General features: G+C 36.2%; 56 protein-coding genes and 1 pseudogene (1 of these 57 only partly in view). 36 read left to right on the forward strand and 21 right to left on the reverse strand.

The genetic code is table 11. The annotated features are described in order from the left end of the window. Positions 1–38: the end of an amino acid ABC transporter ATP-binding protein gene (locus tag BK574_RS01590; RefSeq protein WP_078427202.1), read on the forward strand. 703 nt of this gene lie to the left of the window's left edge; 38 of the gene's 741 nt are visible here — the last part of the coding sequence; the start codon falls outside the window, past its left edge; its stop codon occupies positions 36–38. 147 nt (positions 39–185) lie between these two features. Here the strand turns inward: BK574_RS01590 and BK574_RS01595 are convergent, their stop codons facing one another. Continuing rightward, positions 186–779 (reverse strand): TetR/AcrR family transcriptional regulator, encoded by a 594-nt coding sequence (locus tag BK574_RS01595; RefSeq protein ID WP_158211483.1) that lies wholly within the window; start codon positions 777–779, stop codon positions 186–188. A 211-nt stretch (positions 780–990) separates the two neighbouring features. On the opposite strand from BK574_RS01595, the gene BK574_RS01600 reads away from it, so the two are divergent. From BK574_RS01600 to BK574_RS01615, 4 genes are all read left to right on the forward strand, one after another. After that, a complete protein-coding gene (locus BK574_RS01600; protein WP_078427204.1) occupies positions 991–2,523 on the forward strand; it encodes a class I adenylate-forming enzyme family protein in 1,533 nt (510 codons plus the stop codon). A 65-nt stretch (positions 2,524–2,588) separates the two neighbouring features. Further along, entirely contained in the window at positions 2,589–3,980 is a 1,392-nt protein-coding gene (locus tag BK574_RS01605; RefSeq protein ID WP_238457913.1) for a short-chain fatty acid transporter, read from the forward strand. Positions 3,981–4,387: 407 nt separating this feature from the next. Beyond that, positions 4,388–5,203 carry a hypothetical protein gene (locus BK574_RS01610; protein WP_158211484.1) on the forward strand — a complete coding sequence of 272 codons (816 nt, stop codon included), beginning with the start codon at positions 4,388–4,390 and terminating at the stop codon, positions 5,201–5,203. Next, complete coding sequence (locus BK574_RS01615) at positions 5,200–5,676, forward strand: hypothetical protein (protein WP_078427206.1); 477 nt, start codon at positions 5,200–5,202, stop codon at positions 5,674–5,676. Before BK574_RS01610 ends, BK574_RS01615 begins: the two co-directional genes overlap by 4 nt. Positions 5,677–5,809: 133 nt before the next feature. Here BK574_RS01615 and BK574_RS01620 read toward each other — a convergent pair whose 3' ends face one another. Together BK574_RS01620 and BK574_RS01625 are read right to left on the reverse strand one after the other, a co-directional pair. Further along, a complete protein-coding gene (locus BK574_RS01620) occupies positions 5,810–6,523 on the reverse strand; it encodes a hypothetical protein (RefSeq protein WP_078427207.1) in 714 nt (237 codons plus the stop codon). Positions 6,524–6,824: 301 nt separating this feature from the next. Then, positions 6,825–7,004, reverse strand: coding sequence for a small, acid-soluble spore protein, H family (locus tag BK574_RS01625; protein WP_078427208.1), 180 nt, complete (start codon positions 7,002–7,004; stop codon positions 6,825–6,827). Positions 7,005–7,201: 197 nt separating this feature from the next. Here BK574_RS01625 and BK574_RS01630 point away from each other — a divergent pair, with 197 nt between their 5' ends. Further along, positions 7,202–7,951, forward strand: a complete 750-nt coding sequence (locus BK574_RS01630; RefSeq protein WP_420796925.1) for a glucose 1-dehydrogenase — start codon at positions 7,202–7,204, stop codon at positions 7,949–7,951. Positions 7,952–8,193: 242 nt separating this feature from the next. Next, positions 8,194–9,729: a hypothetical protein gene (locus tag BK574_RS01635; RefSeq protein WP_078427210.1), complete on the forward strand. Its 1,536-nt coding sequence runs from the start codon at positions 8,194–8,196 to the stop codon at positions 9,727–9,729. 285 nt (positions 9,730–10,014) lie between these two features. Here BK574_RS01635 and BK574_RS01640 read toward each other — a convergent pair whose 3' ends face one another. Continuing rightward, on the reverse strand, positions 10,015–10,506 hold the full coding sequence (locus BK574_RS01640; protein ID WP_078427211.1) for an RDD family protein: 492 nt from the start codon (positions 10,504–10,506) through the stop codon (positions 10,015–10,017). A gap of 325 nt (positions 10,507–10,831) precedes the next feature. On the opposite strand from BK574_RS01640, the gene BK574_RS01645 reads away from it, so the two are divergent. Beyond that, positions 10,832–11,689 (forward strand): endonuclease/exonuclease/phosphatase family protein, encoded by an 858-nt coding sequence (locus BK574_RS01645; RefSeq protein WP_078427212.1) that lies wholly within the window; start codon positions 10,832–10,834, stop codon positions 11,687–11,689. Between the two features lie 22 nt (positions 11,690–11,711). Here the strand turns inward: BK574_RS01645 and BK574_RS01650 are convergent, their stop codons facing one another. From BK574_RS01650 to BK574_RS01670, 5 genes are all read right to left on the reverse strand, one after another. Further along, on the reverse strand, positions 11,712–12,233 hold the full coding sequence (locus BK574_RS01650) for a DUF2179 domain-containing protein (RefSeq protein WP_078427213.1): 522 nt from the start codon (positions 12,231–12,233) through the stop codon (positions 11,712–11,714). A gap of 238 nt (positions 12,234–12,471) precedes the next feature. Continuing rightward, positions 12,472–13,578 carry an acyltransferase family protein gene (locus BK574_RS01655; RefSeq protein WP_078427214.1) on the reverse strand — a complete coding sequence of 369 codons (1,107 nt, stop codon included), beginning with the start codon at positions 13,576–13,578 and terminating at the stop codon, positions 12,472–12,474. Continuing rightward, positions 13,575–14,558 carry a phosphatase PAP2 family protein gene (locus BK574_RS01660; protein WP_078427215.1) on the reverse strand — a complete coding sequence of 328 codons (984 nt, stop codon included), beginning with the start codon at positions 14,556–14,558 and terminating at the stop codon, positions 13,575–13,577. The genes BK574_RS01655 and BK574_RS01660 overlap by 4 nt, the downstream gene beginning before the upstream one ends. A 104-nt stretch (positions 14,559–14,662) precedes the next feature. Next, positions 14,663–16,120: a sensor histidine kinase gene (locus tag BK574_RS01665; RefSeq protein WP_078427216.1), complete on the reverse strand. Its 1,458-nt coding sequence runs from the start codon at positions 16,118–16,120 to the stop codon at positions 14,663–14,665. A 23-nt stretch (positions 16,121–16,143) separates the two neighbouring features. Beyond that, the gene (locus BK574_RS01670) at positions 16,144–16,842 is read right to left on the reverse strand and encodes a response regulator transcription factor (protein WP_078427217.1); all 699 of its coding nucleotides are present in this window, start codon (positions 16,840–16,842) and stop codon (positions 16,144–16,146) included. 286 nt (positions 16,843–17,128) lie between these two features. On the opposite strand from BK574_RS01670, the gene BK574_RS01675 reads away from it, so the two are divergent. Further along, positions 17,129–17,770, forward strand: a complete 642-nt coding sequence (locus BK574_RS01675) for a SurA N-terminal domain-containing protein (protein WP_158211487.1) — start codon at positions 17,129–17,131, stop codon at positions 17,768–17,770. 95 nt (positions 17,771–17,865) lie between these two features. Here BK574_RS01675 and BK574_RS01680 read toward each other — a convergent pair whose 3' ends face one another. From BK574_RS01680 to BK574_RS01700, 5 genes are all read right to left on the reverse strand, one after another. After that, positions 17,866–19,395, reverse strand: coding sequence for a spore germination protein (locus BK574_RS01680; RefSeq protein WP_078427219.1), 1,530 nt, complete (start codon positions 19,393–19,395; stop codon positions 17,866–17,868). A gap of 22 nt (positions 19,396–19,417) precedes the next feature. Beyond that, positions 19,418–20,647, reverse strand: coding sequence for a Ger(x)C family spore germination protein (locus BK574_RS01685; RefSeq protein ID WP_078427220.1), 1,230 nt, complete (start codon positions 20,645–20,647; stop codon positions 19,418–19,420). A 1-nt stretch (position 20,648) separates the two neighbouring features. Beyond that, a complete protein-coding gene (locus tag BK574_RS01690; protein ID WP_078427221.1) occupies positions 20,649–21,770 on the reverse strand; it encodes a GerAB/ArcD/ProY family transporter in 1,122 nt (373 codons plus the stop codon). Positions 21,771–22,019: 249 nt separating this feature from the next. After that, positions 22,020–23,153, reverse strand: a complete 1,134-nt coding sequence (locus BK574_RS01695; RefSeq protein ID WP_078427222.1) for a GerAB/ArcD/ProY family transporter — start codon at positions 23,151–23,153, stop codon at positions 22,020–22,022. A 13-nt stretch (positions 23,154–23,166) separates the two neighbouring features. Continuing rightward, positions 23,167–23,379: a hypothetical protein gene (locus BK574_RS01700; RefSeq protein ID WP_078427223.1), complete on the reverse strand. Its 213-nt coding sequence runs from the start codon at positions 23,377–23,379 to the stop codon at positions 23,167–23,169. Between the two features lie 267 nt (positions 23,380–23,646). Between BK574_RS01700 and BK574_RS01705 the strand changes: the two genes are divergently transcribed. The 15 genes from BK574_RS01705 to BK574_RS01770 all read left to right on the forward strand — a co-directional run bounded on the left by BK574_RS01705 (position 23,647) and on the right by BK574_RS01770 (position 42,621). Beyond that, positions 23,647–25,233, forward strand: coding sequence for a spore germination protein (locus BK574_RS01705; protein ID WP_078427224.1), 1,587 nt, complete (start codon positions 23,647–23,649; stop codon positions 25,231–25,233). Between the two features lie 60 nt (positions 25,234–25,293). Further along, complete coding sequence (locus BK574_RS01710) at positions 25,294–26,529, forward strand: Ger(x)C family spore germination protein (RefSeq protein WP_078427225.1); 1,236 nt, start codon at positions 25,294–25,296, stop codon at positions 26,527–26,529. Between the two features lie 2 nt (positions 26,530–26,531). After that, positions 26,532–26,744 (forward strand): hypothetical protein, encoded by a 213-nt coding sequence (locus tag BK574_RS26810; protein ID WP_142247857.1) that lies wholly within the window; start codon positions 26,532–26,534, stop codon positions 26,742–26,744. A 41-nt stretch (positions 26,745–26,785) separates the two neighbouring features. Continuing rightward, positions 26,786–27,892 (forward strand): GerAB/ArcD/ProY family transporter, encoded by a 1,107-nt coding sequence (locus BK574_RS01715; protein ID WP_158211488.1) that lies wholly within the window; start codon positions 26,786–26,788, stop codon positions 27,890–27,892. 329 nt (positions 27,893–28,221) lie between these two features. Next, positions 28,222–29,178 (forward strand): sugar-binding transcriptional regulator, encoded by a 957-nt coding sequence (locus BK574_RS01720; RefSeq protein WP_078427227.1) that lies wholly within the window; start codon positions 28,222–28,224, stop codon positions 29,176–29,178. 16 nt (positions 29,179–29,194) lie between these two features. Then, positions 29,195–30,121, forward strand: a complete 927-nt coding sequence (locus BK574_RS01725) for a sugar ABC transporter substrate-binding protein (protein WP_078427228.1) — start codon at positions 29,195–29,197, stop codon at positions 30,119–30,121. A gap of 20 nt (positions 30,122–30,141) precedes the next feature. Further along, complete coding sequence (locus tag BK574_RS01730; protein WP_078427229.1) at positions 30,142–31,653, forward strand: sugar ABC transporter ATP-binding protein; 1,512 nt, start codon at positions 30,142–30,144, stop codon at positions 31,651–31,653. A gap of 7 nt (positions 31,654–31,660) precedes the next feature. Further along, positions 31,661–32,626: an ABC transporter permease gene (locus BK574_RS01735; protein ID WP_078430749.1), complete on the forward strand. Its 966-nt coding sequence runs from the start codon at positions 31,661–31,663 to the stop codon at positions 32,624–32,626. After that, positions 32,626–33,399, forward strand: coding sequence for a tryptophan synthase subunit alpha (gene trpA, locus BK574_RS01740; protein WP_218970525.1), 774 nt, complete (start codon positions 32,626–32,628; stop codon positions 33,397–33,399). The genes BK574_RS01735 and trpA overlap by 1 nt, the downstream gene beginning before the upstream one ends. A 14-nt stretch (positions 33,400–33,413) precedes the next feature. Beyond that, a complete protein-coding gene (locus BK574_RS01745) occupies positions 33,414–34,889 on the forward strand; it encodes a xylulokinase (protein ID WP_078427231.1) in 1,476 nt (491 codons plus the stop codon). A 210-nt stretch (positions 34,890–35,099) separates the two neighbouring features. Beyond that, complete coding sequence (gene htpG / locus BK574_RS01750; RefSeq protein ID WP_078427232.1) at positions 35,100–36,977, forward strand: molecular chaperone HtpG; 1,878 nt, start codon at positions 35,100–35,102, stop codon at positions 36,975–36,977. Between the two features lie 324 nt (positions 36,978–37,301). Further along, complete coding sequence (gene glpK / locus BK574_RS01755) at positions 37,302–38,795, forward strand: glycerol kinase GlpK (protein ID WP_078427233.1); 1,494 nt, start codon at positions 37,302–37,304, stop codon at positions 38,793–38,795. A gap of 128 nt (positions 38,796–38,923) precedes the next feature. Next, positions 38,924–40,600: a glycerol-3-phosphate dehydrogenase/oxidase gene (locus BK574_RS01760; RefSeq protein ID WP_078427234.1), complete on the forward strand. Its 1,677-nt coding sequence runs from the start codon at positions 38,924–38,926 to the stop codon at positions 40,598–40,600. A gap of 521 nt (positions 40,601–41,121) precedes the next feature. After that, a complete protein-coding gene (locus BK574_RS01765) occupies positions 41,122–42,258 on the forward strand; it encodes an EAL and HDOD domain-containing protein (protein ID WP_078427235.1) in 1,137 nt (378 codons plus the stop codon). A 138-nt stretch (positions 42,259–42,396) separates the two neighbouring features. After that, positions 42,397–42,621: a hypothetical protein gene (locus tag BK574_RS01770; RefSeq protein WP_274379453.1), complete on the forward strand. Its 225-nt coding sequence runs from the start codon at positions 42,397–42,399 to the stop codon at positions 42,619–42,621. A 183-nt stretch (positions 42,622–42,804) separates the two neighbouring features. Here BK574_RS01770 and BK574_RS01775 read toward each other — a convergent pair whose 3' ends face one another. The 3 genes from BK574_RS01775 to modA are packed head-to-tail and all read right to left on the reverse strand — an operon-like array spanning position 42,805 to position 45,347. Beyond that, on the reverse strand, positions 42,805–43,866 hold the full coding sequence (locus tag BK574_RS01775) for a sulfate/molybdate ABC transporter ATP-binding protein (RefSeq protein ID WP_078427237.1): 1,062 nt from the start codon (positions 43,864–43,866) through the stop codon (positions 42,805–42,807). A gap of 7 nt (positions 43,867–43,873) precedes the next feature. Next, entirely contained in the window at positions 43,874–44,545 is a 672-nt protein-coding gene (modB, locus tag BK574_RS01780) for a molybdate ABC transporter permease subunit (RefSeq protein ID WP_078427238.1), read from the reverse strand. Positions 44,546–44,558: 13 nt separating this feature from the next. Further along, entirely contained in the window at positions 44,559–45,347 is a 789-nt protein-coding gene (gene modA, locus BK574_RS01785; protein ID WP_078427239.1) for a molybdate ABC transporter substrate-binding protein, read from the reverse strand. A gap of 642 nt (positions 45,348–45,989) precedes the next feature. Between modA and BK574_RS01790 the strand changes: the two genes are divergently transcribed. From BK574_RS01790 to BK574_RS01805, 5 genes are read left to right on the forward strand one after another with little or no spacing between them, the layout of a single operon-like run. Continuing rightward, on the forward strand, positions 45,990–46,343 hold the full coding sequence (locus tag BK574_RS01790; protein ID WP_078427240.1) for a hypothetical protein: 354 nt from the start codon (positions 45,990–45,992) through the stop codon (positions 46,341–46,343). Continuing rightward, positions 46,340–46,498, forward strand: coding sequence for a hypothetical protein (locus BK574_RS27270; protein ID WP_158211489.1), 159 nt, complete (start codon positions 46,340–46,342; stop codon positions 46,496–46,498). The genes BK574_RS01790 and BK574_RS27270 overlap by 4 nt, the downstream gene beginning before the upstream one ends. Before the next feature lie 5 nt (positions 46,499–46,503). Further along, entirely contained in the window at positions 46,504–47,274 is a 771-nt protein-coding gene (locus tag BK574_RS01795) for a Ger(x)C family spore germination protein (RefSeq protein WP_158211490.1), read from the forward strand. Then, positions 47,264–47,479, forward strand: coding sequence for a hypothetical protein (locus tag BK574_RS01800; RefSeq protein ID WP_078427242.1), 216 nt, complete (start codon positions 47,264–47,266; stop codon positions 47,477–47,479). Before BK574_RS01795 ends, BK574_RS01800 begins: the two co-directional genes overlap by 11 nt. A 24-nt stretch (positions 47,480–47,503) precedes the next feature. Then, positions 47,504–48,580 carry a GerAB/ArcD/ProY family transporter gene (locus BK574_RS01805; protein ID WP_158211491.1) on the forward strand — a complete coding sequence of 359 codons (1,077 nt, stop codon included), beginning with the start codon at positions 47,504–47,506 and terminating at the stop codon, positions 48,578–48,580. A gap of 110 nt (positions 48,581–48,690) precedes the next feature. On the opposite strand, the gene BK574_RS01810 is transcribed toward BK574_RS01805, so the two are convergent. After that, entirely contained in the window at positions 48,691–49,389 is a 699-nt protein-coding gene (locus BK574_RS01810) for a DUF1287 domain-containing protein (protein ID WP_238457914.1), read from the reverse strand. A gap of 418 nt (positions 49,390–49,807) precedes the next feature. On the opposite strand from BK574_RS01810, the gene BK574_RS01815 reads away from it, so the two are divergent. Next, complete coding sequence (locus BK574_RS01815) at positions 49,808–50,239, forward strand: VOC family protein (RefSeq protein ID WP_078427244.1); 432 nt, start codon at positions 49,808–49,810, stop codon at positions 50,237–50,239. A gap of 108 nt (positions 50,240–50,347) precedes the next feature. Here the strand turns inward: BK574_RS01815 and hpaB are convergent, their stop codons facing one another. Next, positions 50,348–51,802, reverse strand: a complete 1,455-nt coding sequence (gene hpaB, locus BK574_RS01820; protein WP_078427245.1) for a 4-hydroxyphenylacetate 3-monooxygenase, oxygenase component — start codon at positions 51,800–51,802, stop codon at positions 50,348–50,350. 198 nt (positions 51,803–52,000) lie between these two features. Here hpaB and BK574_RS01825 point away from each other — a divergent pair, with 198 nt between their 5' ends. From BK574_RS01825 to BK574_RS01840, 4 genes are read left to right on the forward strand one after another with little or no spacing between them, the layout of a single operon-like run. Beyond that, complete coding sequence (locus BK574_RS01825; protein ID WP_078427246.1) at positions 52,001–52,630, forward strand: hypothetical protein; 630 nt, start codon at positions 52,001–52,003, stop codon at positions 52,628–52,630. A gap of 50 nt (positions 52,631–52,680) precedes the next feature. Beyond that, on the forward strand, positions 52,681–53,439 hold the full coding sequence (locus BK574_RS01830) for a carbon-nitrogen hydrolase family protein (RefSeq protein ID WP_078427247.1): 759 nt from the start codon (positions 52,681–52,683) through the stop codon (positions 53,437–53,439). 1 nt (position 53,440) lies between these two features. Further along, complete coding sequence (locus tag BK574_RS01835; protein ID WP_238457915.1) at positions 53,441–53,830, forward strand: carbon-nitrogen hydrolase family protein; 390 nt, start codon at positions 53,441–53,443, stop codon at positions 53,828–53,830. A gap of 25 nt (positions 53,831–53,855) precedes the next feature. Next, on the forward strand, positions 53,856–54,305 hold the full coding sequence (locus tag BK574_RS01840) for an SRPBCC family protein (protein ID WP_078427248.1): 450 nt from the start codon (positions 53,856–53,858) through the stop codon (positions 54,303–54,305). 67 nt (positions 54,306–54,372) lie between these two features. On the opposite strand, the gene BK574_RS01845 is transcribed toward BK574_RS01840, so the two are convergent. Further along, positions 54,373–55,938 carry a catalase gene (locus BK574_RS01845; RefSeq protein WP_078427249.1) on the reverse strand — a complete coding sequence of 522 codons (1,566 nt, stop codon included), beginning with the start codon at positions 55,936–55,938 and terminating at the stop codon, positions 54,373–54,375. A gap of 218 nt (positions 55,939–56,156) precedes the next feature. On the opposite strand from BK574_RS01845, the pseudogene BK574_RS01850 reads away from it, so the two are divergent. Then, a pseudogene (locus BK574_RS01850) lies at positions 56,157–57,099 on the forward strand (BCCT family transporter). On the opposite strand, the gene BK574_RS01855 reads toward BK574_RS01850, so the two are convergent. Continuing rightward, positions 56,986–57,324: a BCCT family transporter gene (locus tag BK574_RS01855; protein WP_078427250.1), complete on the reverse strand. Its 339-nt coding sequence runs from the start codon at positions 57,322–57,324 to the stop codon at positions 56,986–56,988. The pseudogene BK574_RS01850 and the gene BK574_RS01855 overlap by 114 nt on opposite strands. A gap of 54 nt (positions 57,325–57,378) precedes the next feature. Here BK574_RS01855 and BK574_RS01860 point away from each other — a divergent pair, with 54 nt between their 5' ends. Then, entirely contained in the window at positions 57,379–57,621 is a 243-nt protein-coding gene (locus BK574_RS01860; protein ID WP_078427251.1) for a BCCT family transporter, read from the forward strand. The last annotated feature ends 50 nt before the right edge of the window (positions 57,622–57,671 follow it).

A 57,671-nucleotide genomic window follows, 5' to 3' on the forward strand; every position in this document is an offset into this window, starting at 1 on the left:
AACGGACGAAGCAATTTTTACAAAAGTTAGATGAGTAAGCTTATATTCAAAATAATTAAACTGGACATTAAAACTAATATAAGAACCGCGGGCCTTAGGGGAAATCTCTAAGCCTTTTTCTTCTTTGGAGAAAAGTATAGACAATGTATTCTGTTGATGGGGTTCCGTTTAAATATAAATCGTCATTACCTTTTTAGAAAACCGTCTAATACATAACGTAAAAATGTTGATGACTCCTCGACAATGTCAACTTCATCCTTATATAACCCCCAATCGTAAATTAACCCTCTTATGGCACGTGCCATACATTTTGTCATATATTCCGCTGTTAAATCTGTTCTGAATTCTCCTGCATCAATTCCTTTTTGGAAGGAGCTTGTTAAAACCTGATATAAAGTTCGTTTTGGGTTTGTAAAAGTGCTCGTCCTCACGGGATTAAGTTCGTTTATATAGATGACTCTTAGCATATCTAGCCCAATTTCATCACGCATAAAGGTCATTAATGCTTTAAAAAATTCAAGTAATTGATTGTAGGCTGAAAGAGTTTGATCACGTGAAGTGAAGTACTCTTCATAAAAAGCATCCATTTCCTTAAATTTCTCTAAAAAGACTTCATGCTTTGATTTAAAATGTGTGTAAAATGCTCCTTTCGATGAAGAAGCTTTGGCTACGATTTCGTCTACTGAGACGTTGTCAAAGCCTTTTTCTGCAAATAGGAACAAAGCAGTATTTAATAGTTTCTTTTTCGTTTCTTGCCCTTTTTTTTGGCGCAAATTCAAAGTAATCCCTCTTTCTTTGAGAAAAAATATTCTGAAAATATTGACATGGAGACTGCAGTCTGTTTTAATCTTCTTAGAGACTATAGTCTGTTGTTGTTATTTTACTAAAATTGTATATGAAAATATCCCAATTGGAAAGGAGGATATAAAAAACTTTCTAAAGACATGTTGAAATGAAAGCGCTTTAAATATAAGTGGAGGTGTATAAGTTATGGATATTATAGGAAATAAAACAGTGAGTTCTTTACTACAACAGCAAGTTACAAATCTACCAAACAAAACATTTATAAAAGTAGAATCGGATAATCGTAAAGTTGAGCAGGTCACATATAAAGAGTTTGATGAGAAAGTAAAAAGATTTATAACCGTATTAACAGATCGTGGCGTTCAGAAGGGTGACCGAGTGTTATTGCATTTACCAAACTCTATGGATTTTATGGTCGCATGGTTTGCAATATCAGGAATGGGCGCCATTATGGTCCCTACAAACATCTTATCAGCAAAGGCGGAAATGGATTATCTTGTAACACATTCTAATGCAAAAGTAGTTATAACAGAAGAAGAGTATATGGAAAAGTTTTCAAATGTGGATCTATTACTTTCGCGGTATGAAGGGACGAAGCATCAAGATAAAAGTTTAACGTTTTTACATCAACTAGCTGAACCTTATAATGCACAAATAGATATACATAGTGATGATATTGCCGCGATCTTGTATACGTCTGGGACCACATCTAACCCTAAAGGCGTCATGATTACACATGCCAACTATGTATATGCGGGTGAATACATGTCGCTAATGCTTAAAATGACCGAACAGGATTGTGGTTTTGTCGTACTTCCGTTGTTTCATGGTAATGGTCAATATTATATGACAATGCCCTTGTTAACTGTAGGTGGAACGATTGCCATAACTGAAAAGTTCAGTGCGTCTCGCTATTTTGAACAGGCAGCATCACTTGGGGCGACAATAGGATCATTATTTGCTGCTCCAATTAAGATGATCTTACGAAGAGGGGACGGACAGACGTACAACCATCAATTAAAGAAGATTATATTTGCGCAGTCAGTCACTGAAGAACAGTTAAGTCAATTTGAACAGACCTATGATGTAGAATTAGCACAAATCTATGGAATGACAGAAACGATTGGGACTCCTCTTATGAATCCGATTGATGGCCTATGTAAAAATATGAGTATCGGACAGCCAGGACTTGGATATGAAATAAGACTTATAAATGAACAAGGGAAAGATGTGGCAAACGGTGAAGCTGGACAAATTATCGTCAAAGGTCAGCCTGGGCGTACATTAATGCTTGGATATTTTGATGACGAAGAAGCTACGAATAAGACTTTACAAGATGGATGGCTTTATACAGGAGACAATGCAAGGCTTGATGAAGATGGGTATTTCTATTTTGTAGACCGACTGAAAGATATGGTTAAACGTGCAGGTGAAAACATTGCGACAAGTGAAATTGAAACGGTTCTTAATCAGCACCCACTTATAGCCGATAGCGCAGTTGTGGGAATAGATGATGAAATTCGTGATGTGGCACTAAAAGCTTTTGTTATCCTGAAAGACGGCACTTCAATATCTGAACAAGAGGTTATTGAACATTGCCAAGAAAGATTAGCTAAATTTAAAGTTCCTGAGTTTGTTGAATTTATCGATGAATTTCCACGCACATCTGTTGGGAAAATTCAAAAAGCAAAACTTCGTGATTTAAAGAAAAAGGTGTAAGCAATGGAGGGGCGGTATCGCCGTCCCTAATAAACACGTCGAAACTGAAGAAAGTGGGAGAAAATATGAAAACAGAACAAATGCCGCAATCAAATCTACCAGAAAAAGGGCCAGAATACAAGGGTGATAATCTCTTAGCGAAAATCGCCATGTTCTTTGCCAAAATTGCAGAAAAATGGCTTCCTGACGCGTTTGTATTTGCTGTACTTTTGACAGTCATTACGTTTTTAGGCGGGATGTTTATTACGAGTAGTAGCCCTTTTGAAATGATGACGCATTGGGGAGATGGAATGTGGTCGTTGCTAACCTTTACAGCACAAATTATAACGACATTTATTATGAGTTATGCCCTAGCTTTAACGAAACCTGTTGCTAGAGGTCTTGAAAAAGTAGCAAATCTATGTAAAACCCCAAATACAGCTATTATCGTTGTTACTTTTTCTGCACTAGTTGCTTCTCTTATTAGTTGGGCTTTCGGATTAGTCGTAGCAGGTATTATGGCAAAACTCGTAGCTAAAAAAGTTCATGATGTGGATTATCGGGTACTCGTTGCTGCAGGTTACTCAGGATTTGTGATTTGGGAAGGTGGGTTATCCTCTTCACCAGCTCTTTTCGTAGCAACCGAAGGTCATAATTTTCAAGAGATGGTCGGACTTATACCTACTTCAACAACTTTATTTTCAACGATTAATATCATTATCGTTTGCGTTGTATTTTTTACATTACCATTTGTTATGAAATTGATTCATCCGAAAAAGAAAGAGGACCGTTTTATTATTGATCAACAATTACTTCAAGAAGAAGTAGAAGAAGTACAAGAAGAAAAACGTAATACATTAAACGATAAGCTAGATCGCAGCCGCAGTATCGTGATGATTGGTGGTCTATTGGGGTTAGTATATCTTGTTAACCACTTCTATACGAACGGATTTTCTTTAGATTTAAATACTGTCAACTTAATTTTCTTAACATTCGTACTTCTTTTGTATGGAAATGTTAAAGAACTTGGCTCTGGTCTAAAAAAAGCATCAGGAAGTGTTGGGCAATTTGCTCTTCAATACCCGTTTTACGCTGGAATTATGGGAATGATGACCGCTTCAGGACTTGCAATTTGGATTTCAAACGTTTTTGCTGATATCGCTACATCAAAAACATTACCCGTGTTTACATTTTTTGCAGCTGGAATCTTGAACATGTTTGTTCCTTCAGGCGGTGGTCAATGGGCTATTCAAGCCCCTATTTTCTTACCTGCAGCAATGGAGCTAGGAGTAGATCCTGCAAAAATTGTTCTTGCAGTAGCATGGGGAGATGCGTGGACAAATATGATTCAACCGTTCTGGGCATTGCCGCTTCTCGCAATTGCAGGTTTAAAAATACGCGATATTATGGGCTTTACCGTTATTACATTGTTATATACAGGAATCATTATTTCTGCAGTATTTCTATTCCTCGGTTAAATGGTTAGCGTTTTCATAGAGTTAACTAAAAATCTTCATAGGTGTCTGTATAGTTAAAAAGTGAAAAGCTTAGTGTCGTTTTCTCAAGCGAACTGAGCTTTTCACTTTTTGTATTTAAACGTACGGTTTATTCTAAAATCTGTTGTTTTTTCAATAATTTAAGATGGAAAAGGGGATAGTAAATTTATCCCGCAACAACTGGCAGTAATAACCCCACTTCAAGACCTCAGGAATCAAAGAAGGATAAGTGGGGGATAAACTGCCGTAAAGACTAAATGAACACAGACTTAAGGCGCCACTTCCTGTGGCAACGTCTGTGAGACCCACATCGTGTGGGCCTCAACTAACCATCAGTGGGGGAAGAGGAAAATCCCTTACTGATGGAAGTTTCACTTTATGAAATATAAATGAAACAAAGTAGAGGTTTGAAAATGGAAGAAAAGACTCACTATAAAAAGGGAGTAATTACTCCTTACAATATAAATATTGCCCAACTACAAAATCCGAATGTAGTTGCATGGTGGTCTGCGGCTCTGCCTGGTTTTGGCCATATCATGTTATGTAGATATGTAAAAGGGTTTCTTCTTATCGTTTGGGAGTTTGTCGTAAATGTAAACTCAAGATTAAACTCTGCCATGGTATATACGTTTACTGGTCAATTTGAGGAAGCGGTTGAGGTGTTAAATACGAGGTGGGCGTTATTATATGTACCTTTGTATATCTTTTGTATTTGGGATAGTAGGAGAGTAACGATTGACCTTAATAAATATGCTATATTAGCTGATTCATTATCTTCAGCACAGGATATTGAACCTATATCATTTTCAGGTCTGGAAAATAACTATTTGGACGAGCGCAAACCATGGCTTGCTGTTTTTTGGTCGTTCGTTACACCTGGATTAGGTCATATGTATATTGGAAGGGCACCTTCTGGATTTTATATTTTAATTTGGTGGGTAATTGTTTTATATTTTTCACATGGTTTACAATCGATTCTGTACACTTTTTTAGGAGATTTTCATTTAGCTGTTGCCGTTACAGATACACAATGGTTCTTATTTTTACCTTCCATGTTTGGTTTTGCTGCTTATGATGCATATCGTCAATGTGATGCTTACAATAAATTAATGGGTCAACAACAAAGTTTATATTTAATGAAAAATTTTCAAAGTGACTGTTTTAAGACTCGATCAACATTATTTTCGAAAGAGCTGATAAAATGAACGTAGTTGCCTCTTTTGACCATACCGTTTATTTAGAATTAGCGATTAAGGAACTTGAAAAGCATGGAATAGCAAAAGATGACATTTTTGCAATTCCTCTAAATGAAAAAATTCAACCGCGAAAAAATATTGATATTATTCATGGCGGTGGACTTTCGTTATTAGATGGTACGTTTGCTTGGGGTACTGTGTTTGCTGTTATTGGGGTGGTTTATGGATTTGTCCTTACAGGTGGACCAGTGATGTGGGGCTTAATCGGTTTAGCCTTCGGGCTTATCTTTGGCTTTTTATTTGATTTCCTTCTTCATCGAAAAAAGAGACAAGATAGGAAAAAAAGGGGAGAAGGTGGTGAAGTTATGATGGTAATCCACTGTCAGAAGGAACAGGTTTCAAAAGTGAAAGAAATATTATTTGAACACTTTACACTAGGTTTACACGTAATAGATGAAGAAAACAAAAGTTTAGTTCATTAATGGAGGCTGAATTTTTCACTTAAACTCTCTTGTTTTTATTGAACATAGTTGTAGTAATTAAGAATAGTCCAGCCTCATTTGTTCGATTATTTCTGTTTGCGCTCAATTATTAGTGACGCCTACTCGTTTTTCGTTACTTAGTCAATAATCCTTGAAACCAGTTCCATATGGTTGAGAAAAAACCTTTCTTTTCTTCTTCAGTATCAATAACCATTGTTGTCTCTTCAATATCATCAGAAGATGCTTCGGTTAATAACTGAGCTTCAAATCCCTCAACAATGGAAATCATTTCACTGTCAAAATAGTTGAAGACAGTTTGTACGGTTTGTTCGTTATAAGGGGAAATGCCAATTTCGACTTTATTGTTAACGATATCCGTTCCTGTATGAAAAACCGTAATTCCTTCAGTGCTAAAAACATTTTCACCAAAAACTACCGAATCGATCAGCCGTTGTTGTTCGATTAATTGATCTTCCGTGTACGACACGACACGAAATGAAACTTTAGTAGGTTCTTCAACGAAAGAAAGGATTTCTTCTTTTTTATTTGGCGGTAACTCTTCCGTGAAAGATAATACAACCGTACCGAATGGATCTTCTTCTCGATCAATATGCAAGCTGGCAAATTGGTGACGATCGAACTCCCTTTGAATATACTCCTGAATTTTTTCAATCGTAGTCGTATGATTGATATCAATTCCATTCTCTTCAGCTTCTAAAATGACGAGCTCCATATCACTTCTACTCTCATTGGCAGAAATAGGGTTTGTAAACAGTAGAGTTGAACTTATGATTGTACTTGAAAGGATTAAATAACAAATTTTTTTAGAGTTGATGGGGAGTTTCATTCTGATAACACTCCTTAAACATAGGGTTCATCTATTAGACGAATATTAGAATAGAAAGGTTACATTTTAATATTATAATTTTAACAAGAAAGAATGTGCGTGAGGTGGGTGGTATAAACCTTAGGATGAAGTAGTAATGTGATAGAATGGAAATAATTCGAATATTTAGAGAGAGAGTAGGATATCTTAAGTACCAAATAGTAAAGATGTTTTATATAGAAAGAAAAAGGGGTAGAGCCTGCTGACTTAACCCATCAGGCTCTTGTCTCATTATACGTATTGAGTTAAGGTCGTATAAGTATTAACTTTCTTCAAGCTCAGTAATTTCAACTTCTGACCTTTGTTCTAACGGACCTCGCAAATGTACAGTAGCTGTTAACCCATCATCATTTAATTTATCAATCCAGACAGAAGCGCCATTATATTTTACGTCAATGTCAGCCGAAGAAGAAAGAATTTGCTTCACACGTCTTATATCCATTATCCTCACCCCCAATCTTCGTCATTATATTTTGTGGAAGAGGCTGATTTTTATGTACTACACAAATTATGAGTAATTTCAGACGATTACGATTTATACGATGTTTGAAACGGATAATTAAGGATAACGTAAAAAAGAAACTGCAAACATTTCTAATGAAAAAGCGTGTTACTAGTTTGAAAGGAGTGTATTTACCTGTGAGTATAAAAGGTAAAGTAATCATTATAACGGGAGCAGCAAATGGAATTGGTCAAGCGATTGCTCAGTCTTATGCAGAGCAAGGGGCAAGCGTCGTTCTTGCAGATATTGATGAAGTACAAGGTGAAAAAACTGTAGCTACGTTAAAACAACAAGGAAAAGAGGTACGGTTTGTTAGAACGGATGTTAGACAAGAAAAAGGTATCAAAAAATTGGTGGATACGACGATACAGACCTTTGGCACAATTGATATACTCATTAATAATGCGGGAATTAGCAAGTTTGTACCGTTGTTTGAGTGTTCAAGTAAAGATTGGGATGATGTGATTGATACGAATTTGCGAAGTACGTTTTTATGCTCTAGAGAAGTAGCGAAGATAATGTGCGAAAATGGCGTGAGGGGAACAATCGTTAATATTGCCTCGACTCGAGCAATGATGTCTGAACCACATACAGAAGCATACTCAGCTTCGAAAGGTGGGATCTTAGCATTAACACACGCATTAGCAGCCTCTTTGAGTGAATATCGAATTACGGTAAATGCCATTTCACCAGGATGGATCGACACAGGAGACTATAATGCGTTACGAAAGATTGATCATGAACAGCATTTATCTAAACGAGTCGGAAAACCAAGTGACATTGCAAAGGCCTGTTTGTATTTAACAGCACCTGATAATGATTTTGTAACAGGAATAAATTTAGTTGTAGATGGTGGGATGACGAGAAAAATGATCTATGAGGAGTAATTTTTTTCCTTATAGAGTGTACTCGGAAATAATAAAAAGAGAGTCAAGTTAAAACTTGTTTATATTGTTTTTAACTTCAATAAACTCCTTAACTATAACTGTAAAAAATCAACTGAATATGCAAGTTCAATAAATTCACCTGAGACCTTCTCGCCTAAAATATTTCCATCTCTCAATGTATATAAAAGCATTGTTAATACAAAATGATAAATAGATCTATTTTATGACCAAAGGAGAACTAAATGGACATTGCAGAACAGCTAACGAATTTACAGTTACTAAACCAGTTTTGGATTATTTTCCTTTTCCTAGTACCCATCGTACTTATCGCTAGAACGGTTGTAGCTGGGACGAGGTATTCCCCCATTTTAATCATTGTGATTTTTGGGTTAGCAATGGGTTATATTTTGGAGTTTAGTGGGGTGTCTACACCTGGCCTTATTAACTTTCCATTTATTGATTTAATGGCGAAAACAACAATCATTGCGCTTACGGTTTCATTCTTTGTGGGCGGACAGGAGTTACGAAAAATTTTAGGTAAAAAGGCTTTAGATATAGACGATATGGTGGTTCCTTCTGATGAGGAGTTAGTGCTTGGGACAAGTCGCACTCAACTATTTTTCATTGTAAGAGCTTTTTTTCTTTTGCTCGGAATTGAAGGGGCGGGACGTTTTTTACTCGGCACAAGTTCAGACGATATGCTCGCTTCGTATTACCCCGTAGTTGCTTATATAGGTATCGTAGGTGCGGTAATCCTAATTGATAATAAAGCTGAGATTTCGAATAAACACCTCTATTTGCGAAAGGGACTTATAGAGATTATTGGAATCATTGGCATTCTCCTTGGTTCGTATTACGTGGCTCAGTTAGTGTTACCGATCATTGCACTGCCACAAATCTTTTTTGCTATGATGATTTCAGCAGGCCTCGGTGCGATTTTTTATCAATGGACGTTTGGGCCAACTTTACGAGCTCTTTTATTTGCTGGAATACCTATTGTACTTGCGGCAAACTTTCTTATTGGAGGTTCGCGGATTGGTGATGCTTTTGGTATACCTGGTGTGAATGCAGTCTTAGTTTATAGTTTCTTTGGCCAGCTTTTATGGATGTTTGGTGGAATTGCACTGCTTATGTACTTTGCTCGAACCGTACATGTTCGTAATATTGCTCCTGGTATGGCTGGAGCACTTTCACACTCAGGACTTACGGGGGCTTGTACAGCTGGTGATTTTGGAAAAGTAGCCGCCACTCGTGCTCCTATTATGATCAATATTCCTTTTTTCGGTCATATCTTTGTCTTCTCTGTGCTTGCTGTGAGTGCTAACCGTGGAAGCTTATGGGTCATACCGACCTTCCTTCTTGTAGCAATAGGCGTTTTTCTGACTGTTTTATCGTTAAAGAACTTACGAAAAGCAAATGGGGAAGAACGTCATGAAGTAACAGCACTTATGCAGTTTTCATTTGGCTGGCAAATTTGTGCGGTATTTGGAGGTCTTGCTTTTCTTTCGCTAAGTACGCTTGCAATGGATTATGCAGCGATGGCACAAGCTTCTGCGATTTCTCACTTTGGCTTATTTGCAGCGATTCAAGGAGGAATGTTTGGAGATGAAGCCGCGTTGCTTATTCCGTTTATATTTTCAATGCCGTTCCTTGTTCATCCAATGGTGTTTTTAATGTTCGGCAGGGCAATGGAGAATGGCGGAAACATGGCAGTAAAACCAGTATATGCGTTGACAACAATTGGACTTATAGGTATTATTTTGGCCCTTTTTATATAAGCAGGGCTCTATTTTATCCCACATCAATGGGTAGTAATACTCTCACTATAAGATTTCGAGGAAACAAAGACAAAGAAGGAGAAGTGGGGGGAAATTGTAACAAATACGCCACTTCCTGTGGTAGTCTGTTTGACCCAGATCGTGTGGTCCTCAGCTAACCATCAGTGGGGAAAAGGAAAACCCTCACTGATGGAAGTTTAACTTTATGGGAAAAAGTTTTAATTATCAGTCTAAAATTAAAATAGAGTCTGAATGGTAAATTCACACTCCTAAACTACAAATAATTTAGTACTTCATTAAATAGGTTTTGCTCATTTTGTCGTAAAGGGTCCGTCTATTTCTTCCAAAGGATAAAATAAAGGTAGGGAGTAATACCAGTTTCCAACACTCGCGTTTTATATAATGCCACTTCGTAATCTCTTGTCTATTTTCATCTACTAATGTAAGATCCGCAATCATCATTCCAATCGTTCTTCTTTTAAATGCTGGATATATGACTTGGTAAATAAGAAAAACAGCAGCAATAATAGCATAGTTTATAATGAATAAGTGCGGTTCATTTTCCCAAATATCTTGACGTGCTCGTTCAGGGTCCCCAATAAAAAGAGATTCTGTGGTTGTCATCATCCATAAAGTTGTGAGGGCTGATGTCATATAAAGGACCATCGTAAGAATTACAATATCGTAAAATAATGCAATGAATCGGATCCAGCCCCCTGCACGTAAATCTGGATGTAAAAACCTTTCTTGTAATTCAGGATCATCTCTTAGCTCCATTCAATTTCCCCTTTCTACATCTAACCTAAAAATTTGTAAAATTGTATATATTTTCTAAAAAATATTATAGTGCTATTTAATTAATCAGTCAAATTTTAATTTTTTGAAAATAGTGTTTGGAAAGTGAAACTATCTTTTGCGGCACCGAAGTTGAATTCTTAATAAACATATTTTTTCATATATGGCCTGAAAGAATAAGATCGCTACTATTCATAAAGATATTGCTATTCTATTAACAATTTATAGAATAGGAAAATATTACATAAAAAAATTGTCGGAAAATTATGATAATATAAAAACAAAGGGTTCACAAGGAGGGAAAAACATGTCTAAGAAGTTGATTTTATTGTTAATTTCATTCGTTGTTGTAAATACTATTTATTCCTTACATGAACAAAATAAAGCAAAGTATACATGGCAAAGCAAAAGTGAGTATTTTGCAACCAATGATATGATAACGGTTACATCCTATAATATCCGTTATGGAAAAGGTATAGATAATCGTGTGAATTTAGAACGAACAATAGAAACGTTACGTTCTTTAGATGCTGATATTATTAGTTTACAAGAAATAGAGAGGTACAGTATTCGTTCAAAGTTTCAAGATCAAGTTAGATTAATTGCTGAGGCACTTGATATGAATGCCACTTTTTATCCATCCCTATCCTATCCAGGACTTTATTATGGTAATGCCATTTTGTCCCGTTTTCCTATTAAAGATACTGAATTAATTACTTTTAAAAACAGACGTGAAGATAGGTCAGCCATCCTATCTAATATTCAATTATCGAATAAACAATCGATTTATGTTTTAAATACACACTTAGGATTAAATCGAGAAGAACGTTTACAAGCTATTGAGATGATCCATCAAAAACTTAATAAAATAGAGGGTCCAATTCTTTTAAAAGGTGATTTGAATTCCCTACCAAAGAAACAAGAATATGAAATTTGGAATTCATACCTCTCGAAAAGTAACGAAGGAATGCCAATCCAAACCTATTCTAGTCGAGATTGGCAAATTGATTATATTTTTCACAGTAAAGAATTCGTTGTGAATCAGACGAGTGTGTTACAAAGCGAGGCATCCGATCATTATCCTATAAGTGCGGTTTTGTCATTACAAAATATTTTTGAAGCGGATCCAACTATTTCTGTATTTAGCAACGATCCTCACTATTAATACAATTGAATTTTAGCTTGGCCTATTTCAAACTTTTCTTCATTCCTTTAACGAGGTAGCCACCTCTAAATTTACGAGGTTCGTACGAAATGATAAACGCTTTTGGTTCAAATTCTTGTATGATAGTCATCACTTCATCTTCACGGTTCCGTTTTGTGAGGATTTCTAAGTGATATCTAATTCCATCCCGTCCTTTGCCTTCAAAAATAGTTACACCAAAGCCTTCATTCCTTAATGTATTGATCAATTCATCATTATGATGTAGCAAATTAACGGCAAGTGTTGTGTACCCAATGGCTAATTTATTTTCAATTTTTCCACCTAAAAAAATGCCCACGCCGAAACCTAGTGCATAAGTTATCATTTCAGCTAGATTTTGCTCGCCACTAAGGACAATAGACAAACCAAACACATAGACTAAAGCTTCTAAAAAACCAAATGCGGTCGCTGTCCCCGTTTGGTTTTTAACAACAAAAATAATTCTTAAGGTTAAAAGGGGAACTAATATGATCTGAAGTACAAATATTAAGATGATATTTTGCATAATAGGCCTCATTCGTTAAGAAATAGAAGTTCAAATTGACCATTTATCCCGCAACAACTGGCAGTAATACCCCCACTTCAAGACTTCGAGGAATCAAAGAAGGATAAGTGGGGGATAAACTGCGAGTAAGTGCCCGATTGGTTCAACTAACCATCAGTGGGGGAAGAGGAAAACCCCTCACTGATGGAGGTTTCGCTGTATTTGATAGGTTTAATATTTCCTTAAAGAACTTGTTTTATTAGAAATTGTACGTTTTTTCGTTGATTTGTTCCTTATTTTTTGTAGTTAAGGGATTACTTTCAGTTCGCTTATTTACCTTACCGAAAATATATTTACCGTGTTCCCATTTGTTCATATAATAAATCGTTATAATCGAACTAATCGTACTAAATACGAATAAAAACAAAATATAATACCCGATAGGAAAGACAAGGTAGTTTGGATATACGAAATCTACGAGTGAAAGAAAAAACATATGCAACAAATAAATACCGAAGGAATATTCATTGACAGTAAGAAGAAAACCAGGTATTTTGCGCACCTTCTGTGCAATGTAAAACAAAAAGAAACACATGACGGTCGTATGCAGGAGAAGGTCAATTCGTTTAGAGCTGTGAATATTAATAAAATCAGAGTGATAGAACATTAATAATAAAAAGCTACTAATTAAAGGACTAATCAAAACAAGCCATTTAAATTCATGAAGTCGCTTGATAAAGTTCTCGAAGTAATAGCCACAATAATACCCTAAAATAAAATAAAACACCCAACCAAAGAAAGGTACCCAATAAAAGCGATTCCAAATATATTCCCCAGCAGGGATATTTAAAGGTTCGGTAAAGTTAAAAATGGCTAAGTAACTAACATTGATTAAAAGTGCGACTGTTACTACTATTTTAGGATTCCACCTCTTAAGATGCTCATGAAAGAGCATGTGGATTAAGTAAAATTGAAAAATAATTAATACAAAATAGCCATGAAAATCACCGATAATAGTGTTTAATAAAAATTTAGTTACGCCATTTTCGAGTGTATTCGCATGGGGAATTGTATAAAATAGAGCCATGCACAAAAAGGGGAGGAAGATCAATTTAAAGCGTTTCCTGAGAAAGTTTTTTGGTAATGCTTTATTTCGGTACGAGTACGCAATTAATAATTCTGAGATAAAAATAAACATTGGAGTACCATAGTAAAGGAGCACATGGATAGAGTCAAAAAAACCTCTAGTCCAAGCTCCTATATGATTACCTGATAAAGCGAAGCCAATGGAGTGTAAAAATACAATGCTTAAACACGCAATGCTGCGTACTATAATGACTTCATTAATCGTTTGATTTTGTTTCATCTTTTATCCCACCAGAAAAACGACTGGGCCTGATTAATTTGATAATGTCGTAAAGGGTAAACAAAGCTTAAGACCCGATTTTCAAAGTGGACCAAATTAATTTTCCAATTTGAAGCCATAATTTTATCAGCTAACTTAAGGGTCAAATACCCAAATATAATGCCACCGAATATATCAATAACCCAGTGAATGCCTAAATAGACTGTCGAGATGATAATACCTGAATTTAAAATAGTAAAGAAGTACTTAATCGGTCTTGACGATTCTCTCCAAGCTAACAAAATCGTTACCGTTGCAATCGATGTGTGCATACTTGGAAATACGTGGTTTAAGCTAGGGATGACAGGGTCTGTTATTGTACGGTATCCTGCAATTGGATCAGTAAACTGATAGCCGAACCACTGGTTTTGGATCCACCACACTTGATGGCCATCGACCCAGAAATGGAAAGGCAAAATCAAAACGTATTGTAAGAAATGTCCAGCAAACATCGCCAAAAGTATTTTTCGCGGCTGGCCCGTGAGTAAATAATAAAGCGCTAATCCAAACAGACAAAAGACAAACCCGTGAATGTAAATATATACAAAAAAACGGTCCATAATGGGTGTGGCAAACTGTCTTAACCACATTCCATCATTGAATGGTATGGAATTGAGCAGGGGATTAATATACAATTTCCATCCAAACAGCCCATTAGGGTTCGCTAATTCCCAAATGAGCTGCCATACATGAACTAAAAAAGTTGTTAAGTTTGCGATGAGGAAAATACTTAAGAAAATGAACGATTTTTTTAAGAGTTGACGATCAAACTTAAAATATTTATAAGAAAGTAAAATCGGATATAGCAATAATAAAAAGAACTGAAATCTTTCCCATTGACTTGGTAAGATAAAAATCAAAGCAGTTAACGGGATCATTAAATATAAAGATGTCCTTGCCATTTTTACTTGCTGCATACTCTCTAACTGATGACTTATCATAATTCTCACCCATTTTTTTAGTTGGTAATGGGGATTTTACAAGAAAGATGTAATCAATCTTTTATCAAATTATTAAAAATCTATGAAATGAGATTACAATATGTTTACATTGTAGGTTTGTAGTCGTTTTCTAGATGTTCGTTTATTGGAAAAATGACTGTAAATGTTGTCCCTTCTCCAAGTGTACTTTCTACAGTGATCTCACCGTGATGCAATTTAACGAGCTCCTTTACGATGGACAAGCCTAACCCTGTTCCACGTCCTTTTTTATTTCTAGCACGATCGACTTTAAAAAATCGATCCCAAATTCGTTTTAAATCATAAGAAGGAATACCGATTCCTGTGTCCGTTATTTGTACAATAATGTGACCGTCTTTATTAGTGATGGAAGCCGTAATTGTCCCGTTATCTGTAAATTTATTCGCATTGTGTAATAGGTTTTTAAATATTTGTTCGAGCCTAATGGAGTCACCTAAAATGGGTGGTATGTTTTCTTGAACATGAATTGAAATTTGATTTCCGTTTTCAGTTGCTGAAGGTTCAAGATGAAGGCAGACTTTCTTAATCACTTCATCGAGCTGAACATAGTAAAGATCTAAAGTTACCTCGTTTTTTTCAAACTTAATTAATTCCATTAAGTCACTAACTAAATGGTTGAGATATTCCGTTTCACGGTGCATGATTTGATAATATTTTTGTTTAGAGTCTTCATCTTTTATTAAACCGTCCTGTAGAGCTTCTAAAAAGCCTTGAATTCCTGTTAACGGAGTTCGTAATTCATGTGAAATATTGGCGATAAAGTCTTTTCTTCTTTGTTCAAGTGAATCTCGTTCTTTTTCGATTTCATTTAACTTATCAGCCATGCGATTAAACGAAATGACAAGCTGACCGATTTCATCGGGAATATCGTGATTGACACGTTTGTTGTAATTTCCTAAAGCTATTTCGTTAGCCGCTTCTTCAACACGTTTTAACGGTTTCGAGATGGACCAAGATAAGTAGGAGACTAAAAGCCCTACAATTAATAGCACACTAATAATGGCCCAAAGTACTATTTCTCTAATGTTAGTTACTGTTGTTTTCAATCCAGCAATAGGGGAATGGAGAATAATACCTCCATAAATTTGTTCGTTAGTTCCCCAAGGGACAATCACAGAAAGCATCGTTCGTTCTTCTTCCTCAATTTCCATGACCTGAATACTATACCTGCCTTCGAGGATATCTTGCATAATACTAGTGTTAATTAATTCTCCAACAAACAAATCTTGTTGGGAAGAAGTTGCGACAATTTCTCCTTTTTTATCAACTAGCCAAATAGTAGATTGTGAAAATTGACCTAGTTTTTCGATTGTCTCTATAATGTCTCGAGTTATTTTATCGCTATGGAGGATTGCTCCATTTATATTTCTAGCTTGTGTGAGCATTTCTTGTTTCTTCTGATTTGTAATGTATTCCTTTGTGGACATCGAAATGACGATTCCGATAATACAAAATCCCAACAGGAACACCGTCAGAAAGCTTATAAGTAATCGACGAAATAAACTGCGGTTAAGCCACTGCATACAAATTATTACGCCTCCCGTTGTTAGTTTTTATTTTGGAACTGATACCCGACTCCCCAAACGGTATGAATACAATGAATTTCGTGTTTCGCAAATTCTGTACGGATCCGTTTAATATGAACATCAACGGTTCTAATATCACCGCCGAAGTCAATTCCCCAAACACGCTCTAACAATTGATCTCGAGTGAGTACCGTATTGATATTTTGAACAAGATAGAGCAATAAATCAAACTCCTTTGGCCGAAGAAATAGTTTTTCTTCTTTAACTAAGACTTGTCTACTTTTCACATGGATTGAGAAATTGACAAATTGATAAATTTGTTGATCACTTGTCACTTCATTTGAATTTTTATCTGGTAACCTCCTAAAGATGGCTTTAATTCTAGCAATAATTTCTCTTGGACTAAACGGCTTAGTGACATAATCATCTGCACCAATTTCGAGTCCGAGGATACGATCAATTTCTTCACCTTTTGCTGATAACATAATGATAGGGACGTCGGTTTTACTTCGAATCTGCCGACACACTTCATAGCCATCTATATCAGGCATCATAATATCTAATAAAATAACATCAGGGTTAGTGGATTCATATAAAGAAAGGGCTTCACGGCCGCAATTCGCTTCAATTACACGATAGTTATTTTCTGTAAAAAATAATCGAATGATTTCACATACATTTGGATCATCATCAGCAACAAGTACGGTAAGTTGACTCAAAACGTAACCTCCTATTTTAAAATCAAAAAAATTCTTACTTCTAAAATACCATAATTTGTAAATTTGTTCTAACAAAAGAAATCACCTTATTATATACATTCTATGTTTACAATGGATCATAAAGTAACAACAGTACATAATTTTACAAAACAGGCTTGAATAGTTTATTTAACGCTAATTTTTTAGAGTTAATAAGGAACGAGTCAGTAAACCAAGCTTTACATGACGGTCAATACCCTTTAAAATCCTTTTTATTGGAAAAAATGAATCCAGAGGTGATGATAAGGTGTACCGTATTTTTTACATATTAATAATAGGGGTATTTTTGATTGGACTTGCTGGTTGTGCTGATGATAATGAAGACTCTATGGAAAAAGATGAAGTAGAGGTTATTGCCATTATAAATGAAGAGAAAATTTATAACCGTGAGTTGGATCACCTAGTTGAACAAACAAAAAGGATGTATGAAGAACAGGGGTTAGATACGGATGATGTACATCTTCTCCAACAAATTGAGGAGCAAATAGTAGAAGATTTAATAAATCAGGTGCTAATATTACAAGCTGCTGAGCGAGATGGAATGAATGATGAGCATATCGAAGAACAAATCAATGAAATCAAATTACAATACGAAGATGAGGCAGAGTTTCTTCAAGAATTAAAAGCAAACGATATGACGGTGGAAGATCTAAAACAAATGATTAAGATTGATCTTTATATAGAAAGTCATTTGCAAAACATCGAAGTAACAGCAGAAGAAGTAGAGGATTTGGTTATGGAATATAATAATTTCACAGAAGAAGACATCAATGTAGAAGAGGTAAAACCTTTGATTGAAAGCGAATTAACACAGCGAAAACGGGGAGAGGAGTTCAATAAGTTAATAAATCAATTAAAGGAAGAAAGCGATATTCAAATTTTCCTATAAAGAATGAAATGAAAAAGACACTATTGGTTTAGTGTCTTTTTCATTTCGTTAACAAAATGGGGTTTCTTTTTTTGTTGACAGTTTGCCATTTTGTCTTATACCTGTCTCTTTGTATCTAATTTACTTGGTTCTGCTTTTCTAGTTTTTTGTAACGATATTGGTGCCCTTAACACTAAATCTAACCAGTTGGAAAATTCGTATGGTGCAAATGGTGACGTGTAATAGCTACCAAAGCTACGCAGGCCTACAAGGTGAATGTTAATTAAAATGTAAGATATTACAATTCCAAAGAGTCCAAAGAGTGCAGCTGCAATCATTACGCCAAACCGTAACATTCGGAATGTAATACTGATGTTATAGGCTGGTAGCGCGAAAGAAGCGATCGCGGTCAAGGCTACGACAATGACCATGATCGGACTGACAATCCCAGCACGAACGGCGGCATCACCAATGACGAGGCCACCAACGATACCAATCGTTTGGCCGACGGGACGTGGTAACCGAACCCCTGCTTCGCGTAATAATTCAATCGTAAACTCCATTAACAACGCTTCAATAAAAGCGGGGAAGGGTACACCTTCACGCGAACCCGCTATGGACAGCGCTAATGTAGTTGGTATCATACCTTGGTGATACGATACCATCGCTATATAAAGTGCAGGGAGGAACATGGCAATAAATGCTCCAACATAGCGGAGGATTCGAACGAACGTTCCGATTTGCCAGCGGTCATAATTGTCCTCTGGGGATTTAAAATACTCTTCAAATGTAAGAGGAGCAATCATGACAAATGGTGTTCCATCAATAATCACAACCACTTTGCCATTTAACAGCTGAGCACTCGTTTTATCTGGTCGTTCCGTTCGAAGGAGTTGGGGGAAGGGGGATAAAACGTTATCCTCAACAAATTGTTCAAGGTCCCCAGTTTCAGCGACATCATCTATATCTATACAAGCAATTCTATAGCGCATTTCTTCAACAAGCTCTTCATTTGTAACCCCTTTAAGGTATACAAGTGCGAAATCACGTTTAGATCTTCTTCCTAAATGACCAAATTGTACGGTTAAATTCGGGTCCCTAATTCTTCTACGTAGTAACATGACATTCGTATGTAATACTTCATTAAACCCATCTCGGGGTCCGCGAACGACAATTTCACTTTCCGGCTCCTCGATGGATCGTTGATTAAATTGACGGGTTTCAAATAAAATGAACTTCGGAATCCCATCAATAACCAGTAATGTTTCCCCAGACATGAGCGGAAGGATCGCGTCATCATATGTTGTTTCTACTGATAGTTCGATAAAGTTTGTTACTTGTTGTTCCAAAAAGTCAAGGAAGGCATCGCCCTCTAAATTTTCTACACCGTCATTAGAAAAATAAATAAGGGGCTTTATAACCTTGGATTCAATTCCGTTTTCATCGGCTAATCCATCGATGTAAAATAATGATGCTTTAATTTTTCTACCGATGAGAAAATCACGTTGAACGACATCATCACTCTCCCCAACAATATTTTTGATTGAAGTGATCATGTCGTCTAATACAGGCGAGACTTCGAGTTCGACATTATTGCTTTTACGAACTTTATCAGCATTTAATTTCTTTAATAACTTTTTATACATTTACTTCACCTCCTGTACGGTTTTATTCCAATTTTTCGTTTAACATGTAATGACGAATTTTAACGAGCGCATTCACGTTCACTTCGGCGTCTTCGAAAGCGCCACCTTCACCATCCCAGGCATCATCAACCGTTTTCCAATAATCGTATTGTTGTTGCCGTACTAAATTATGAAATCCGAAAACATCAGTGTGAAATTCGTTTTGCATCTTATCTATAATTCTATCCACTTGTCTTTGGATAGCTTTTTCTACATGTCCTTCAAGTTCTCGAAGGGTTTCTTCATCACTTATTTCAACACCATGCAACCAACTTTCCCCGAATGCTCCTTCTGCTCGTATTTCTACATCAAAAATATTTTGATTATTTTCTCGTCGATAATCGATTGTTGTTGCCATCGTTATGACTTCATATATAAAAAACTCAGCTTCGCTTTCTTTATATTCGACTTCAATCACTCCGTTATTAGCTTCCCCTACGACCCAGTTATATCCTTTAACATCTTCTTCACCGAGCCAACCAAGCATGGTGTTTTCTCTCCCAAGAAATACAGCTGCTCCACTAATTTTTAAGTCACCATTTGGTGGAGAAACGATCCGTGGTATTAAAAAACTATGACCACCAGTAATATCCGTCGAAATTTCACCAATGGTCTTTGGTGCAATCATTGGGAGAGCAGCTTCGTGATTTTCCGTAATGTCGACAATAGATGTAGCAATTAACTCTTCTAAAGGTAATTTATTACCTAGTACTTTGTTCGTATCTCCCTCCGTGATATAGAGATAGGATCTTCTACGCATTTCATGGTCACGAATGTAAAAGTCGGCAAGATGTTCGAGCATGGGGTTCCCTCTTACTAATTTTTCATTAATGACAATTGCTTTAAGATGTTCAAAGTTTAAGCGCCGACTTCGTCTAGTTGCAATTTGACGAACCGCCTTAAAGTTAGTAAATCCCGTAGTCGTTATTGTAAAAAAAGAGCGTCCAGATCTGCCTCCTTCTTGGGCTTCGATTTTACTTGGGATAGCGACATTAAACGTGACGTTAAATAATTGATCATGCTCAGGTTTACGACTAATGCGCTCACCCGTTTCTCGTTCATATTGTCTTATTTGTTCTTCTTCATTTTCAACGGGATCAAGGCCAACAGCCATAAGGAAACCTATTTCTTCAATTTCCGTAAGATCCCAGCAACTCACTAGTAATGGAGTACAACATACAATGAAAAGAGTGAGATAAATATTTTTTTTCATCCTACATCCCCCTCGGCATCTGACTGTTTCTTTTCTGCTTTCTAAACCACACGGTAAGATAACCAACCATGATACTTGTACAAAATAAACTTACTCCTAGCCATCCGATCCAATCTGCAAATGTAAACAACTCGGCTATTGAAACTGGAATAAAAGCAATAATAAAAGTAATAAAAGTAATAATGGCTAGAACTAAACCTTTGTTGGTTAATCGAAATGTACTTGTAACGATTTGAAGTGTAATTAATTCTGCAATGGCCATCGTATTAAATATTGTCATAAGCCATATCGTGATCATTAACGACTCTAATCTTTCAAAAAAAGCGCCAGGAACTTCAATTTCTTTTACGGATTCAACGGTTGGAAAAGTAATTGTTTGTGTACCTTCAACACCTAAAAGCGAAACGACAATAATAAATGTGGCTATATATATGAGCGTAATAAATCCAATGGCAATATTTAAAGGAAATGCTCGAAGATCTGGTTTTTTCATATACATCATCCAAAATATTAAAATCTCAATTCCTAAAAAAGATAACGATATTTCAGAAACACCCTGTATAACGGGCATAACTCCATCACCCATAACGGGTAGCATTCGCTCAATTTCTATATTAGGTAGATTTGCAATTAACAGAATAACAACTAAAAATATAGTGATTGGGAGAAACATGAGACTCAGATGGACAACTCCTTGAACCCCTTTAGTTACGGCATAGGTGGTCGTTAAAAGGATGATTGCAGCTAAAACTTCTGATGGTGTTCGATCGAGTAAATACATTTTGACTACGAATGCCAATACACGGGCTTCAAAGGCTAATAGCGAAATGAAATAAACGATAAAAGATATCAACATAAGGTTAGCCATCCATTTCCCTAACTTTCCCTGTTCCAAATAACTAAAAAATGACTGTCCTGGGTATTGTTGTTGTAAGCGAACGTAAAGATATATTAGGATCATAAAAATTATTCCTGATATCGCGATAGAAATCCATCCATCAGGTGAATCTATTGCTGCTGTTAGGCCTCTAGGAATCGTTAAAATTCCGACACCAATGATGACTGACATTAAGACGATTGCCATCTCTAATGGGGCAATTTGATAATTATCTTCGGTACCCATCGTTTGCCCCTCCAATACTAAAACATTTTCCCAGCAACAACTGGCAGTAATACCACCACCTCAAGACTTAGTGGCATCAAAGAAGGATAAGTGGGGGATAAACTGCCAGTAAAAGCTTAATGAACACAGACTAAATGCGCCAGGTCCTGTGGCAACGTGTTGTGACCCACATCGTGTGGGCCTCAACAAACCATCAGTGGGGGAAGATAAAAAACCCTCAACGATGGAAGTTTCATTTTATCCTTACGATTACATTTGACTGCTTTTCTCAACAGAAGAATTATTTCGTTTATTCCGCAACCAAACGGTTAAAAACCCTATTATGAATAAAAAAATTAATAATCCAACACCGAAAATAGCTAAAAAATTGCCTAGTGATTCTAACTCTGTGATTGAATCGGGAATGAAAGCAGCGAGAAAAATAACAAAAAGAATAATAGCAGGAATGCTCGATCTGTGCTTTTGTGTACCAATAAATTGTTCATAAACGACTTTGTGAATGATTAAAAGAATGTTCGCCATGGTTGTAAAAATAGCCATAATATATACCGTTAAAAAGAGTGACTCTAAGCGTTCAATAAAGGCACCGATTAATTCAATTTCTTTTGCTAGTTCTATTGATGGAAATGTAATAACCTTCGTCATCTCTAATCCAAATATGGCGTAAGTCGTTATAGTTAGAAAAGTAAAGGTTAAGATGATGATGAGCATATATAAATTTAGTGAAAGCGGACGATAAGTAGAGACTTCCATATGGGACATAAAAAAAAATAGTAGGATAATTCCGGCAAACGAAAACATCGGTGCTAACACGCCCTCTATTATAGGTCCAATTCCTTCACTCATGACTGGGGAGAGTCGACCAAAGTCTGCTTCACCTAAATTAAAAATAATCACTGAAAATAAAGCGAAAAAAATAAAGGGCGTAAACATTAAATGAATATGGACAATCCCTTGCACACCTTTTGAGGCAGCATAAGTAATGACGAGAAGTATTATGGCAACCACCACTTCAGAAGGAGTTTGGTCAATTAAGTACATCTTTACAGCCATTGCTAAAAGTCTCGATTGCAAACTAACCAATGTAAGAAAGTAAAAAATAAATATGAGGCCGATCAGTTTTGCTCCCCATTTTCCAACTTTACCTTCGGCTATATATTGAAGGTACGTTTTTTGAGGATAGTTTTGTTGTAAGCGAGTATATAAGTAAATGGCGAACATCGTAATAATGCCTGCTATTAAAATGGAAATCCATCCATCTGTCGTACCTACTGCATTTGCTAATCCTCTAGGTACTGTCAAAATTCCAATACCTAAAATTAACGATACTAATGAAATCCCCATTTCTATTGGACTAATTTGATAATTTTTCTTTCTGTCCATTTAAAATACTCCTTCAAGACTTCGATTGTTGGTCTTTGCTTGATTGCCCCAGCATCATTTTTCGTTTCTTTTGGTTCTCTTCCTCCATATATGGTAATTTAACAATTTCTTCAAGTTTTTTTGTAACATATTGAAATAATAAGACAATGAGTGCAGACCCTAAAGCCGTCCAAAATACAGCTCGTTGTGGCAAAAAACCTAAAATGCTATCCAAGAATTCATTCATTACAATCACCTAACTTTAATGGTTTTGTTTACAAATTTTTCTTAGTTTATCTCAAAATTACTTAAATTATGAGCTGGGATTCTGCTTATTAAATTATTTAGTTAAATCCTAAATAATTCAAAAAGGTAAAAAGGTAAAAAAGATTTTCAAATGACGAACAAGGTTCCTAGCACCATTTTTATTATGAATAATGATTGCGGAAGCAAGGAACAGTAAAAGAATGGAAATGAGAGTATAAAGTCTTTCAAGTTATGAGGGATAGTTGAAATGAATTATATTAAATTTAAAGGTAACCTGCTTAGAAAGTACCGTTCAAAACCAATAGAGAATAGTAACACGAACAAAGAAGAACCACTTTCAAGTGACCTAAAAAAAAATATAGAACGAATTTCTACTGAGCTTGGCAATAGCGATGATTTAGTGATACGAAAAATTAATTTAGGTGGTAAGGAAAGGTTTAAAGCTGTCATTTTCTTCATCGATGGTATTGTTGAAGATGCTGCCGTTCATAAAGTAGTCGAGGCGTTATTACACGAAGGTGATAGTTCTTCAATACAACGAGTATTACAGCTTTATCCTGAAATTACTGAGCCGCTTATTCATAATGTATTAGAGATTAGTGAAGCTTCAGAAGTTATTGAAATGGATACGTTATTTCACCAATTGTTAACTGGAAATGCTTTGTTGCTGATGGATGGAATAAATACCGCGATTTCAATAGGAGTTGAAGGCTGGGAAAAGAGGTCGGTTGAAGAACCACAATCTCAAACTGTTGTCAAAGGACCGAGAGATGGATTTACAGAAGATTTCCGTACAAATACATCACTTATTCGTAGAAGGATTAAATCACCTGATTTATGGATTGATAGTGTTGTTGTAGGAAGGGTTACAAAGACAAAAGTGGGAATCGCATATATTAAAGGAATTGTAAATGACAAAATCGTTGACGAAGTTCATGAACGAATTGAACGTATTAATATTGATAGCATTTTAGAATCAGGCAATATTGAAGAATTAATTGAGGACCAAACGTTAACCCCGTTTCCAACAATTAATAATTCTGAGCGACCTGATACGATTTCTGCAGGAATCCTTGAAGGTAGGGTTGCCATCATCGTTGATGGAAGTCCATTTGTATTACTAGTTCCAGCACTCATAACGGATTTCTTCCAGTCAGCAGAAGATTATTACCAACGAGCTGATATCGCAACGCTCATTCGAGTCATTCGATATGTGGCATTTTTTATCGCTTTACTTGGACCGTCTATTTATATTGCGATCCTTACATTTCATCAAGAAATGGTACCAACGCCACTATTGATAAGTATTGCAGCACAACGAGAAGGTGTTCCTTTCCCGGCTTTTATTGAAGCATTGTTGATGGAAGTCACGTTTGAAATACTTCGAGAAGCTGGAATTCGGATGCCAAGAGCCGTAGGACAAGCGATGTCTATTGTTGGGGCCCTCGTATTAGGAACGGCTGCGGTCGAAGCGGGGTTCGTATCTTCAGCGATGGTTATCGTTGTTGCGATAACAGCTATTTCAAATTTTGTCCTCCCAGCGATAAATATGGCGATATCGGTACGAATGATTCGTTTTATTATTATGATAGGAGCAGCGGCTTTTGGATTGTTCGGTATTATCGTATGTATTATTTTATTTGTTCTTCATCTATGTAGTCTCAGATCCTTTGGCGTTCCATACACTGCACCAATGGCCCCTTTTGTTAAAGAAGATCAAAAAGACGCTATTTTCCGACTTCCGAAATGGGCGCTGTTAACAAGACCACGCCTAATAAGTCAGCAAAATAATGTTCGGGAAAAAACTATGTCGAGAATGCAGCCTAAAGCGTAATCTAACGTAAACTAGTTCACCTGTGAAACCTAATATAGGAGTGGTAAGTGGGGGAAGTTGATGAAACGACCTTTTAAAGTAGCTATTTTCATATTAATTGTTCTTTATTCGTCGGGTTGTTGGGATCAAAGAGAACTAAACGATCTCGGAATTGCAACTGCGATCGGTGTGGATCAATCAGCTGATGGATTAATTTTGTCAGTACAAGTCATTAACCCTGGCCAAGTCGCAACAGGTGGTAATGTTGGTATTAGTCCATTTGACTCAACGGTTACGACGTATACCGCTGAAGGAAAAGGTTTTTTTGAAACGTTAAGAAAACTAACGAAAGAAGTTCCTCGGAAAATCTACCTTTCACATCTGCGAATGATTGTATTTGGTGAGGAGTTTGCTCGAGAGGGCCTTTATCCAGCTATCGATTTCTTAGTAAGAGATCATGAAATGCGTATTGACTTTTATCTTGTAGTTGCTAAGGATATGCAAGCTCGAGACATTTTAACAACGTATACTTCTCTTGAAAAAATTCCAGCCAACAAAATGTTTAATGCACTAGAATCATCTGCAGCCAATTGGGCAGCAACCGAAAATGTTTTTCTCAATGACTTAGTAAGTGACATTATGAACCAAGGGAAATCCCCTGTTTTATCTGGAATTTCCGTTGAAGGACGAAACATGGAGCAAAGGCAATTACCGATAAATGCACAACGGATGTCCCAGTTCAATGTACTTCAATATAAAAGCCTTGGTGTGTTTAAAGAAGATCGCTTAATTGGTTGGCTGACTGAAGATGAAAGTAAAGGGTATAACTTTATTAATGGTACAGTACAAAATACAATCGTACGAATATCTGACGTCTGTCAAAAAGAAGCTGAACATTTATCTGTTGAGATCCTTCGAAGTGAATCGGCAATAAAAGCTAGTGTTAACAATGGGAAATCAGCTATTCATGTAGAGGTGAATGGTGAAGCAAATATCGCTGATGTTGAATGCGAAATCGATCTGCAAGATATTGAGCAACTTTACTCAATAGAAGACGAGGTTAACCGTGTAATTGAAAATTATATGAAACAAGCTCTTCAGCGAACTCAAACAGAATTAACCAGCGATATTTTTGGATTCGGTGAAGCTCTAAAACGAAACAACCTTAGCTATTGGGAGACGGTTAAGGATAACTGGGATGAGGAGTTTGCAAAGTTGGAAGTAAACATGCAGGTTGATATTAAGATTAAAGGATTAGGAGTACTTCAAAATCCATTCCCCTATGAGAAGTGGCGAATTGAAGAAGGTGAAGAATAACAATGGCAACTAGTTTTCTCATTTTATTATTTGCATCCATATTGGCATATATAGAAGTTACAAGGCTATTAAAGAGAAAAATGAAGAAAGAAGCATGGTCTTTTTCAATTTTACTACTTTTTTCTGTATCCCTGGCGATTGCCTTCGTTTTAGATGCCGATATTCCGAATCCACTAAAATTACTAACATTGATTTATCAACCATTATTGAGCTAGTAATACATAAGAAAACTATCGCAAAAAGGAGGTTTATCGCTGTGTTAGACAATGGCAAAATGAGTGCAAGACAGTTTGCGGTACTAGTTACATTCTTTTCCATTGGAACCTCTATTTTAGTCATTCCGACTGGACAAGCGCAACAAGCGGGTTCAGATGCATGGATATCCTCACTAATTGGGATTTTGTTTTGTGTTATCATCGTTATTCTATATATATACTTGAGTCGTTTGTTCGGCGAAAGGTCGTTCATTTGCTATTTGGAAAATACTTTAGGCAAATGGATCGGGAAATCAATTGGCTTACTTTTTGTTTTCTTTTGTTTTATAGGTACTACAACGAATTTACCTTACATCGGATACTTTTTAACAACGAACATATTAACAAGTACACCGATGATTGTCATTCATATCATCTTCTTTATTTGTGTCATTTACGCTGTTCAATTAGGAATCGAAGTCATTGCAAGGACGGCTGAAATCTTTTTTCCATGGTTTATGTTGTTATTTACCATTTTTTGTATTTTTTTGATGCCAGATATTAACATCGAAAAAATTCAACCGATACTGCAAACGGATTTGATAAGCCTAATAAAAGCAGGCTTCTATCTTGCGAGCTATTCAGCGATGCCTGCAATTGTCTTTTTTATTTTTTTTCCAAATAAGATGAACACACTCAAAGGCTCACAACTTGCCTTTTTAATAGGAATGATTAGTGGCGGGTTAATTATTACCGTTGTTGTTTTTCTATGTATTTCTGTTTTAGGCCCTAAAGTAACGGCCAATCTATCTTACCCTAGTTACTCATTAGGAAAAATTATTAATGTGGGTGACATTGTTCAACGAATAGAAGTGATAATTGCAGTAATGTGGTTTTTTTCTATATTTTTTAAAATGGCGATTTACTTTTATGGCTGTGTTGTGGGGTTAGCAGAAATATTAGAATTGAAAGAATACCGGACGATTTCATGGCCGCTTGCCATTTTTGTTATTGTTTTTTCTGTGATTGTGTATCCGAATTATATTTTTATGAACGACTGGGATGGTGCGACTTGGCCGCCTTATGTGCTGACAATTGGAATTGTTTTACCAATCCTATTAGTTTTAGTAGACAGGCTGAGGGCAAAAACATCGAAACAATCGGCTTAGGTTCTAGAACGATACATTGATTAATAATAAATTTTTTCAATGCAAAAAGCCTGTATTAATTAGTTAAAACTCATTAAATATTAAAAGTAGCATTCGCAGGGGAATAACTTACGAATGTTTTTTTTATGAGGCATATTTTATAATTATTGTCTCAATTGCTACATGATTAGCTGGTCTGTCCAACAGTAGTCAATTAATTATCTCAATTAGTTAAATTTACAATTTTCAGATATTAAATTGACAAATTGTAAAATGTGGATTATTCTAAAAACGCTCAGTTGAACAAAATTACACCATTGCACAATTGTTACGAGAAAGGAGGATATTGTTTGCTACAAGAACGGTTTCGTTTAATGGCAAAAGTTTGTCAGCTGTACTTTGTAGAAGGCTTAAATCAACAAGCAATTGCGGATCACTATGGAATTTCGAGAACACAAGTTAGCAGGTTAATTAGTGCAGCTAAGACAGAAGGTATCGTTGAAATTAATATACGTCATCCATTTGGACATGTATCCGAAATGGAAAAGGAATTGGTCAAACATTTCCAACTCACTGATGTGGTTTTAGTAGATACGAATGGTGTTGATGAGCTTGTTGCAGAAATTTTACTCGCACAAGCTGGTGCCGCTTATTTAGAAAATATAATAAAAAATGAGTACATAATTGGTGTTATGGCTGGGAAATCGATTGCAAATCTAGCGCAAGAAATGACAGACATATCAAAAAAGAACTTACAATTTGTACCGATGATTGGTGGATGGGGTTCAGAAGGTACGGACTGGCATGCAAATGCGAATACTACAAGGTTTGCAAAAAATGTGAAAGGTAGTCATTGGCTCTTAAATGCTCCAGCAATTGTGAGTTCCAATGACATACGAAACCACCTTATTCAAGAACCTGAAATTTTAAAAATCAAGAAATTATTTCAAAAAATTGATGTTGCACTTATCGGTATTGGAGAAATTTCTGAATGCGCTACTTTTGTTCAGTCGACGAATATGGGGCTTGATCAATTAAGAAGCATTTTGGACAAGGGTGCCGTTGCTAGTATTTGTACTTCTCTAATAAATGCTAATGGGGAAGAGATTGATACGGTTTTTGCTCAACAAATGATTGGGATTTCAAGTGAAGAATTAAAGCATATTCCAAATGTTATTGGTACCGCAAGAGGAGAACATAAAGTGGATGCCATTTTAGCGGCGGTTCGTGGGAAGTGGATCGACGTTTTAGTGACCGATTTAAATACAGCAAAGAAAATGCTAGAACAAGAAAATATAAATATATAATGGGGGATAAAAAAAGATGAAAAAGATTTTAGGGATGCTAATGATCGTTTCAGTCATGATGTTAGTAGTTGCTTGTTCTGAGTCTGGAAGTAGTTCAACAGAGGGGGATGATAAACGAGTCGCTATTCTAACGCCTTATCTATCTTCAGTAACAACCAAACAAATGGTCGATGAACTAGAAAAAAATGCGAAAGAAAAAGGCTGGTCAACGAATGTCGTTGATACAAATGGTGATGTAGGTGCTCTTGCTTCAAGAATGGAAGATGTCATTTCATCGAATGTCGATGCGATTGTTTTAGTGAGTACTGATCCAAATCAAGTTGCAACTCAAATCCAGCAAGCTGCAGAACGTGGTATTCATGTATTTGGTAGTGATTCAAGTTATATAGAAGGCATGACGTTAAATGCGACAAGTGATAATCGAGCAATGTCAAAAATGATTACGGAACATCTTATTGAACAAATGGGCGAAGAAGGTAATTTAATTGTATTTACTCACCGTCCACATCCAGGTGTATTACAAAGAACGATCGAACTCGATGAAATTCTAGCAAACTATCCAAATATTAATGTTATTACAGAACAAGAAATTCAGGTACCAGGACCGATTGAGAACTCTCGTCAACAAATGGAAAATTTATTGTTAGCCAATTCTGAAGAAGGTTCTATTACAGCAGTATGGGCAGCTTGGGATGAGCCAGCAATTGGTGCAGCGCAAGCAATAGAATCTGTAAATCGTGAAGATATTATTGTGACTGGAATTGATGGGAATAGTCAAGCGGTTGAAATGATTGAAAATGGTTCTCCTATTAAAGCAACAGTGAAACAAAACTTTATAGGAATGGCTCAAATCGTTATTGATCAAATGGATCATGTATTTAATGGTGAAGAGGTTGAAGATACAGAAATGTATGCTCCTGCAGAAATGATTAAAGCAGACTAACATCTTGTTAGGAGGAAAACATGAAGTTACTCGAAATTGATCAACTAAACAAGCACTTTGGAGGAAATCATGCGTTAAAAGATATTACACTTAAGATTAAAGCTGGTGAAGTACACTCATTAGTCGGTGAAAATGGGGCTGGAAAGTCGACGCTCATTAAGATTGTAACAGGAGTCTATCAACCTACGAATGGAACGATCAAGTGGGAGAATGAAAAAGTAAAAGTTCAAACCCCAAAAGCTGCACAACAACTTGGAATTAATGTCATTCACCAAGACCGTCAGCTCGTACCTTATTTTACTGGATTAGAAAATTTATTTTTAAACCAAGATTATCCAAAAAAGAAATTCGGGATAGGCATTGATTGGAACGCAATGAAACAGCAAGCAGACGCATTACAAGAAGAGTGGGGAATACAACTCCCCCTCTCGACACTAGTCTCAAACATGTCTCCATCAGAACGGACGCTTCTTGAAATATTACGTGCAATGATGATGGAATCAAAGTTATTAATACTTGATGAACCGACTGCGGCACTTACAGATAAAGAATCTGAATTATTATTTTCATTTATACGTCGATTAAAAGAAAAAGGTGTTGCAATTGTTTATGTGTCGCATCGTTTAGAGGAAGTTATACAATTATCAGATCAAGTGACAGTATTAATCGGTGGAAAAATTGCAACAACCTTAACGAAAAAAGAGCTCTCAAAAGAAACCATTATTGAATATATGACAGGCGGTAAAGCCATTAAGGCTTTAAAAGAACGTAGTGATGAAAAAAGAAGCGAACAAATCCTTCTGTCTGTTAAGGGATTGAAAACAAAAGATCAAGTTGTAAAGAGTGTAGACTTACAACTACATAAAGGTGAAATTCTTGGCATTTATGGATTAGCAGGAGCTGGACGTACCGAACTGCTTGAGGCAATCTATGGATTAAGAAAAATAGAAGCAGGAAGCATTCAATTCGAAAATAATGTAATAGAAAAAATATCACCGAACAAGTCGATTGAAAATGGAGTTGTACTCATTCCTGAAAACCGACACGACGATGCCCTTATTATGGGAAATACCATTCGTGAAAATATGACCCTACCAATATTAAGTGATCTTACGAAACGTGGGGTTATTCAAAGAAAACAGGAATTTCAATTCGTAGAGCAAGAAATGGAGCGTTTCAAAGTCAAGGCAACGGGGAGTGAACAAACCGTTTCTGAACTAAGTGGTGGTAATCAACAAAAAGTAGTATTTGCAAAAGCATTATTATGTCAGCCGACCATTTATTTATGTGATGAACCTACACAAGCGGTAGACGTAATGACGCGAGCAGAAATTCATCGTTTTTTACAAAATCAAGCTGATGAAGGAAAAGGTATAATTTTTGTTTCATCTGACCTTCCAGAAGTATTAGAAATTAGCGATCGAATCGTTGTTATGAACGAAGGAGAGACCGTAGCAGAATTAGTCAATCACCACTTACAACCGAATGAGGTACTTGATATTTGCTATCGCTTTAAAAAGGAGGTCATTTAGCTTGGACATGAATACACCAGTCAACAAAAAATCAAATAATTATAAGAGTTTAATAAGTTCATACGGAACGATCATAGCAGGTTTAGGCATTATTATAATTTTTTCAATATTAAGTCCTTCCTCATTTGCATCCTTTGATAATTTTATTAATATTACACGGCAAATTTCCTTCCTCGTTATTATTGCGTTAGGAGCAACCCTTGTGATGGCTGTAAAAGAATTTGATCTATCCATTGGTGCAATGGCCAGTTTAGGAGGCGTACTTTCCGCGTTGTTAGCGGCTTCAGGGACTCCCATTATTTTTTGCTTACTAGTGCCTATCATCGTTGGGTTTGTTGTTGGATTTTTTAATGGTGCCATTGTTACTAAGTTTAAGGTTCTTTCATTTGTAACGACACTTGCCATGGGAACGGTCATCGGTGGTGTTACGTTTTGGCTAACAGGTGGAGCAACAGTCTTTGAAAATATTCCAGAAGGTTTTAAATTTTTAGGACAATCAAAGCTAGCTTTTTTACCTACATTATCTGTGATTATGTTTGTACTTGTGATTATCTTCTGGTACATTATGTCGCAAACATCTCTTGGTAGAAGATTATACGCGATCGGTGGTAATGAAAAAGCATCTGAAGTATCTGGCATCAATATTGCTAGATATAAAAATATTGCGTTCGCTCTTTGTGGAATGCTTGCGGCTTTTACAGGAGCATTACTTGCTTCTCGACTAGGTTCTGCCCATCCGACGGGTGGAGATGGGTTCTTTTTAAATGCTTATGCTGCGGTATTTTTAGGGATGACAATCGTCAAAAATGGGGTGCCAAATATATTAGGTACTCTTTTCGGAGCTGCTATCATTGGGATCATGGCTAATGGTCTGACCATTTTAGAAGTTCCTTCATTTATTCAGAACATAATTACAGGGGCAATTATAATCATCGCTTTGATATCGCAAAAAATAGGAAGTGATACGAAATGATGGCGAGTCAAAAAAAATTGATTGATAAAGTAAAGAATGATCACGAAGCATTTCTAACAGGCTATTTTGTAGCTGCTGATCCTAGTGTTATAGATTCCATCTATATCATAAAGAAAGCGGTCGCTGCTGGCTTAGATGTTGTTGAGATTGGAATTCCAAGTAAGGTTCCATTTTTAGAGGGAGATGTAATTCGTAGAGCACACAACCGTACGAGAAAGCATTTTAATAAAAGTGCTCAATTTCTCGACTTTTTAACAAAGTTACGCCACGAAATTACTGTTCCAATTTGGATTATGGGTTATAGTGCAGAAGTCGTTGACTCCAACCTTTACATAGAGATTGCACAAAAAAATTTAGCGAGCGCTTTTATTATTCCTGATATTTCAAAAGGGAATTTATCAAAGGTTAGAAAAGAATTGAAACGATGTAACACCGAAATGATACCTGTGATCAACAATCATATGAGTGAAGAAGATATATTATTTGCTAGTCAAGATTGTTCTATTATCTATTGTCAAATGCACGCAGGAAAGACAGGGACCGATTTAAAGAATTTAGATTCTGTACCCTTATTTGAAAAAAAGATAAGAAAATTGTCTAACGCTACACTTATGGCTGGCTTTGGTATTAAAAATGCAAATCTTGTACGGGAAATTATCGCTTGTGGCTTTGATGGTGTTGTTGTTGGTAGTGAGATTGTCAAAACAATGGAAAAAGAACCAATCGAAACCCTTGTTGAATTTATTCATCAATTAAAGCAAGCAACAAAGTGAAAGGAGGTACATGAATGAGTTACATTGCGTCCTTCGATATTGGTACAACGTCTATAAAAGGAATTCTATTAAAGAAAGATGGCTCATTAATTGGACAAGCGAGTTATGATCTTAATACAATCCATGGTTCAAATGGGGAAATTGAACAAAACCCTAAGGATTGGTGGGATGGAGTTGTAACCATTACAAACAAATGGTGGGAAGAAGATGTGATTTCCCCTTCAGACATTGCGATGATAACGTTTAGTGGACAAATGCAAGATATAATACCTATTGCGGCCGACGACCGAATACGAAATGCTATTTTATATTCGGACAGTAGAGCTACCGTTGAAGCGGACTTTATTAATAAACAAATTCCGAACAGTAAAGCAATAATTGCTAATCATATCGATGGAGCTTCTCCTTTCGCTAAACTATTATGGTTAAAAAAGCGTGATGAAGAGACGTATAATAAAAGTTTTTCGTTTTTATTTAGTGCCAAAGATTATATTATCTATCGGTTGACAAATAGAGTTGCCACCGATCCAGTTACTGGTGCTACGACGGGAATGATGAATCTTAAAACAAAAGATTGGCAAAGCGACTGGTTAGTCACTAATGATCTATCAATAGAAAAATTACCACCGATTCTTTTCCCTGACGAACAAGTGGGGGTAGTGACTTCCGAAGCGGCTAAGCAAACAGGGTTTCTAGAGGGTATACCTGTTCTTTGTGGTTGTGGGGATGCGGGAGCCTCAACTATGGGTGCTGGTGCTATTCAAGAAGGGGATAGCTATATTTATTTAGGAACTACAGGATGGATTGCAGTTCCTTCTAATCAGGTTAAAGAACTCGATTATGGTATTTTTAACTTAGCTCATCTTCCTAAAGATCGGTATATTTCAATTGCACCATTATTAAATGTAGGTAATGTACATACTTGGGGTGTTCAAACGCTTACAGAAAAAGAAGAAAACCGATACCAGGCATTTGAAGCACTCGCAAGCTCAGCACCAGTTGGAGCAGCGGGGTTATTGTTTTTACCATATATTCATGGCGAGCGTTTCCCAGTTAATGACTCCAATGCAACGGGCGTTTATTTCGGAATTACGCCATCTACGAATCGTGAACACATGGCACGTGCTCTTATTGAGGGCTTATGCTTTTCATTCCGACAAACATTTGAAATTTTAATACAAAATAAAAGAAAAGCAATTACCCTTATCGGCGGCGGAACGCAAAGTGCCACATGGTGCCAGGTACTTGCTAGTATTCTCGGAACGACAATACGAATTCCTAGAAATAGTGAGTATTTACCTGCAATCGGTGCAGCCGCTTCTGCTTTTGTGAACTTAAAGTGGGTAGAAAGCTATGAGGATTTTGCAGATGAAGTCCTCTTTTCCGAGAAAGACGAAATATATTGTCCTATTCTAGAAGACACTCAAGTATATGACGAGATCTATAATAAATTTTTGAAACTTTATCCTGCAATAAAACAAATCTCTTAATAGTGTAAGTAAAAATGGTACCTTGTACCTTTAGCGAACTAAAGGTACAAGGTACTATTATTGACACATTATAAAATTTATGATATTTAATTATTGGTTGGCACTCTAGTAGGGAGAGTGCCAATGGTGAGATACTGATTATTTGACAGTTATACATTCTTAACCTACACTACTTAAATTAGAAATCTTATATTGAAAGGGGAACTAGTGATGACGAAAAAACAGTTTCAAGCAGAATCGAAAAGATTATTAGAAATGATGATCAACTCCATTTATTCTCAGAAAGAGATTTTCTTAAGAGAATTAATATCTAATTCGAGTGATGCGATTGACAAAATCTATTATAAAGCTTTAACAGATGATAACCTAAATTTTGAAAAAGATGACTATTACATAAAAATTGAGGCGGATAAAGAAACACGCACCTTGAAAATCACAGATACGGGAATTGGAATGACGAAAGAAGAGTTAGAAAACAACTTAGGAACGATTGCTAAAAGTGGATCGCTAGCATTTAAGAATGAAAATGAATCTAAAGATGGTCATGATATTATTGGTCAATTTGGGGTCGGGTTTTATTCTGCCTTTATGGTTGCCGATAATGTCACGGTTACGACAAAAGCGCTAGGAAGCGATGTCGCGTTCAAGTGGGAATCAGAAGGTGCTGATGGTTATACGATTGAAGAAGTGGACAAGGATTCAGTCGGTACAGAAATTATCTTAAAAATTAAAGAAAACACCGAAGATGAAACATATGATGAGTATTTAGAAGAATACCGCCTAAAAGCAATTATTAAAAAGTACTCTGACTTTATTCGTTACCCAATCAAAATGGACGTTACAACCCAAAGACCGAAAGAGGATAGCGAAAATGAGTTTGAAGAGCATCAAGAAGAGCAAACAATCAATAGTATGGTCCCGATTTGGAGAAAAAATAAAAGTGAATTAACAGTTGAAGACTATGAAAACTTTTATCAAGAAAAGCATTATGGATTTGACAAGCCTTTAAAACATATTCACATTAGTGTTGATGGTGCAATTCGATATAATGCGATTCTTTTCATCCCAGAAAACATGCCGTTTGACTTTTACAGTCCAGAATTTGAAAAAGGACTAGAGCTTTATTCAAGCGGAGTATTAATTATGAATAAATGTGCGGACTTATTGCCTGATTACTTTAGCTTTGTGAAAGGGATGGTTGATTCAGAAGATTTATCTCTTAATATCTCAAGGGAAATCCTTCAACATGACCGTCAATTAAAACTCATTGCAAAGAACATTAAGAACAAAATTAAGAGTCAACTTCAAAGCCTACTAAAAGATGAGCGAGAAAAGTACGAGAAATTCTTTGAAACGTTTGGTAGACAATTAAAGTACGGGGTCTATAGTGATTTCGGACAGCATAAAGAAGACTTGCAAGATTTAATTATGTTCTACTCATCAAAAGAGAAAAAACTCGTCACTTTAGCTGAATATGTAGAGCGTATGCCAGAAGATCAAAAATATATTTACTATGCGTCTGGTGATTCGCATGACCGCATTGAAAAACTACCACAAACAGAAATTGTGTTAGATAAAGGCTATGAAATTTTATATTTCACAGATGAAATCGATGAATTCGCTATTAAAATGTTAGTGTCATATAAAGAAAAAGAATTCAAATCCGTTTCTAGTGGTGATTTAGGAATCGAAGAGGAAAATGATAAACAAGCAGATTCAGAAGAAAATGATAGCAAAGAGCTTTTCGAACATATGAAGAGCATTTTATCGGGTAAAGTGAAAAACGTAAAAGCTTCGAAACGATTAAAATCGCATCCAGTATGTATTTCAACAGAAGGTGATGTCTCAGTTGAAATGGAAAAAATTCTTAAAGCGATGCCGAACAACCAAAATATTCAGGCTGACAAAGTACTCGAAATCAACATCAATCATGAAGTATTTAAATCATTAAAGGATGCTTTTGAACAAGATAAAGAAAAATTATCACTTTATACGAACTTGTTATATAATCAAGCACTTCTTATTGAAGGCTTACCAATTCAGGACCCAGTCGAATTTACAAATGATATTTGTAAAGTAATGGTATAATATGTATATATGGTGTGAGACATCTTTAGTCTACTAAAGGTGCCTCACACTTTTTTTATTTATTACACATTAACAGGTAGTAATAGCCCTAGTTAAGACTTCGAGGAATTAAAAGTGGGGATTAAACTAAATGAGTACAGACTAAGCGCGCGATGTCCTTTAGCAATGTGACTTACATTGTTTGGGCCTCAGCTAACCATCAGTGGTGAAAGAGGAAAACCCTCTGATGGAAGTTTCACTCTATATATAAAAATTTGTAGCTTAGTTCATAATGCTAATCATTTATAATAAATATAATAATAAATCGTTGTGGAGGAGAATGGGATGGAAAAGAAATATATTTTATCTTTAGATCAAGGAACGACAAGTACAAGAGCGATTGTATTTAATAAAAAAGGGGAAATAGTCGGGATAGAACAAAAGGAATTTTCACAAATTTTTCCTAAACCAGGTTGGGTAGAGCATAATGCCAATGAAATTTGGGCGTCTGTTTTGGCAGTGATCTCGGGTGTATTATTAAAAACCAATATTCAAGCAAGTGAAATCGCAGGGATTGGGATAACCAATCAACGGGAAACGACAGTTGTTTGGGACAAAAAAACAGGAAATCCTGTGTACAATGCGATTGTATGGCAATCCCGGCAAACGGCTGACATTTGTGAACAACTGAAAAGACAAGGGCATGAAACAATGGTTCGAGAAAAAACTGGCTTGTTAATCGACGCCTATTTCTCTGGAACCAAAGTAAAATGGATTTTAGATTATGTAGAGGGAGCGCGTGAAAAAGCCGATAAAGGTGATCTTTTGTTTGGTACGATTGATACGTGGGTTATCTGGAAGCTTTCTGGTGGAAAAGCGCATGTTACTGATTATTCCAATGCATCGCGGACACTAATGTACAATATTCATGAATTAAAATGGGATGACGCGTTACTTGAAATGCTAACGGTACCAAAATCGATGTTACCAGAAGTTCGTCCATCTTCAGAAGAATATGGTAAGACTGTTGACTATCATTTTTTCGGCGAGAAAGTGCCAATTGCAGGAGCAGCTGGAGACCAACAAGCGGCCTTGTTCGGACAAGCGTGCTTTGAGGAAGGAATGGCCAAAAATACGTACGGAACAGGTTGCTTTATGCTCATGAATACTGGCGAAAAAGCGGTCCATTCCCAACACGGACTACTAACTACCCTTGCTTGGGGAATTGATGGCAAGGTCGAATACGCATTAGAAGGGAGCATATTCGTAGCAGGATCGGCCATCCAATGGCTTCGGGATGGTTTACGAATGTTTAAGGAAGCAAGTGATTCTGAAAACTATGCAATGAAAGTAGAATCAACCGACGGTGTTTATGTGGTTCCTGCATTTGTCGGTTTAGGAACTCCATATTGGGATAGTGATGTGAGAGGAGCCGTATTTGGGATCACTCGCGGTACAGAAAAAGAGCATTTTATTCGAGCAACCCTTGAGTCGCTCGCCTACCAAACGAAAGACGTCTTAACAGCAATGGAAGCAGATTCGGGTATTTCGTTAAAGACATTACGAGTTGACGGTGGAGCGGTAGCCAATAATTTTCTCATGCAATTTCAAAGCGACATGTTAGATGTACCAGTGGAGCGACCAGTTATTCAAGAAACAACGGCTTTAGGTGCAGCTTACTTAGCAGGACTCGCAGTTGGGTTTTGGAACAGCCGTGAGGATATTGCAAAACAATGGAGCATTGAACAGACCTTCACAGTGAAAATGAACAGTGAACAACAAAATCAACTTTATTCTGGTTGGAAAAAAGCGGTTTATGCTACGATGGCTTTTAAATAAATAGAAAAAGGAATAGGAAATAGTCGAGACTACAATACTCAATGGTTATGTGTTTGGGTAAAAATTGAGAGGTTGTGGTCTCTTTTTGTTTCCCTTCATAAGATAGATATATAAAGGGGAGTTTGGTTATGAGAAGTTCATTATCAAGTAAACAGCGTAGCGTTTATTTAGAGGAGATGTCTAATACAACATTAGATGTATTAGTGATTGGTGGTGGAATTACAGGAGCAGGCATTGCCCTAGATGCCCAAGTGCGGGGATTAAATACAGGATTAATTGACATGCAAGATTTTGCTGCAGGAACATCTAGTCGGTCAACGAAACTAGTCCATGGTGGATTACGTTACTTAAAGCAATTGGAAGTGAAGCTTGTAGCAGAAGTTGGAAAAGAGCGAGCGATTGTTTATGAAAATGCCCCACACGTAACCACACCTGAATGGATGTTACTCCCAATCATTGAAGGAGGTACATTTGGTAAAACCACAACATCCATTGGCTTAAAAGTTTATGATTATTTAGCAGGTGTCAAAAAAGCTGAACGCCGAAAAATGTTAAATAAAAATCAAACATTGCAAATAGAACCACTCATCTGTAGTGATCAATTAAGAGGTGGCGGCATTTACGTAGAGTATCGAACAGACGATGCTCGTTTAACGCTTGAAGTAGTAAAAGAAGCGGTTCATCGGGGCGCAAAAGCTGTTAATTATGCTAAGGCTGAAGGATTTATCTATGAAAATGGTAAAATTACTGGGATAAAGGTACGAGATTTTATAACCGAAAAGTTGTATAGAATATTTGCTAAGAAAATAATCAATGCTGCGGGTCCTTGGGTCGATACACTTCGTGATAAAGACCATTCGAAAAAAGGGAAGTACTTGCATTTAACAAAAGGAGTTCACCTCGTCGTTGATGGGAGTCGATTTCCGTTAAAGCAAGCTGTTTATTTTGATACAGAGAAAGATAAACGTATGGTATTTGCTATTCCTCGGAATGGAAAAACATATATTGGAACAACCGATACGTACTATAATGAAGATATTGTTCATCCGCGAATGACAGTAGCTGATCGTGATTATATAATGGCGGCATGTAATTATATGTTCCCATCTGTGAATTTGACAGTAGATGATATTGAGTCTAGTTGGACTGGACTTCGTCCATTAATTCATGAAGAAGGTAAACGCGCCTCTGAAATTTCTCGTAAAGATGAAATCTTTTTCTCGGAAACGGGCCTGATTTCCATTGCTGGTGGTAAGTTAACAGGATATCGAAAAATGGCTGAACGAATTGTCGACATTGTAGCAAAAGAGCTAGGAAATCATCAACATTGTACGACCGCTTCAATTAAACTTTCAGGTGGCGATGTTGGTGGATCTAAACTGTTTGAGCTATTTGTTAAGAAAATGATGAAAGAAGGTAGAGCGATCGGACTAACAGAAATGGAAGCAAGCCGATTAGTGAGGTTATATGGATCCAATGTGAGTCTTATTTTTGATATTATAAAAATGAATAAGGAGGAAGCACTAAAAAATAAATTGCCGATCACGATATTTGCACAAATCAAGTATGGTATTGAAGAAGAAATGATTTCTACTCCGATTGACTTTTTCAATCGCAGAACAGGAGCGCTATATTTTAATATCAACTGGGTCAAACAGTGGAAGAACGAAATCGTATCTTATATGAAAAAAGAATTAAATTGGACCGACGAGCAAGTCGTTAAATATGAAACATATTTAGAGTCAGAAATTTATCATGCGCAATATCCAGTTGATGGTAAGAAGGGAGTAAAGAAAGCAATATAAACCGTAATGTAAATGGCTTTTCGTATGTAATAGAACAAAAGTAACGATCTAAATGTGTCCTACGTTTGATAGAATTAATATAACACCAAATTAATGGTATGGCCCTGATAAAAGGGCTATTTATTTTGGTATGAAAATTATTTAAACATCACAAGTTAGAAATATTAATACTATAAATTCCAAAAATCCATAATAATAGCAAAAAACTTAATGTGAGATACAAATTTTGACAAAATTTGAGTGTCGTTTAGTATATAATTACTATCAAATTAGTGAAAACTATGGATAAGTAATAGTGATATTGTACTAGCTTGCTTGTTCTTCATCTTCGGGTGAAGATATTTACTTGTTTAGATAGGGTGTGCAAATAAGTAAAAAGGGCAAATAATTCAAATGACATAAAACAAGGAGTGGAAGGAATGGAAGTATTCGTCGCACGGCAACCTATATTAAATAAAAATAAAGAAATTTTTGCTTATGAACTGCTTTATCGTAGAAATACTCAAAATAACTTCTAATTAATGGATAATGATCAGGCCACATTGGAGGTAATCAATAGTTTTATACAAATTGGTATGGAGGACTTGTCAGAAGGAAGACCTTGCTTTATTAATTTTACTTATAATCTACTCGAAAATGACATTCCGAGCTACTTCCCGCCAAAAACTTTAGTCATTGAAATATTAGAAACAGTAACTTTTACAGATGACCTTATAGATATATGCAGAAAACTAAAGCTAAAAGGGTATAAATTAGCTTTAGATGATTTTGAAATGGTGGAAAGTAACTCTAATTTTCATACTATTATGAGTTTAGTTAATATTGTCAAAATTGATATTCAGAAAACTACACGTGATCAACAACTATATTTGCTCAATCTACTTAAAAAGTATAACGTAGATTTGTTAGCTGAAAAAGTAGAAACTAGAGAAGAATATGAAAAATGTTTGAAAGACGGCTATAAATATTTTCAAGGATACTACTTTAGTAAACCTATAATTCTTTCGACAAGTGACTTAAAAGTTCAGCACACTAGTTATTATGAGATCATGGGAGAATTATCTCAAGCTAATCCGGACATTGAAAGAATTACTTATTTAATTGAACGAGATGTATCGATTTCTTACAAAGTACTCAAATTAATTAATTCACCATTATATCGTAGATTAAGCGAAATAAAATCCATTAAGCAAGCGATTGTTTTATTAGGGTTAAACGAATTAAGTAAATGGATCTATCTTTTATATATACGAGATACAAAGGAGAAAACTAGTGACATTCCAAATGAAGTGATAAAAATGTGTCTTACCCGAGCAAAAGCAAGTGAATTAATTGCATTACATATAGGTAAAAAAATGGAGAGTTCATCATACTTTTTAACGGGTATATTTTCATTAATTGATACACTATTAAAACAACCGTTAGAAAAGGTAATGGAACAATTACCTCTATACCAAGAAATAAAGGATACAATATTAGGTTCTCAAACTCCATACCGAGAAGTACTTGATTTAGTAATAGCAATTGAAAAAGGTGAGTGGTCTGAAATTAACAAGAGGTCTGAGGGAATTGGTCTAAAGCAAAGTGAGCTGGCTCAAACGTACATAAGTGCTTTAAAATGGACACAAGAAGTATTAAAGAACCCTGCTAAGGTATAGTAAGATGAGAAGATATAAGAGAAATGAGCCATTTCGATATAATTTTGACCAGCCCATATATTGTTGTTATTTTATAAAAAATAATAGAGATCAAATATTTGATGGAGAAATTTTGGACGTTAGCCCAATGGTTTAAAAATAAAAACGCCTAATGATCTCCCTATGTATACAAAATTAGATATATCATTTAATTTAAATTCTACACTATTTGAAGTAACAGGAGCGATTCGCTGGAAAAAGACGTTATCAACTTATACTATCAAAGGAATTCAGTTAGAAAATGATGATTTTACGCAAAAAAGGATAATTAATGAGTTGAAGCTTTATGTCAAGCGTGATGAAAAAACAGGGTATCGACATTAGGTTTTTTTACCTTTATCTTAAAACCCACTTTTATGCTTGAGGTACCTCATTTAAATGCTAAAAAATAGCTGTGTTAAAACACACTGTTGATAATCGGATGATGTTGGGATCATCGTGTGAAACCTCTATATTTCACACGCCTTTCAGTGAAACTGAAAAGAAATGAGACCAAAAATCAACAATTTATTTTGTTAATAAAAATAGTTGATTGGGGGGGAGTATAACTTTTCGGCATGCTAAAGCTTCATTAAGTCTGTTATTAGAAATGATTGCTTGAATGATTAAACTTTTAACTTTTAACGTAATTTGTGTTTGGGTGATACCAGTGATCATTTCTAAAACTTCATAGTCAAAGGTATTAGGAGCAGCTTTATTTAAAGTATGATTACTAACAATTTCTATGTTTTCCGCGTGGATCCCGATATGGGTTGCATCTTCGTTATAAGAAGAATGTTCTATATGCAGTGTTAATCCATGACTTCTACACTCAATTAGTTCGTTTTTATGTTCTGATGAGTCAAGTGAAAATATATTTTTGCATCCAATGATTCGTGCTGCAGCAACAGATTGAGGTCTTTGAAATAATTCCTGCTTTTCGCCAGATTGAATAACCTTTCCTTCTTTTAATAGAAGGATCCTATCAGCCAGACGATAGGCTTCTTCCATATTGTGCGTCACCAATAAAACGACACCCGAAAAATTTTCTTGAATGATCGACAAGAGCTCTTGTTCGAGTAAATGTTTGACGTGATGATCTAAAGCAGAAAACGGCTCGTCAAGAAGCAAAAGATCTGGATTGGTAATTAACGTTCTCCCTATAGCAACCCGCTGTTGTTGACCACCTGAAAGTTGGCTCGGAAAATGGTTTTCAAATCCGCTCAACTGTATTTTTGTAATCATATTTGCGACTTTTTGTTCGACTTCAGCTTTTTCGAATGATCCTTTTAAACCAAATGATATATTTTCTTTAACGGTCAGATGAGGGAACAGGGCGTAGTTTTGAAACACATAGCCAATGTTGCGATTTCTCGTCTTAATCGATTTTTTTTGAGCAGAGTCGAACAGAATTCGATCTTGTAACCGAATTTTTCCGCTATCAGGGGTTTGCAGTCCTGCAAGACATTGCAGCGTTAAGCTCTTTCCGCAGCCCGATGGACCGAGTATGGCAGTCATCCCCTTATCGACCAAAAAGGAGACATCAAGGGTAAAATTATCGAGTTGTTTTTGCAGTGAAACATCTAACATTTCTCTTTCACCCCTTGACTACTCTTTTTTCTAATCGATTAATAACATATAGAACAGTGACTGAAGTAGCTGTCATAATAAATACGAGGATGTTCGCTAAATTACGGTTGCCTGCAAGAAGTGCATCATAAATGGCAATCGGCATCGTCATCGTTTCGTTCGGAATACTTCCTGCCACCATTAAGGTTGCTCCAAAATCTCCAAGTGCGCGGGCAAATGCGAGCGTGAGTCCCGAAACAATACCTCTCCAAGCGAGTGGGAGAATAATGGTAAAGAAAATATTGAAATCCGTACGTCCAAGGACCTTGGCAGCATTAACAATGTTTTGGTCAACCGTTGCAAATGATGCTTTTGCCGATTTAATTAAAAAAGGAATGGAAACGACGAGAGCTGCGATGACAGCACCAGTCGTTGTAAATACGATGGTGATATTAAAATGTTGTTCGACAAACTGACCAATGGGACTTTGTCTCCCTAATAAAACGAGTAAGTAATATCCAAGCACCGTTGGGGGCAAAACGATAGGAAGAGTGATCAGTGTATCTATTAGGTCAGCCAATTTTCCTTTTGACTTACTTAAGTAGTATGCGATGGGTAAACCTATAAAAAGGGCTAATAGAGTTGCTGTGGTAGCGACTCTTAATGAAAGAAATAGTGGAAATAAATTAACATCTGCCATAAGTTACTTCTCCTTACTCAGGCACAACAAAACCGTAACTTTCCATAATTGGCTTTCCAACTGGCCCCATAATAAAATCTATAAACTTTCTTGAAAGCTCTTCTTGATTCGTCTCGTTTATAACAGCAATCGACTGTTCAAGAGGAGTATGTAAGTTTTCCTCGATCATGTGGAAATTAACGATATCCTCTTGATAGAGCGATAATGCAATAATTCCCGCTTCGACATTTCCTGTCTCAATAAATGCTAGTGTATCTGAGATATTACGTCCATACACGAGTTTTCCTTGTAGCTCTTCCCAAATTCCCACGGTTTCAAGCGCTTGCTTAGCTGCTAGTCCGTATGGTGCATGGTCAGGGTTAGCAATGGCTACTTTAACGACTTCAGGTTGTAAAAGATCTTCTAGCTTCTCGATCACAATCGGTTGATCGGGAAGTGTTGCTATTCCAATTCGTCCGAATGCATAGGTCGTTTGTGTATCAGGAAATATTAAATCTTTTTCGTTTAACTGATCAACAAACTTAATATTAGCAGCGGCAAACACATTAAATGGTGCACCATTTGCAATTTGATCGGCTAATTGACCCGTAGAACCGAAGGAAAATGTAATCGTTGCTCCTGTTTCTTCTTCAAAAAGAGAACCTACTTCAGTAAAAGCCAATGTTAAGTCTGAAGCTGCTGCCACTTTTAGTTCGAGTTTGTCTGCAATCTCGTTATACTCAGTGCTGCAGGCTGAATTTATAAATATTATCAATAAAAATAGTGTAATGATCGCTAGGACCTTAAATGTAAATGTCTTCATGTCGTTAACCCTTTCTTGCTATGATAAAACAGTTCTTATTACTATATATGAGTATATCATTACTCTGCTGTTTCGCAATGAAATATATCACAGAAAATAGAATCAAACTTTAAAATCTGGTGACTGAATTTATTTAAGATGTGCTAAGACTTCTTCTATAGAATGAATGGTCAATAAATAATATACAAAAGGTTGACCTTCTTCCAACGATTCTAAAAATAAATAGGAAAGCGGGTGGAGCATCCTCTATAAATCGAAAAAAAGGGCAGTTTTTACTAGAAGAATTAGGGCGAGGTCATTTATTCGTACACTTAAACAGCCCACCATTTCTTTATATAGAAACGGATGAAAGCTTTATATTTATTAACGCAAAAAATCAAGAACATACGCAAGAGTGGTTTGCGGCTCTAATACAACAACTGGCAGTAATACCCCCACTTCAAGACTTCGAGGAATCAAAGGAGGATAAGTGGGGGATAAACTGCCTTAACAACTAAATGAACACAGACTAAATGCGCCACGTCCTGTGGCCACGTCTGTGTGACCCACATCGTGTGGGCCTCAACTAACCATCAGTGGGGGAAGAGGAAAACCCCTCACTGATGGAAGTTTCACTTTATCGTACCTTATCAACTGGAAAGTATGAGCATCTATTTATCACCCGAAGTTTTTGATCCAAATGATCTTCCGGTTCCGTTAGCAGATCTTATCGCAATAGCGGCAATTCAGTTAGGGGCTATAACTTTTGTTGCGGGCCTACTAGGAGTTATTCTCGCAAGAAAAGTGAACTTAACAATGCCGATTTTAGATACATTAGTAGTTAAAGAGAAAAAAGTACAAGTTTCAAGTAAATGGCTGACAAATTCTATAATGTTAGGAGTGCTTGGTAGCTTTACAATCATCGCTTCTGACTTCTTTTACTTTCAGAATTACGTCCCATTAATTGCAGAAAATCCACTTTCCTTTTCTCTAAATGGTTTATTGGCTGGGGTTTGAGTCTAGTATTAATGGTTCGTTCATTTTTGTTAGATGGCGTGTTTGGACTTGTGTTTGGTTATTTATATTGGCGTAAAGGAATCGAGTATGCAATGTTTAGTCATAGGACTGCACATATATCGATGCAATTGCTTTTTATTCCGTTATTTTACTAATAGTGGTGGGAATTGCGGAAGGCTTTGGTAGAGATGTGCTTAATGCAGATGCTCCTATCGAGCAGTATCCGTCTGAGATGCTTCGGGAGTTGACTATTGGAGCGACAACAAAACCGGTTTTTTTAAAAACATTTATGTACCATCTCATTGAAGAGGGATTAGATGCTTATGCTCCTGTCGTAAAATTAGTTGAAACAGAACCGGGGGATAAAGGAGAAGTACAAACAAATATCCAAATAAATGGTCTCGCCATCTTAAAAAAAGACAAACTCGTTGAGCTCTTGGAACCTGAAAAAGCTAAGTACGTTTTAATAACAATGAACCAAGCCAACTTGCCGACCTTTAAGATCGATGCTCCAGATCATACAGGAAAATTGATGATACAACTCCAAGAATATGAAACCAACCTTAGCCCGTCTATTAACGAGGAAGAAGTAACTATTGAAATTAATATCCGAGCAAAAGGTGCTCTTGTTGAAAATATGTCTACTTATAGCATGAGAAATTATGAAAATAAAAAAAAGGTAGAGCAACATTTAGAAGAAAAGCTTAAAACAGACATAAAACAGACAATCCACCATCTTCAATCTCTTGGCTCGGATCCGATTGGTTTTGGACAACTTCTTCGTCGAAATAAAGTCAATGAGTGGATGAAGTTAAAAGGCCAATGGGAGAATGTTTATCCGAAAATTGAAATTAAAGTAGATGCACGAGTACATATTGAGCATGAAGGTGTTCTTTCAAAGCCATTAGAAATTAAGGAGTATGATTCATAAAGTGATCACATCTGTCATTCAAGCGTTAACTGTAAATCTTATTATCCTTGCATTCGAGAGACGTGCATTAGTTCAAACCACTAATTTTACACGTTGGTTATTTTTTATTATTTTATCGTTTAGTACATTAATTTGGATATATATTTCTATCGTTATTGATATTCCGAGATTAGGGAATTTACTGGAAAGTATCCGCATTTTTTAAATTTGTTGTAGAAGGATGAATACTATGGAGAGAATATCTGGAATTCAAACGGTATTTATAGGCGCCTTATACATATTAACGGTTGGAATTAAACAATCTCCTATTTTAATGTTCGAAACAGCTAAGCAAGATTCTTGGATAAGTCTAATTGTTGCCTTTTTCGTAATGATTCTCTCCGTATGGTTATTCACACGCATTTTGGCCCGTTTTCCGAATGATAATCTGTTAGAAATATTAAAAATGTATTCGCCGATAATAGGGCGAATTATTATTCTTATCTATCTATACTTTTTTATTTTAGTAATTGCTCATGATATTCGGTTTCTCATTGACTTAATTACCGTCATCTTTTTACCGACAACTCCTTTAAACATTATTGGAATGTTTACTCTTTTACTGGCTGTATTGATGGCAAGGGAAGGTATAGAAGTTCTAGCCAGGTTGGCACAATTATTTTTTATACCATTTACAGTTATTCTTCTATTACTTCCACTCTTCTTACTTGATCAAATAGATTTTAATAATATGCAACCTGTGTTAGAGGACGGATATAGTATTTTTCAAGGCAGTATTTATGCATTGGGAACACTCGGTGAATTAGTGATACTACCGTTAATTTGTACAGCCCATTCTTTTCGGTTTCGTTATGGAATGTATGGATTAGTAGTTGGAACTTTCTTAATTGGAATTATGTTAGTTCATATATTACTTGTGTTTGGAGCCAGTTTAGCCACGGTCTTTTTTGATCCAGCCTACATACTTGTAAGACAAATCCGAGTCACAGATTTTTTAGATCGAATGGATATTATTATCGCAGCACTATGGTTACCTACTATCTTTGTAAAAATCTCCTTTACGTTATTTGTTATTTGTAAAGGAATACAAAACCTTTCTAACAAAATTTCTGGTAAGTTATTAGTTCCGCCGATGGGAGTATTTAGTTTTGTATGTAGTGTGTGGTTTTTTGAACATGCAACCCAACTCATCCATTTTGACAGAGTAAAGCCTGTATTTATTATAATGACAACGTTTGTCGTACCGATATTTCTATATTTTTATCTGAAAAATAGTAAACAAAATATTACTTCTAAAAGTATGTAGGACAAACTTTTCTTAATAGTGGAATATTTGGTTAATAATAGAGGTGTATTTCTACTTAATAAAAAAAAGTCGATACATATGAAGGGATGTTTACAGGTGGGGTAACACTATTAATATACCCACCTGTAATGTCCAGCAATTGGAGTAGAAAAAGAGGTTAGTTTCACTTCTGCTGCAAATGGACGATTATTATGAATTAGGTAAGGGGTTCCGTCTTTCGCACGTTTATCGGAAACGATCCCGACATGATGAAAACCATCTAAAAAGACAACGATATCACCTGGTTGCCATTCTTTTAAGTTTTCAATATCCCCAGGTATTAGCTTCGTCGTTAAAGACTCCGCGTGACGCTCGAAAAACATATATTGATTAGGAACGCGACGAAAATCAATATTCGGGTCAGGGCTACCGTCAACGCGAGGATATAAGTCAATGTAATCGATGATGTCTTGATCAATAAGGTCTTTTAAAATAATATTCGCACCTAATAACCCACGCCAAATCACATCTGTACAAACACCCTCATCATTTGGGGGATACCCACCCGCATAGTATGCACTTTTATAATGAGTTCGTTGTTCGACTTCTTTTCGTGCTGCGAAAACGATATCCATCGGGTCAGGAATATCATTCCCATTACGATCGACAGTTGAATACTCTTCAGGTACGTTAACCGTTTGTACAAATAAACGTTCTAAATGGATACCGAGTGAATCGAGTATAATTCCACCTTTAAAAAAGTAAACAAACGATAGTATTACAATGGAGATAATAGAAGTGGAGAGGAGAAGCTTTTTTAAGATTTTCAATTGTGAACACCCCATTGAGCCGTAGAGTTTCAGAATGATAAGTAATCATATAGTAGATGAAATTATTATATTACAGACATTGAGTTAAATATAGATTTTTTTTGTGAAAACTTACCTATTTCTTTTGAATGAGAGTAAGAGGAGAGTAAGTTTAACGCCGTTTGGATCGTATCCGTTTAGTAAGAAGTTTGGTTGGGTATCAATTTGTAGTTTCATTGCGATTAACACTGAAAGATCAATGTGTCTGAATTTTTTTATGCATTAGGAGAGAAGGCATAAAACGTTCCTTAATATGAAATATGGTAGTGAGATTTGGAAAGAGTTGACAAGTAAAATAATTTGTTAGATAATACATAGTATAAGAACGTATGATCTGGTTTTTCAGGTCTCTTATAATCCAATAAAAGAGGTGCATTACATGATTTTAGGAATAAATCCGTATATGATTTTTGATGGAACTGGACAAGAAGCGGTTAAATTTTATGAACAAACTTTGGATGCCAAAGTTAATTTTCTTCAAACTTTTGGAGACATGCCTGAAAATCCAGAATACAGCATCCCAGAAGAGGCGAAGGAACGTGTAATGCATGCCCATTTAAAAATAGGTAACACGGACCTGATGATATCTGATACATTTCCAGGACAACCATTACAGAGTGGATCACAAGTTCAGGTCTCGATAACTACGAGCAGTGTTGAGAAATCCAAAGAACTATTCAGTAAACTAGAAGATGGTGGTCAAGTTGGAATGCCGCTTCAAGAAACATTCTGGAGTCCAGCTTATGGATCGGTTACCGATAAATTCGGTATTACTTGGCAGGTTTCTACCTATGTTGAAGAAAGTCAATAAGTTAGAATACTAATATGTTTGAAGGATTAAAACAATTGGACGAAACAGGGTTATCCCTATAAATAATCAACACGAGCGTTATTGCTCGTGTTTTTTCATAAGAGTTTTCTAATTCTTTGTATGACTATCACTTAAAAATTGTTCTACTCGTTCAACGATGTCCTTCCTATTGTAATTAATGTACAAACTACTAGCTAATCTTACGGGATCACCAAAAAAGAACTTTTCGTATAAGGTCTGTCTAGTTCCGAATGGACTCATACATAAATCCCAAGCGAGCCGAAACAGTTGAACACGATCTTTACCATTTTTCGTTGTGGCTTGTAGGTACAGGTTTAAGTCTTCTTTAATATTCGAATCAAAATCTTTTTCTGTTGGAATGGAAATCATACCACTAGCTCCGAGGTGTTGAATGATTTCAGCCATTCTTGGGTAAAGTCGTTGAAATGTGGTAATGGCTGAATATAACGGATTTACTGCAGGTAGTAGGATACCATTGGTACTTTCTTTTGCCTCTGTTTCTGAAGTAATTAAAAAAGCTTTCATTGTTTCAAGCGCCAGGATAATTTCAGCTATTTTTTCCTGAACGTGCTGATATTCAGAAGTGTTGATCGTGTCTACAATCAGTTGTGCTACACCTAATATAAACTCTAACTTCACTACTTGACGCGACACGACTTGATGTAATGTTAATGCCGTAAAGGCTCCTTTTGTTGTAAAGGCTTTAGCGATTTCGATATTGTCATAATAAAACACGCGATTCCACGGCACTAATACATGATCGAATACAACAATGGAATCGTTTTCTTCAAATCGGGAACTTAGAGGATAATCAAATCTAAAGTCATTTGAACAGAACGATTCTCTACAAATAAATTTTAGTCCCTCTGTATTACTCGGAATCGAAAAAGCATAGGCGTATGATTTATCTAGCGGGTTTCCAGTTGAATACACAATAATTTCATCGGTAATTCCTCCTTGTGTAGCGAGGAGTTTGGCTCCTTTTATGATTAAGCCCTCACTCGTACGACCTACGACCTTTGCAGCAATCGGCTGATCGTATTCCTCTAGAAAATGAAGGGTGGCTCGGTTTACTTGCGGATTTATAAATGTATGAGTAAATGAATAGTCATTCTCGCTAGCAAGTTTATATAGCGATTCTAAGTTCTCAGGAAAACAGTTTGTTTTCCCTTCTAGCAAGTGTTTTGAAGCTACAAATGCAACTAATACTGTATTCATGTAATCTGGACTTCTGCCCATCATACCCGCGTTCATTTTAGCCCAATTTTGATACATTAAGCGCCTTTTGCGTAAATCCTTCTTGTTATGTGGCATTAGAAATGAAGTACCTATTGGACTTCCTGAAATGGGTGAAGTAAAGGTCATAATATTTTTGTAGGAACTTTGGTGTTGTAAATCATATAAAGAAGCTTGACTGTTGATAATACCCTTGAAGGCGGGATGTTCGGATATTTTTCCTCTAACACGCTCACCTTGGATCCAAACCTGAGGATTTAACGAATCGATCCTATCTCTATAATCCTTTCCGTATATTGCTCCCAACGGCTATTTCACCTCACAAAATATACAGTCATGTAACCTCCTATTACCATATTTATCATAGTAACTTAATATGCTCATCATGTGGTAAAAAATGATACAATTTCAATTTAGCGACATATAGGGTGGGCGGGTGTTAATATTCACTTGTCTTGTATATTGAATTTTTCATAATTAATTTAGTAGAAAGGAAGTGTTTTTTTGAAACATTTCATAGAGAAATTGTTTGGTAAAGCATCCAAAGATAGTAAACTCTTATTGTTCGGATACTGGGTAGGTATTTTGTTTTATTTTATCGCACTTATTTTATTTGCGATGCAAGCGACGATTGGCGGGCAATGGCTATCCGTTTTAGCGATTGCGGTCGGTTTTCCAATTTTCTTTCGACTGGTTTACAGTTTAAATCGAAGTTTATGGACGAAATTCAGAGGGATGAACAAACGTAATATTTTTCTAGTTAGTGGTGGTGTTGGTCTAATCATTGTTGTGTTTATAGGTGCTTCATTGCTATTTTCAGATAACTTAGTAATCAATGCTAGTAAAAGTATAGTTAATGGTAATGTACAAGTATCGATTGGCTCTTTAAAAGGAAGTTATTCAGTCGATGAAGTGAGGATTATCGAAGAAGGTATGGTTGTCATTCCCTATCGAACAACAATTGATGAGGGGGATGTATTATTAATTGTTGAACATGGAGATAAGGTCTTATGGAAAAAAGAAGTTTCTCCATTTTCGCAAGGATTAATCGAATTTTACGGTGAGAAAGAACGGTATAATATACAATTGTATACGGAAAAAGCGAAAGGGATAAACGTGGAGATTATCAATTGATAATATTGCAGGACAAATCATTATGATTGAAAGAAAGGGAGGTCAGTCTATTGAAAAAAATAAAAATTGCATTATTACATTTATTGCCGATTGCAGGAGATATTACATATAATCAAGAATTAATTGAAAAAGCAGTGAAACAAGCTGCGGAAAAAAATGTGGACTGGATGATAACACCAGAGTTAGCCGTGAGTGGATTACAGTTTGATCATTTGATTGGAACCGATTGGATTAAGGAGCAGCCAGATGAATGGATGACTCATTTTATGAAAATGGTCAAAAATTTAAAAACAACTGTATTTCTCGGGTGTACAGAACGATCAACAGATCAAGCGCTTTATAATTCTGTCTTTGTTATCAATCGAGAGGGTGAACTGATAGGAAGTCAAAAGAAGATTGCTAGAGTGGATCAATGGTCAACTGCAGGTAGCTGTCTAGAGCCCGTTCAAATTGATGATATTCAAGTTGGTATTTTGATTTGTGCCGATGCTTACACAAAAAGTATTGCTGACACATTAAAAGCGAATGGAGCGCAGATGATTGTAGCACCATCGTCTTGGGGACCGGGTTTTCATGGACCAAATGGTGAATGGGAACAACGATCTATCGATACGGGATTACCTGTAATCGTTTGTAACCGCACAGGAGAAGACGAAACGGTTTCATTTTGGAAAGCGGAAAGTTCGGTCATAAAAAACGGGAAACGACTTCTTTCCCACCATTCCAAGCAATCAGCAATTCTTACTTTCGAATGGGATGTCGAGAAGATGGAATTAATATCTTCTGATTTTGAAGTGGAATGGATTTAGGGTGAAAAAAATAGAGGGGGTTTTCTATGAAACTGATGATATTCAAGTTGGTATTTTGATTTGTGCCGATGCTTACACAAAAAGTATTGCTGACACATTAAAAGCGAATGGAGCGCAGATGATTGTAGCACCATCGTCTTGGGGACCGGGTTTTCATGGACCAAATGGTGAATGGGAACAACGATCTATCGATACGGGATTACCTGTAATCGTTTGTAACCGCACAGGAGAAGACGAAACGGTTTCATTTTGGAAAGCGGAAAGTTCGGTCATAAAAAACGGGAAACGACTTCTTTCCCACCATTCCAAGCAATCAGCAATTCTTACTTTCGAATGGGATGTCGAGAAGATGGAATTAATATCTTCTGATTTTGAAGTGGAATGGATTTAGGGTGAAAAAATAGAGGGGGTTTTCTATGAAACAATGGACGAAAGATATCGTAATCGATGCTCCGATCGAACAAGTTTGGCAGTTTCTTGATGGATCATTAGAAAATATGCAAAAAATTATGCCTCAAGTTGTTGATCATAAGCCAATTAAAGTAACGGAAGAAGGGGTCGGAAGTGTATATCGCCAAAAATATAAAGAAGGAAAAAGAATTGAGGAGTATGATGTGAAAACATTAGAATATGTCAATTCTTCTGATTTGAAAAAGTTAAAAGTTGGCTTTACACTAGCAAACATGTTTGAAATCACAGCTTATTACGAATTAGAAAAAAGGGAAAATCAACAAACGTACTTTAAATATACAGTCACGAATCAACCTTTGAAATGGTTTGTGAAATTGTTTTTATGGTTTGCTACTGATAAAGTTGTCGTAGAATTTTTACAGAGAGTTAAACGTGTAGCTGAATCGGACAAGTAATAGGAAATAACAAAAGTGCTTTAGTGAAAATAATTTCAGTTTAAGCACTTTTTGTTATTAAAATATTTTAATATGGGTCTGAAGGGTGACCCATTTGTTCAGCTTGCTTGACAGCTTCTTCACCTTTTGTATCTTTTTGTTCACCAGCCTTTTTAAGTCCTTCAGCAATTCTTTTTCTGTAATCTTCATCACATTGAGTTAACATATCAACCATGCGATCTTGAATTTCTTTTCGGCAAGTGGCTAATGCTCCTGTTAAATTAGCAATTAACTCGTCTCGTTCCCAGTCATTAAACCGTCTGTACGTTTCGCCTGCTTGTCCAAAGTTATTTTCACGAGAAATAGTTTCTCTTTTTACATTTCCTTCTACATAGGGTTCATGTTCTTTTCCTGGATTTTGTGATTCTTTTAATCCACCAATGAGGGAAGGTTCGTAATTAACGTGTGGGTTTTGATGTTCGCCAAAATTTGTTCTGAAATCCATTTGTCCGCCTTCTTGATTTGAAGCGACATGTTTCTTTGGTTTGTTAATTGGCAATTGTAAATAGTTCGAACCGACACGATAGCGTTGTGTATCTGAGTAAGAGAACGTTCGTCCTTGAAGTAATTTATCATCGGAAAAATCTAGACCGTCAACGATAACACCCGTACCAAAAGCCGCTTGTTCTACTTCTGCAAAATAATTTTCAGGGTTTTTATTTAAAACCATTTTTCCAACTTTATGCCAAGGGAAATCTTCTTTATACCAAAGCTTTGTTGGGTCGAGTGGATCAAAATCCAATTCTGGATGTTCACCGTCTTCCATAATTTGCACATACAATTCCCATTCAGGATATTCTCCGCGTTCAATCGCTTCATACAAGTCTAATGTGGCATGGCTGTAGTCTTTCATTTGAATTTCGTCAGCCTCTTTTTGTGTTAGGTTTTTAATCCCTTGGACAGGTTCCCAGTGATATTTGACTAATACTCCTTTGCCTTCTTCATTGACCCATTTGTAAGCATGAACCCCTGAACCTTGCATGTTTCGATAATTGGCCGGGATACCCCATGGTGAAAATAAAAAGGTAATCATATGCATTGATTCTGGTGTTTGGCATAAGAAGTCAAACATCCGTTCAGGATCATTGACGTTTGTAACAGGGTCAGGTCTAAAGGAATGAACCATATCAGGGAATTTTAAGGGATCACGAATAAAGAAGATCTTTAAATTATTTCCGACTAAATCCCAATTGCCGTCCTCTGTATAAAATTTGATTGCAAATCCTCTTGGATCACGCAATGTCTCAGGAGAATGCCCACCGTGTACAACTGTAGAAAAACGTACAAATACTGGTGTTTGAACGTCGGTATTCGTAAACACTTTGGCTCGTGTATACTTGGAAATGGCTTCACCATTTATCGTTCCATATGATTCAAAATAACCATGTGCACCAGCGCCGCGAGCGTGTACAATACGCTCAGGAATTTTTTCGCGATCAAAATGAGTGATTTTTTCAAGGAAATCATAATTTTCCAATGTTGTCGGTCCACGGTTACCGACTGTTCGTACACTTTGGTTATCTGTAACAGGATGTCCTTGTCTATTCGTTAATGTATCATCGCCTTCAATATGTCCATTATGATCTTTGTTCATATAAAAACCTCCTTATGTGGATAGATTTCCCTTTACCAAAATTAGGATGCCTTTTTCTAAAAAATACATGTATGTTTTTTAAAAATGGTTAACGGTTATGGAATAGTAGTACATATTTGAGAACTCTTTTGTAAGTGGGAGGAACCGTTCATATGAGTTGCGAAAATAAAAAGAACAAAATCATGAATGTATTTACCCTTTCATCGTCGATTGTATTGATGATTACTTTGTGGGGAATTCTTTTTCCTGATCATATGGAAAAGACGATGTCTAGCGGATTACATGTAGTCAATGATATGTTTGGCTGGTTGTATGTATTGGCTACTGCTCTATTTGTAGGTTTTTGTTTATTCTTAGGGTTCGGGCCCTATAAGCAAATGAAGATTGGTAAAAAACACGATCAGCCAGAATATTCCTATTACACTTGGGTCGGGATGCTATTTGCTGCTGGTATGGGGGTAGGGCTTGTCTTTTGGGGAGTTGCTGAGCCTGTCTCACATTTTGTTCACCCCTCCAGAAGGAATTGAGCCATACTCGAAGGAAGCGGCTGAAAAAGGATTGTTGTATGGGGTGTTTCACTGGGGAATTCACCCTTGGGCTGTGTATGGAATTGTTGCATTAGCATTAGGGTTTGTTAAGTATAGAAAAGGTTTACCAGGTTTAATAAGCTCGACATTTTACCCGATTATTGGCCATCGGATCAGGGGAGGATGGGGAAAATCGATCGATGTTATTGCCATTGTTGGAACGACTGTAGGGATCGCAACTTCTTTTGGTTTAAGTACCCTTCAAGTAAGCGGAGGTTTAACGCAACTGTTTGCTATTGAAAACGATGCATGGTTACAGCTGTCGATTATATTTTTTGTTACCGTCATTTTTCTACTATCGGTATTATCAGGCATCAATCGTGGGATGAAATATTTAAGCATTGGAAATTTAACGTTGGCGGCAGTGCTTCTTATTATCGTCATAATGATTGGTCCAACCATATATATATTTGAACACTTTACCTTAACATTAGGGACCTACATTTCTCAACTTGTCCCGTTAAGCTTCCAAACAACCCCTTATACAGATAATGAATGGCTTGGGGAATGGACGTTTTTCTACTGGGCTTGGGTGAACGCCTGGAGTCCATTTGTTGGAACGTTTATTGGCTGAGTTGGCTGATGTAATAAAAAATATCGTAATAAGAACCAAGGCAGCTATACTTAATATTAACCCAAATGGTAACTGTCCTAACATTAGAAAAAGACCGCTTTCTGGCGTTTCCCTTATTGTATTAGCCATTTCCACACCCCAATGGATTTCTTGATATAACGCAGTTCCTCCAAATACAGTAAACCATAAGACACTACCTAAAGCTGGGACAAATAATACACCCATAATGAACTCCTTCAAACTTCTCCCCTTCGATATTCTAGCACTTATGTATTAGGTGTGTTTTCTTCTAATGGAAAGCTAAATCCAAGTAAATCTAAGCTCGTGACGTGGGGACTGTTGATATCAGCTATTGCAGCGTCTCTTCTAATGAGTGGAGGTTTAAAAGGATTACAAGCAACAGCAATTATTATTGCCTTACCGTATACGTTGTTAATGTTTATGATGATGTTAGCAATTTATAAATCATTAAAGCGTGAAGGGATTAAGAAGCACAAAGTAGAAGAAAAAGAAGATTGGTAGGAAATAAGGGGGACAAAACAGAATTTGTTAGGAAATATTTAGGTATCCTT

Source organism: Alkalihalobacterium alkalinitrilicum (assembly GCF_002019605.1).
GTDB lineage: Bacteria > Bacillota > Bacilli > Bacillales > Bacillaceae_F > Alkalihalobacterium > Alkalihalobacterium alkalinitrilicum.

Excerpts from the sequence above, each read along its gene's own strand:
- BK574_RS01805 (WP_158211491.1), top strand. The coding sequence starts at position 47,504 with ATGGAGAGAATATCTGGAATTCAAACGGTATTTATAGGCGCCTTATAC.
- BK574_RS01685 (WP_078427220.1), bottom strand. The coding sequence starts at position 20,647 with ATGAAAAAAAATATTTATCTCACTCTTTTCATTGTATGTTGTACTCCA.
- BK574_RS01725 (WP_078427228.1), top strand. The coding sequence starts at position 29,195 with ATGAAAAAGATTTTAGGGATGCTAATGATCGTTTCAGTCATGATGTTA.
- modA (WP_078427239.1), bottom strand. The coding sequence starts at position 45,347 with ATGAAGACATTTACATTTAAGGTCCTAGCGATCATTACACTATTTTTA.
- BK574_RS01620 (WP_078427207.1), bottom strand. The coding sequence starts at position 6,523 with ATGAAACTCCCCATCAACTCTAAAAAAATTTGTTATTTAATCCTTTCA.
- trpA (WP_218970525.1), top strand. The coding sequence starts at position 32,626 with ATGGCGAGTCAAAAAAAATTGATTGATAAAGTAAAGAATGATCACGAA.
- BK574_RS01605 (WP_238457913.1), top strand. The coding sequence starts at position 2,589 with ATGAAAACAGAACAAATGCCGCAATCAAATCTACCAGAAAAAGGGCCA.
- BK574_RS01705 (WP_078427224.1), top strand. The coding sequence starts at position 23,647 with ATGAATTATATTAAATTTAAAGGTAACCTGCTTAGAAAGTACCGTTCA.
- BK574_RS01735 (WP_078430749.1), top strand. The coding sequence starts at position 31,661 with ATGAATACACCAGTCAACAAAAAATCAAATAATTATAAGAGTTTAATA.
- BK574_RS01625 (WP_078427208.1), bottom strand. The coding sequence starts at position 7,004 with ATGGATATAAGACGTGTGAAGCAAATTCTTTCTTCTTCGGCTGACATT.
- BK574_RS01660 (WP_078427215.1), bottom strand. The coding sequence starts at position 14,558 with ATGATAAGTCATCAGTTAGAGAGTATGCAGCAAGTAAAAATGGCAAGG.
- BK574_RS01690 (WP_078427221.1), bottom strand. The coding sequence starts at position 21,770 with ATGGGTACCGAAGATAATTATCAAATTGCCCCATTAGAGATGGCAATC.
- BK574_RS26810 (WP_142247857.1), top strand. The coding sequence starts at position 26,532 with ATGGCAACTAGTTTTCTCATTTTATTATTTGCATCCATATTGGCATAT.
- BK574_RS01745 (WP_078427231.1), top strand. The coding sequence starts at position 33,414 with ATGAGTTACATTGCGTCCTTCGATATTGGTACAACGTCTATAAAAGGA.
- BK574_RS01655 (WP_078427214.1), bottom strand. The coding sequence starts at position 13,578 with ATGAAACAAAATCAAACGATTAATGAAGTCATTATAGTACGCAGCATT.
- BK574_RS01710 (WP_078427225.1), top strand. The coding sequence starts at position 25,294 with ATGAAACGACCTTTTAAAGTAGCTATTTTCATATTAATTGTTCTTTAT.
- BK574_RS01650 (WP_078427213.1), bottom strand. The coding sequence starts at position 12,233 with ATGCAAAATATCATCTTAATATTTGTACTTCAGATCATATTAGTTCCC.
- BK574_RS01665 (WP_078427216.1), bottom strand. The coding sequence starts at position 16,120 with ATGCAGTGGCTTAACCGCAGTTTATTTCGTCGATTACTTATAAGCTTT.
- BK574_RS01840 (WP_078427248.1), top strand. The coding sequence starts at position 53,856 with ATGAAACAATGGACGAAAGATATCGTAATCGATGCTCCGATCGAACAA.
- BK574_RS01760 (WP_078427234.1), top strand. The coding sequence starts at position 38,924 with ATGAGAAGTTCATTATCAAGTAAACAGCGTAGCGTTTATTTAGAGGAG.
- BK574_RS01700 (WP_078427223.1), bottom strand. The coding sequence starts at position 23,379 with ATGAATGAATTCTTGGATAGCATTTTAGGTTTTTTGCCACAACGAGCT.
- BK574_RS01730 (WP_078427229.1), top strand. The coding sequence starts at position 30,142 with ATGAAGTTACTCGAAATTGATCAACTAAACAAGCACTTTGGAGGAAAT.
- BK574_RS01695 (WP_078427222.1), bottom strand. The coding sequence starts at position 23,153 with ATGGACAGAAAGAAAAATTATCAAATTAGTCCAATAGAAATGGGGATT.
- BK574_RS01600 (WP_078427204.1), top strand. The coding sequence starts at position 991 with ATGGATATTATAGGAAATAAAACAGTGAGTTCTTTACTACAACAGCAA.
- BK574_RS01615 (WP_078427206.1), top strand. The coding sequence starts at position 5,200 with ATGAACGTAGTTGCCTCTTTTGACCATACCGTTTATTTAGAATTAGCG.
- BK574_RS01610 (WP_158211484.1), top strand. The coding sequence starts at position 4,388 with ATGAAACAAAGTAGAGGTTTGAAAATGGAAGAAAAGACTCACTATAAA.
- BK574_RS01815 (WP_078427244.1), top strand. The coding sequence starts at position 49,808 with ATGATTTTAGGAATAAATCCGTATATGATTTTTGATGGAACTGGACAA.
- htpG (WP_078427232.1), top strand. The coding sequence starts at position 35,100 with ATGACGAAAAAACAGTTTCAAGCAGAATCGAAAAGATTATTAGAAATG.
- modB (WP_078427238.1), bottom strand. The coding sequence starts at position 44,545 with ATGGCAGATGTTAATTTATTTCCACTATTTCTTTCATTAAGAGTCGCT.
- BK574_RS01790 (WP_078427240.1), top strand. The coding sequence starts at position 45,990 with ATGAGCATCTATTTATCACCCGAAGTTTTTGATCCAAATGATCTTCCG.
- glpK (WP_078427233.1), top strand. The coding sequence starts at position 37,302 with ATGGAAAAGAAATATATTTTATCTTTAGATCAAGGAACGACAAGTACA.
- BK574_RS01635 (WP_078427210.1), top strand. The coding sequence starts at position 8,194 with ATGGACATTGCAGAACAGCTAACGAATTTACAGTTACTAAACCAGTTT.
- BK574_RS01775 (WP_078427237.1), bottom strand. The coding sequence starts at position 43,866 with ATGTTAGATGTTTCACTGCAAAAACAACTCGATAATTTTACCCTTGAT.
- BK574_RS01855 (WP_078427250.1), bottom strand. The coding sequence starts at position 57,324 with ATGGGTGTATTATTTGTCCCAGCTTTAGGTAGTGTCTTATGGTTTACT.
- BK574_RS01640 (WP_078427211.1), bottom strand. The coding sequence starts at position 10,506 with ATGGAGCTAAGAGATGATCCTGAATTACAAGAAAGGTTTTTACATCCA.
- BK574_RS01845 (WP_078427249.1), bottom strand. The coding sequence starts at position 55,938 with ATGAACAAAGATCATAATGGACATATTGAAGGCGATGATACATTAACG.
- BK574_RS01645 (WP_078427212.1), top strand. The coding sequence starts at position 10,832 with ATGTCTAAGAAGTTGATTTTATTGTTAATTTCATTCGTTGTTGTAAAT.
- BK574_RS01680 (WP_078427219.1), bottom strand. The coding sequence starts at position 19,395 with ATGTATAAAAAGTTATTAAAGAAATTAAATGCTGATAAAGTTCGTAAA.
- BK574_RS01765 (WP_078427235.1), top strand. The coding sequence starts at position 41,122 with ATGGATAATGATCAGGCCACATTGGAGGTAATCAATAGTTTTATACAA.
- BK574_RS01800 (WP_078427242.1), top strand. The coding sequence starts at position 47,264 with ATGATTCATAAAGTGATCACATCTGTCATTCAAGCGTTAACTGTAAAT.